Source organism: Dactylosporangium sp. NPDC050588 (assembly GCF_040654975.1).
GTDB classification, from domain to species: Bacteria; Actinomycetota; Actinomycetes; order Mycobacteriales; family Micromonosporaceae; genus Dactylosporangium; species Dactylosporangium maewongense.
The window spans coordinates 1-46,444 of the sequence record NZ_JBFAJA010000100.1; the positions used below are offsets into that span (position 1 = coordinate 1).

A 46,444-nucleotide genomic window follows, 5' to 3' on the forward strand; every position below is an offset into this window, starting at 1 on the left:
CCGCGCGGCGGCGTCGCGGATGTCGTCCAGCCGGACGAGGTGTTGAGCGGTGGCGGTCACGGGGTCATCTTGACAGCCCACGGGCATGATCACCCACCTACTTGACCTTCGTCATGTTGGACGTGTAACCGCCGCCGCCCGGGTAGACCCAGGCACCCTCGTTCTTGGTGCCGGTCTTGTCGAAGGTCCCCTGGAAGTAGGCGGGGGAGTCGCGGACCCCGCCCCAGATCGTGAGCGTGCTGCCGTCCTCGCTCACCTCGTAGACATAGTCGTAGGTCTCGCCGTCGGAGCCGTAGAAGCGGGACATGATCTCCTCGCTCGGCTCCTCCGCGCCGAACGGGAGCAGTCGCCCGATGACCTCCAGCCCGACGATGTGGTGATCGTTGAGCGTGATGTCGACGTGCTGCAGCACGAACTTCTCGCCCGGGCCCCACTCGTAGGTCACCGTGCCGGTCGCGTCACCGCTCACCTCCCAGGTGCCGAGGAGCTTCTCGAGCCGGCGCAGCGCGGCGTCCTGCTTGGTCTCGGTCTTGGTTTCAGTCATGGATCTCCCCTGTTCGCGGACCTGTTCGCGGATTCCGGTAGCCCTCGCGGCATGACGATGATCGACCGCATTTCCGGGCCCGGCCAGCATAGTCCGATACGCGTGACGCCCGCACCGAGAGCGCGGCGGCCGGGTCGAACTGCGCAATCTTGAATACGTCCCGTCATCCGTAGGAGTGAGATTCTGCAAGCGAGGAAGGGGCGCGCACGGCCCCTTTCGCCACTGGACGCCGGTGTGACCGGCGGGGATATCCGAGCGTTGCGACGGCGATTCTCGACGATTAACCGGCCGCATTTCCGCCGCTGTGCCGATGAACAGATGAGGAGCGAGAATGACGGCACCTATCGCCGCCGGCGTGCGCACCGAGAACGCCGGCGAGACCAAACGTGACCACAAGCTGGAGGGCTTACGCGGCTACCTGGCGCTCGGCGTCGTGGTCTACCATGTCGCGTTCTACGCCGGGCTGACCAGCTTCCTGGACCTGCCGACGCACGGCATCTGGACGGTCCTCGTCGACGGCCTGTCCGTCTGCCTGGCGCCGTTCTTCGTGCTTTCGGCGTTCTTCCTCTACCGGCCCTTCGCCCGTGCCGTGCTCGCCGGCACCAAGCACCCACCGGCGCGGCCCTTCTGGTGGCGGCGGTTCCTGCGGCTGATCCCGGCCTACTGGGTGGTGGTCACGTTCGCGCTGCTCGTCTTCGACATCAACAAGATCGACGGGTTCTGGTACGCGGCGCGGCCCTACCTGCTGATGCACTTCTACTGGCCGAACGCGCCGTGGATCACCGGTCTCGTGCCGACCTGGACGGTGCCGGCGGAGATGCTGTTCTACCTGATCCTGCCGGGCATCGCCGTGCTCATCGGCCGGTACGCGCGCAAGGCCGCGACGCTGGAGGCGAAGCGGCGGCGGATGCTGGCGCCGCTGACGCTCTTCGCGGTGATCGGCTTCGCGTGGACGGTCTACACCAACATCCCGTCGCAGCTGGACACCGCGGTCGTCTACAACCTCTGGTACTGGCCGTTCGGCTACTACGACGCGTTCGCCATCGGCATGCTGCTGGCGACGGTGTCGGCGTACCACCAGGTGAGCGGCAAGACCCCGCGCAGCTACGCGTTCGTGGCCAAGCACCCCAACGTGCTGTGGGCGCTGGCGCTGGTCGTCTTCGTGGTGAACCTGAACCGGTTCTTCGGCAAGCTCGGCATGGGCGACTGGGCGTCGTTCAACCAGGAGCTGCTCATCCACGCCCTGGTGCTGCTCTTCGCGGGCCTGATCGTGGCGCCGCTGACGGTCCCCGGGGTGCGCTCGCGGCTGATGGAGATCACCCTGAACCCGCGGCCGATCCGGTTCGTGGGGCGGATCTCGTACGGCGTCTACCTGTGGCACATGGTGGTGGTCTCGCTGCTGCTGAAGCAGGGGCCGCTCTTCGGCAACACGCCGGGCTTCGGTCCGGAGCTCTACGGCGCGGCGAACTTCTGGTGGCTGCTGACGTGGACCACCGTGGGCACCATCGCGGTGTCCGCCGTCAGCTACTACCTGCTGGAGCAGCCGCTGTCGAAGCTGGGCCGGCGCAAGCCCGACCCGGCCCCGCCGGCGGCGGAGCCCGCGGTCAAGACGGGCCAGGCGGTCGAGGTGCCGGCCGCACCGTGACGCCCCGCGCATGACGAGGGCCGGTCCGATCGGACCGGCCCTCCTTGCTGTCACGTGCTTCTGGCCGCGCGTGCTGTCTACCTGCACGTGCATCTCTTGCTGTCACACGCTTCCAGCTGCGCGTTCGTCGCTGGCCGCACGTGCATCTCTTGCTGGCGCGGGGTTCCCGCCGTCGCGTGGCTTGCCGTGTCGCCCGTGCTTCTTGCGGGGGCGGACGCGACGACGGCCGGATCCCGTGGAGGGATCCGGCCGTCGCGCCGCCGCGAGGAGGGTCGAGGGGTTTCTCGCGGCAGGTCCGTCAGGCCTGCGTACCGGGGGTGGGCAGGCTCTTGAAGGCCGGGCTGTTCTGATAGGCGGCCAGGCGCCACGCGCCGTCCTGCTTGACGGCCAGCCAGGTGGCCCGGATCGCCTGGTCGTCGGAGACCTCGGACTCGCCGGCCGCGAGCACGCCGCCCTGCGTCTGGAGCACCACGACGCTGTCGCCGAGGAACCGCATGTCGATCGGCTTACCGGTGACCTGGGTGTTCTTGTACTGGTTGGCGAACGCGTCCTTGAGGTACGCGCGGATCTCCTCGCGGCCCTTGCGGTACATGCCGGGCAGGATCATCGTGCCGTCCTCGGTGAAGACGTCGGCGAAGCCGTCGCCGTCACCGTAGGCCCAGGCGGCGATGACCCGCTGGGTGAGGCCGGCCACGGCGACCTGGTCCGCGGCCGGGCCCTGGGTGGTGGTGGTCATGCCGTTTCTCCCGTCAGATGTAGAGCGTGTTGGGTTCGAGGCCGCACAGGACCCGGCCGTACAGCTCGGCGTTGGTGTTCGGGTTCATCAGCGCGTGCAGGTTGATGGTGTGCAGGTCGTGCGCGATGCGCTGGATCGGCACGTCCTGGTACACCGACGAGCCGCCGCTGGCCGACGCCAGGATGTCGACGGCCTCCTTCGCCAGGCGGACGGCGGTGCCCATGTCGTGCCGGGCGCGGGCCCGCTCCTCCAGCTTCCAGGGCAGGCCCGCGGCCGCCTTCTCGTCGACGGTGGTGGCGAGCCGGTGGGCGTGGAACGCCGCCTGGTCGCTCTTCGTCGCGGCCTCGGCGACCTGGAAGTGGGTGAGGGGCGCGTCGCGCTGCGAGTCGTAGCCGGTGTACGTGATCTTCCGGTTGGGCAGGCGCTTGAAGAAGCTCTCCTTCGCCGCGCGGGTCATGCCCAGCACGGTGCCGACCGACGACGCCGAGGCGACCGGCAGCAGCGGCACCTGGTGCATGGCCTCGGCGCCGGCGCCGGCCGCGGAGCCCTGCAGCACCGCCGGCAGCGGCACGACCCGCTCCTGCGGGATGAACAGCTCCTGCGCGACGGTGGAGACGCTGCCGGTGCCGCGCAGCCCCGACGTGTGCCAGTCGTCGACGACCAGCAGGTCACTCATCGGCACGAGCGCCATCACCGGGTACGGCTCACCGCTCTCCGGCGCCAGGATGGCGATGATCTCCTGCCAGTGCGCGTGGTGCGCGCCGCTGATGAAGCCCCACTTGCCGTTGACGACGATGCCGCCCTCGGCGGAGCGGGCCAGCGCGCTGGGGCTCAGCGTCCCGCAGATGCGCACGTCCGGGGTCGAGAACACCTCGTCCTGGACGGCCTGCGGGAACAGCCCCGCCATCCAGGTGGGAATCCAGTAGACCGCGGTGACCCACGAGGCCGAGCTGTCGGCGTGGCCGAGCTCGGTGGCGACGTCGACGAGGGTCGTGGCGTCCGCCGCGTAGCCGCCGTACCGCTTCGGCGTGCGCAGCTTGAACAGCCCGGCATCCGCGAGGGCCTCGATGGTCTCGTCGTGCAGGCGGCGGTGCTCCTCCGCCCAGCCCGTGCGGGCGCGCAGGGTCGGCCGGAGGGCCGCCGCCCGGCGGACGAGCTCCTCGCGGTCGGGGACTTCGGAAGTGGTCACCATCTCCTCCTAGGCACAGCTGCTGCGGGACGCTCCGACGGTCGCATTGCGCCCGGTAACGGTGCATCTCTTGCCGTGCGGGAAGGGACACGCACGGTGTGCGACGGCTCGATGGAAGAAGACGGCGCCGTGCCGCGCGGGGATGCTGACCGGTATGCGCGTGCTGTTCACGTCCGTCGCTCTTTCCGGGCACCTGTTCCCGCTGGTGCCGCTCGCCTGGAGCTGCCGCACGTTCGGGCACGAGGTCCTCGTCGCGACGTCCGACAACTTCCTGCCCGAGGTGACGAGATCCGGGCTGCCGGTCGCGTCGTGCGGCCCGGCGATCGACTTCGTGGAACTGACCACGGCGGCCGGCATCCCCGAGGACCTGCAACAGCGGCGGCTCGCCAACGGGCACGCGTTCGGGCGGATCGCGGCGTCCGCGCTGCCCGGGATGCTGGACCTCGTCCGCGCCTGGCGGCCCGACGTGATCGTCAGCGAGCGGGCCGAGTTCGCCGGGCCGGTCGCCGCCGCGGTGTGCGGGGTGCCGCAGGTCGAGCTGCAGTGGGGGGTCGCGCGGCTGGCGGAGTACCGGGCGGGGGCCGCGGTGCAGCTCGCGGAGGGTCTCGAACGGCACGGCCTGGCCGCGCTGCCCGCCCCGCGCGAGGTGCTCAACCCGTGGCCGCCGAGCCTGCGCCTGCGGCATGCCGCGTCCCACCACGGGATCTGCTGCGTGCCGTACAACGGCGCCGCGCGCGTGCCGTCGTGGCTGTGGGCGCCGCCGCGCCGGCCGCGGATCTGCCTGACCCTCGGCACGGTGCTGCCGCGGCTCGGCGCCGACGGCGTCACCGACGTCGTGGTGCCGCTGCTGGAGCGGCTCGGGCGGCTGGACGTGGAGGTGGTCGTCGCCGTCGACGACGCGGTCGCCGCGACCTGGCCGCCGCTGCCGGCGGTCGCCCGTCAGGTCGGGCGGATGCCGCTGTGGCAGGTGCTGCAGACCTGCGATCTGGCCGTGCACCACGGCGGGCAGGGCACCGCGCTGACCGCGTTCATGGCCGGCGTCCCGCAGCTGGTGATCCCGGTCTTCGACGACCAGGTCGACAACGCCGAGGCGGTCGCCCGCTCCGGCGCCGGTGCCTGCATCCTGCCCGACGAGCTGACCGTGCCCGACGCCGTGGCGGCCTGCGCCGCGCTGCTCGGCGACCGGCGGCACGGGGCGGCGGCCCGCGCCGTCGCCGCGGAGATCGCCCGCCAGCCGTCCCCGGCGACGGTCGTCGAACTGCTGGGCGCCGTCGCGCGCGGCGTGCCCGCCACCATCAGGCCGCGCCGGCGCGCGGACGTGGCCTGATGGGACACACCCCGCCGGGCGGCCTCGCCCGGCCCGCCCGCCGTGGCCGGGCCGCGCCGGCGCGCGGAGACGGTCCGACGGGACAGTGCCGGCCGGGCGGCCTCGCCCGGACCACGTGCTGCGGCCAGGCCGCGGCGACGCACCGCCCGCAGACCGGTCGGCCCGCACCGGCGGGCGGGCGTGACCTGACGGTGCACCGCCCGCCGGTCGGTCGGCCCGCGCCGACGGGTGGGCGGGGCCTGACGGTGCACCACCCGCAGACCGGTCGGCCCGCGCCGACGGGCGGGCGGGGCCGGGTGGCGCACCGCCCGCCGGGCGGTCAGGCCGCGGCGACGGGTGGGCGGGGCTTGATGGGGAACAGCTCCGCGAACCGCGCGAACAGCGTCTCGTCACCCGTGAGAGTGACATCGCCACCGGCGACGGCGTCGTCGGCGGCGACCTCGCCGGCCATCACCGCCCGCAGGACCGGTCCCGCCTCGATGACGAGGTCGGGCGTGTCGGGCCCGCCCGGGTGCACCTCGAGGCGCCCGTCGTCGATGTGGGCGTGCACCACGACCTCGCCGAAGCGCAGCTCCAGGACGGCGTGCACACCCACGGCGGCGGCCGGCTCGAACGTCGTGCGCAGCGCCATGACCAGTGAGTCCGGCGTGACGACCTCGTCGGGCCCGGGGTCGGTGAGGGCGCCGGCCCCCCACTTGCCCAGCTGGAGCACGGCCGGCTCGAGCTGGCGGCCGTAGTCCGTCAGCTCGTAGACGACCGCGCCGCCGGGCCGGGCCTGCAGGCTGCGGCGGACGAGATCGTTGCGCTCAAGGTCCTTGAGCCGGTCGGACAGCACGTTGGTCGGGATGCCGGGCAGGCCGATCCGCAGGTCGGTGTAGCGGCGCGGGCCGACGAGGAGGTCTCGGACGATGAGCAACGTCCAGCGTTCCCCGATCAGCTCGAGCGCGCGTGAGATGCCGCAGAACTGCCCATACGCTCGCTTGCTCATCACCCGATCGTACTGCGTGATGCGCTTGACGCCGTATGCTTGTTTCTAGCAAGCTGGCTTTTAGAAATGAACTAGTACCGATGTACGGTGCGGACCCAACCAAGGAAGCCAACCGAGGTCGTGCAGACCGGGGGAGGGGAGTCATGGAGCGTGTAGCTGGAGTCGCGAGACTCATCAGCGGGCGCCGGACGAAGTGGATCGTGCTCGGCGTGTGGCTGGTGCTGTTCATGGGCCTGTCGCCACTGTCGGGTGAGCTCACGGGCGTGCAGAAGAACGACATCGCTCAGTGGCTCCCCGGCAGCGCCGAGTCGACCCAGGTCGTCGAGCTGCAGAAGCAGTTCCAGCCGACCGAGGTGGCACCCGCGGTCGTCGTCTACGAGCGCCCGTCCGGGACGACCCCCGCCGACCTGGAGAAGGTCAAGGCCGACGTGGCGAAGTTCGCCGGCGTGGACGGCATCGCGGGGGAGGTCTCCCCGCCCGTCGAGGCCAAGGACGGCCAGGCGCTGCAGGTCGTGGTGCCGGTGAAGGTCACCACCGACGACCCGGCGAAGGCGCTCGACCGGGTCAAGGCGATCCGGGCCATCGCGTCCGCCGGCGACACCGGACTCACGGTGCACATCGCCGGGCCGCTCGCCTTCACCGCCGACAACGTGAGTGCGTTCGAGGGTGCCGACTTCACCCTGATGTTCGCCACCGTCCTGGTCGTGGTGGTGCTGCTGCTGGTCATCTACCGCAGCCCGGTGCTGTGGCTGCTGCCGGTGATCAGCGCGATGATCGCGCTCGTCACGTCGGAGGCGGTGATCTACCTGCTGGCGAAGAACGCCGGCGTGACCGCGACCGGTGAGAGCTCCTCGATCCTCACCGTGCTCGTCTTCGGTGCCACCACGGACTACGCGTTGCTGCTCATCGCGCGGTACCGCGAGGCGCTGCGCCAGCACGAGGACCGGCACGCCGCGATGGCCGTCGCCCTGCGCCGCGCGGCACCGGCCATCGTGGCCAGCGCGGCCACGGTCGCGATCGGCATGCTGTGCCTGCTGTTCGCGGACATGAACTCCACCAGCGGCCTCGGCCCGGTCGCCGCGGTCGGCATCGCCGTCGGCCTGCTCGTCGCGGTGACCCTGCTCCCGGCGCTGCTGGTGATCTGCGGCCGCTGGCTGTTCTGGCCGAAGAAGCCGCAGGTCGGCTCCGCCGAGCCCAGCGCGCACGGCGTCTGGGCCCGGCTCGGCGAGCGGATCGCCCGCCGCCCGCGCACCGTCTGGATCGGCACCGCGCTCGTGCTCGGTGTCATGGCGCTCGGCCTCACCCAGCTCAACGTCAGGATTCTGTCCGCCGAGGACACGTTCGTGACGGAGCAGCCGTCGATCAGCGCGATGAAGGTCCTGTCCAAGCACTTCCCGGCGGGCTCCGGCGAGCCGGTCGTGGTGGTGGGCAAGGCCGACAGCGCCGCGGCGCTGAAGGCGGGCATCAGCGGCACGGCCGGCGTCGTGGACGTCACCGAGCCGGTGGTCAAGAACGGGCTCGCCCTGATCGAGGGCACGCTGCAGGCCCAGCCGGGCAGCGCCGCCGCCGACGACACGATCGTGCGGCTGCGCGCGGCGGTGCACGCGGTCGCCGGCGCCGACGCGAAGGTCGGCGGGCCGACGGCGATGAGCCTGGACATGGACCGGGCCACCAAGCACGACAACCGGCTGATCATCCCGCTGGTGCTCGTGGTGGTGCTGCTCATCCTGTGCGTGCTGCTGCGGTCGATCGTCGCGCCGCTGCTGCTCATGGCGACGGTGGTGCTGTCCTTCGGCGCCGCGCTGGGCGTCAGCACGCTGGTCTTCGAGCACGTGTTCGGCTTCAACGGCGTCGACAGCAGCTTCCCGCTGTACGTCTTCGTCTTCCTGGTGGCGCTGGGCATCGACTACAACATCTTCCTGGTCACCCGGGTCCGGGAGGAGGCGCTGCGGATCGGGACGCGGCGCGGCGCGCTGGTCGGCCTGGCCGTCACCGGCGGCGTGATCACCTCCGCCGGCCTGGTCCTCGCCGCGACCTTCGGCGTGCTGGCCAGCCTGCCGCTGGTCTTCCTCGCCGAGATGGGCTTCGCGGTGGCGCTGGGCGTCCTGCTCGACACGTTCATCGTGCGCTCGGTGCTCGTCACCGCGCTGAGCCTGGACGCCGGGCGGCACCTCTGGTGGCCCTCGAAGCTGGCGGCCAAGGCCGACGTGCCCGAGGACGCCGACCCGGTGCCCGCGCAGGCCGACGGCCAGGGCACACCGCGGCAGCCGGACCTGGTTTCCTGATCCGCACCGCCGGCCCGGCGCCCCGCAGCAGCGGCGGCGCCGGGTCAGCGCGTGATCTGCTCCGCCTCCAGGGCGGCCCGGGTCGTCTCCAGCTGCACCAGCAGGTAGGCGGCGTCGCGGGAGCTCACGTCGGTGAGCACCCCCTTGGCCTGCTCGATCTCGACCCGGGCGAGCTCGAACTCGCCCTGGTTGCGGTGCACCTCGGCGAGGAGGCTGAGCGTCTTGCCGTGCCACATCGCCGAGTCGAGCTCGTCGAGCAGGTGGGCGGCGTCGAGCAGGTGGGTGGCGGCGGCGGAGTAGGCACCCCTGGCGAGCACGATCTCGCCGAGTGCGTAGAGCGCCTTGGCCTCGACCATCCGCTCACCCAGTTCACGAGCAAGGGAGAGCGCGTGCTGCAACGTCGTCTGCGCCTGGTCGAGGCGGCCCTCCTGGTGCCGCACGACGCCCAGCCCGTAGAGCGTGTAGCACTCGCCGATCCGGTCGCCGAGGTCGCGCACGATGAGCAGGGCCCGGTGCAACGACTGCCGGGCCAGCTCCACCTGGTCGGTGCGCAGGTACAGCTCGGCGAAGCGGTGCATCACCTGCGCCTCGCCCCGCAGGTGCCGGGCCGTGAGGCACAGCTCCAGCGCCCGGGTCAGGTGCTCGTGCGCCTGCACGGTGTCACCCTCCTCGACCCAGTAACCGGCGAGGCTCTGCAGCACGTGGGCCTCGCCGGTGGCGTCGCCGACGTGCTGCAGCAGCCGCCGCGCCTGCTGGAACTTGTCGAGCATCTCGGCGAACCGGCCCTGGTGCCGGTCGACGATGCCCGACTCGCGCAGCACCAGCGCGCAGCCGTGCACGTGGTTCCCGCCGCGGAAGATGGTCAGCGCGGTGTCGAAGCAGTGCCTGGCCTCGGCGAGCCGCTTCTGCACCATGTGCAGGCAGCCCAGCGAGTACAGCATGGCGGCCCGGCCGATCCGGTTGCCGGCCAGCTCGGCGGCGGCCAGGCCCAGCTCGGTGGTCTCCTGCCAGTCGCTGAAGTAGCCCTTCACCTCGAACAGGCCGGCCGAGGTGAGCGCGATGTCCCAGCACAGCTCGTCCAGCCCGGTCGCGGCCGCCTGGCGCACCGCGGCGACCAGGGCGCGGCGCTCGGTCTCCCACCACTCCAGGGGGCTGCCGATGATGTCGAGCTCGACGCCCTCGATCCGCCAGCGGGGTGCGGTGCCGTGCAGGATGTTGAAGTCGCCGCCGTGGTCCTTGCGGTAGGCGTCCTCGGCGAGGCCGAGCCAGGCGCCGAGGACCCGGCACAGCGCGTCGTCGCGCTCCTGCGCCGGCTCCTGCTCGGCCAGCCTCTCCAGGGCGTAGGCGCGGATGAGGGTGTGGAAGCGGTACCGGATCCGCTCGCCGGGGTACTCGACGGTGTCCAGCAGCTGCGCGTCGACGAGCTGCTCCAGCACGTCCTCCGCCTCGCGCAGCGGGCTGTCGAGCAGCGCCGCGGCGGTCCAGCCGGGGAAGTCGGGCGCCTCGATCAGCGCGAACAGCCGGAACAGCCGCTGGCAGCGCGGGCTGAGCACGCGGTAGGTCAGCCCGATGGTGGAGCGCAGCTCGAGCCCGCGGTGGCTGAACTCGTCGAGGCGGTGCGCCTCGTCGTCGAGCCGGGCGACCACCGTCTCCAGCCGCCAGTGCCGCTTGAAGGCCAGCCGGGCGCCGGCGATGCGCAGCGCCAGCGGCAGGCCGTCGCAGAAGTCGATCAGCGCGAGCGCCGACTGCTCCTCGGCCTCGACCCTGATCGGCCCTATGATCTTGGAGAGCATCCGCATCGAGTTGGCGGTGTCGAACACGTCGACGTCCACGAGGTGCGCGCCGGGCAGCCCGGACAGGCGCATCCGGCTCGTCGCGATCACCGCGCAGGTCGGGCTGCCGGGCAGCAGCCGCTGCATCTGCTCCTCCGCGGACACGTCGTCGAGGACGACCAGCACCCGGCGGTGCGCGAGGCGGCTGCGGTACAGCTCGGCCCGCTCCTCGACGTCGTCGGGGATCGCGGAGCCGGGCACGCCGAGCGCCCGCAGGAAGCGGGTCAGCAGCGCCCCGGTCAGGTCCTCGTCGGTGGGGTGCTGGAGGTCGGCGTAGAGCAGCCCGTCGGGGAAGCGGTCGCTGAGCTCGTGGGCGACCCGCACCGCGAGGCACGACTTGCCGACGCCGCCCTTCCCGGCGAGGGCCACGATCGGCATGGCGTAGCGCGCGTCGCCCTGCCCGGGCGAGCCGGTGAGGATGCGGGTGATCTCGGCGATCTCGGCCTCGCGCCCGGTGAAGTCGGCGATGCTGCGCGGCAGCTGGTTGGGCACCAGCACGGTGAGCTCGGGTCCCACGCGCCGGGGCGCCGCCGGCGCGGTGCTCTGCTCGGCGGGCGGGGCACCGGCGTGCGCCTCCAGCGCCGGGTCGCGGTTGAGGATGGCCCGTTCGAGGTGCTGCAGGGCGGCGCCCGGCTCGATCCCGAGCTCGTCGATGAGGGTGGCCCGGGCGCGGCGGCTCACCTCGAGGGCCTCGGCCTGCCGGCCGGACCGGTACAGCGCGAGCATGAGCAGCTCGTAGAGCCGTTCGCGCAGCGGATGCTCGGCGACCAGCGTCGCGAGCGCGCCGCCGATCTCGTGGTGGCGGCCCAGCTCCAGGTCGAGACGGGCCAGCTCCTGGATCGCCGAGAGCCGGTCCTCCTCCAGCTGGGCGGCGCCGCGCAGCACCAGCGGGCTGTCCACATCGGACAGTGCGTTGCCCCGCCAGAGCGCCAGCGCCTGCTGCAGCGCGGTCGAGGCCTCCGCCAGCCGGCCGGCGTCGGCGTGCTTGCGGGCCTCCTGCACCCGCGCGGCGAACTCGGTGCGGTCCAGGTCGGCGTCGGGGATCTCCAGCATGTACCCGCCCGGGCGGGTACGGATCGTCGCCGTGCCGTTGGCGCCGGTGACGTGCTTGCGCAGCGCCGAGATGCAGATCTGGATCTGCGCGCGGGCGGTGGTCGGCTCGTCCTGCTCCCAGACGGCCTCGATGAGGGAGTTGACAGGTGTCACCCGGTTGGCGTTCAGCGCCAGCATCGCCAGCACCACCCGCAGGCGGGGACCGCCGATGTTCACCACGTCACCGCCGCACACCAGCTCCAGCGGGCCGAGGATCCTGAACTTCATTCGGTTTCCCGATCGGCCGGTGAAGACGACCTTCGCGACCGTGCCACCTGGCATGACCCCCCGTTCGATATGCTCTGCGCGGCCTGGTGTGCGTTCGTCGGGGTCGACGGCCGGGGCCGTCGCGGTGCTCCAGCATCGCATGCTGGCGCCACGGGCAGATCTTCCCGGCTTGCGCCGATCCGAAATGCAATTCGCCCACATCGATTGAAGCATATTTTGCTGGCGAGTTCTGGCAATCTTCGATCCGGACCGTGCGTTCCGCGTAATACGCTACTTGATGTCCCTTCGGTGGAATTCTGTCTGGCTGTTCGGTGGATGGTCGATTTGCCGGTTCGGTGTAATGAGGTATCGCCGGTTCGACCGAGGATCGGACGCGCCGAAACGGCCCGGCCGCCGATGATCTCGGTCGGCCGGGCCGCTCGTGGCGGTTGCCGGGTTCGCTGGGCGGTCGCTGGCCGATCGGGGGATCGGGTCCGGCCGTCGTGTCGACGCCTTCGTGGACCTGTCGTCGCGCGTGGTCGCCCGACCGTCACCTGCGAGTGCGGCGCCGCCACGGAGATGCCGCCCGCCGCGTCAGTGCCACGGCTCGAAGGCGGTGGCCACCGGTGCCGCGATCGTGTTGACCAGTGCGACCGCCGTGGCCGCAGCGAGGAAGAGCCTGCCGATGAACCTACGATTCGTGAACATTACATTTCCTCCCCATGTTCGTTTCTTTTCAGCGCCGCCGTCGGCGTCTGGGAAGGAGTCCATCCGGTCGTGCATTCGGTGAAGCATCTATCGACAATCAATGGCCTTCTCGACCGTGATAGCGGATGGATGGCGGACGGAAAGCGAAATCGTGCAGGCTCGGTGCGCAAAATCACGGCACGCATGAGAAGCGGTGCACATGGCTGATCCGATCCTCCTGTTCACCGGCGAGGAGCTGCGGCGCGCCGGCGCGATGATGAACCCGCTGGACATCCTGGCGGAGGAGCTCGTCGCGCGCGGTGGTCCCGGCGCGGCCGCCTACCGGTGCACACTCACGCCGTGGACGCCGGCGGACGCCGGTACCGACGCCGGCGACGTCACCGAGACGCTCGTGCTGTGCGAGCTGTCCAGCACCGGCGACCGCAGCCTCATGCCGGCGGAGATGCTCCGCCTGCTCGGCGCGGCGGCGCTGACCGCCCTGGCCGTGCGGGAGCTGCTGGGCCCGGGCCTCATCACCGCGTGCGTGCTCGGCTCCGGCCTCGCCGCCGAGGTGCAGCTGGCGACCAACGCCCAGCACGCGCCCGACATCAGCCACGTCGCCGTCTGGCCGGGCGGCACCGCCGAGGCGGCCCCGCTCGACCCGCGCGTGCTCGACCAGCTCGAGCTCGCCGGTGCGAGGCTGACCTCGACGGCGAGCGTCGGGCAGGCGCTGTTCGGCGCCAACCTGGTGATCGTCACCGGGGACGTGGGCGACGCCCCGGCCGGCACGCACCTGGCCAAGGGTGCCCTGGTCGTCAACGCGGCGGGCACCGAGCTGCCGGCCGGCTTCGCCGACGGCGCCCAGGTCCACCTCGTCGACGACGCCCGCCTGCTCACGGGCGCCCCGGACCCGCAGATGTACCTCGACCTCGGCGCCGCGGCGGGCGGGCACGACGCCCGCCCGGTGGACGCCGATCTCGGCCAGGTCCTCACCGGCCTGCACCGTGGCCGGCCGCATCTCGACGCGATCGTCGTCGTCGAGCTGCTCAGCGCCGGCCTGCTGATCCTGCCGCTGGCGGGGCGGCTGCACCAACTCGCGCTCCGGCTCGGCCTCGGCCGGCCGGTCGGATGAGAGGCCCGTCATGCCCGGCACCACCACACGAGGGAAGAAGTAGCCATGCGAGTCGACATCAAGGTCCTCGGTCCGCTGGAGGTCTCGGTCGCCGGCGCCTCCGTGGTGCCGACGGCCAACAAACCCAGCCAGTTACTGGCCATGCTGGCCCTCAACGCGGGGCACGTGGTCACCATCTCCACGCTGCTGGAGGAGATCTGGGGCAGCTGTCCGCCGCGCAGCGCGGTGCCGACACTGCATACCTACGTGCTCCAGCTGCGAAAAAAGATCCAGCAGGCACTCGAAGCCGGCGGGCACCGCTCGCCGCGGGACGTGCTCATCACCCGCCGGTGCGGCTACGTGCTGGACGTCGCGCCTGACGATGTGGACGCCACCCGCTACCTGGAGCTGTCGGCGCAGGGGCACGAGGCGGCCGACCGCGAGGACCACCAGGAGGCCGCGGCCAAGCTCGCCGCCGCCCTGCGGCTGTGGCGCGGGCAGGCGTTCGCCGACATCGCCGCCGGCTCGCAGCTGCGGCTGGAGACGACGCGTCTGGAGGAGATCCGCCTCAGCGACCTGGACCTGCGCATCGAGACGGACCTGCGGCTCGGCCGGCACCACCAGCTGATCGGCGAGCTGGCCACGCTGTGCGCGCGCTACCCGCTGCACGAGCACTTCTACTCCCTCTACATGCTCGCCCTGTACCGGGCCGGCCGGCAGGGCCAGGCACTGGAGGCCTACCAGCGGGTGCGGACCCTGACGGTGGCCAACCTCGGGGTGGACCCCTCGCCGCCGCTGCGCCGCCTCCAGCGGGCGATCCTGCGCGGCGACCCGGCGGTCGAGGACCCGAACTTCACCACGTCGTCCGCCTGGCAGCAGCCGACCACCCTCGCCGGCTGAGCGTCGCGCCGGCACGACCCCGCAGACCGCCGCCCCACGCCGCACGGCGGGGCGGCCGTGTGCGTGTCCACGGCTGTTCTCGACGGTGTCCTTACGGGCGCGCACGACATACGGCCGGGGGGTCGAGCCCACCCGGCCGCGCGACGTGCGCGCCCGTCGCGGACCGAGGTCCCGACGGGCGCGCGTTGGGGAAGCCATCCTCATGCGGCCGCCGGCAGGACCACGTCGGTGTTCAGCGGCAGGTGCTGGACGTTCAGCGCCCGCGAGTTGAGCGGGGCGGTGAGGATCGGCGGGTCGAAGACCGACCTGGGGCGCAGGCACAGGTTCGCCAGCAGCCGGTCGCCGTCGTGGTGCACGACGATCGGGCCCTCGATGCCGACCAGCATCGGCGACCCGCCCACCGGCTCCGAGTGGGCCATCATGTGCCAGGTGCCGGCGGGCACGTGCTCCATGACGAACCGGCCGGGGCCGCGCCGTGTCGCGCACCGTGTCGGGCGGCCCTGCGGGATCCGGTCCGGGAACAGGCCGATGAAGAGGACGCCGATCTCGCGGTCGCCGGCCGGCATGACCTGACCGTGGATGGTGGCGCCGCCCGGGCGGTCGTAGGGGGAGCGCGGCGAGCGGACGTCCCGGCCGCCGAGGCGGCGGTACTCCGTCGGCGACACCCCGACGCTGCTCTTGAAGCGTGAGCTGAACGTGCCGATGCTGTTGTAGCCGACCCGGTGGCTGATGTCGGCGACCGTCCAGGGCGTCGACACGAGGAGCTTCTTCGCCTCCTCCAGCCGCAGCGCCGACAGGAAGCGGCCTGGGGACACCCCGGTGACGCGCTGGAACACCCGCGTGAAGTGGAACTTGCTGAACATCGCACTCGCGGCCATGTCGTCGATCGTGAGTGGCTCGCCCAGATTGGCCACCATCACGTCGATCGCTCGTCCGACGGCCCGTTCCGAAACACTGTCCATGGCTCTCTCCATTCGGCGGTGGTTCGCAACGACCGAACGTGTGCTGCGTTCTGTGACCGTATGACTGCCGGATCGGCACCGGCAACGTCCGGCAAGCGGCGCTCGAAAGGCCCCACAGGCTGCGAATACGCGGAGTCCAGCGACACTCCAGCGAGACTTCAGCGGGGCTCCAGCGGCGGTGCGGCGGCAGGAGCGCTGGCAGGCCCGCGAACCGGCCCGTGGAACGGCACGGTCGCCACACGGCACAGGCGGAGAAGACACGGCGCCCCGCCCGCCGCAGGCTTGATTCGTCCATCCGACCCACTCCCGCGTACCCACTCGACCGGAGGCTGAACCGTGACCGCACAGGACGTGATCGCCGACCTCACCGCCGACGCCGAGGCCGTCGACCGCATGGTCGCCGACCTCGACGAGTCCCAGTGGACGCTGCCGACTCCCGCCGAAGGCTGGACCGTGGCCCACCAGGTCGGCCACCTCGCATTCGTCTTCCGCATCGCGGGCCTGGCGGCCGGCACCCCGGAGGCGTTCACCGCGCTGACCCAGCGGATCGGCACCGGCTTCGGCGCCTTCGACAAGGCCGTCAACGCCGCGCTGGAGGAGTACCTCGTGCTGCCCCGCGAGGCGCTGGTCGCCCGCTGGCGGGCCGAGCGCGACGCCGGCACCGCCGCGCTCGCCGGCGTCGCCGACGGCACTCTCGTGCCGTGGCTCGTCCGGCCCATCCCCGCCCCCGTGCTGTGCGCGGCCGGCATGACCGAGCTCTTCGCCCACGGCCAGGACATCGCCGACGGGCTCGGGGTCCAGCGGCAGCACACCGACCGCCTCAAGCGGGTCGTCGGCTTCGTCGTGCACACCTGGGAGTTCGGCTACCAGTCCAACGACATGACCCCGCCGGCCGGGCAGTTCCGCTTCGAGGTCACCGCGCCCTCCGGCGCCCAGTGGGTGTTCGGGCCGGACGACGCGACCCAGACGATCACCGGCCCCGCCGTCGACCTGTGCCTCCTCGCGACCCGCCGCCGGCACCACGCCGACCTCGACCTCGTCGCCACCGGCGCCGACGCGCAGGCGTGGCTCGAGGTGGCCCAGGCCTACCGCGGCCCGGCCGGCAAGGGCCGCGCGCCCGGACAGTTCGCGAAGCCCCACCAGCTCGCCTGACGACCCGCCCGCACCGCCGGGCGCCGTGCCCGGCGGTGCGCGCCGACGAGAGGAATGTCGCTGATGGTCATCGTGATGTCCCCGGACGCGACCGCCGACGACGTGGACGCCGTCGTCGCGGCCGTCGAGTCGGCGGGCGGCGAAGCGAGCGTGGGCCGCCTCAGCGTCGCCGGTGGGTCCGGGCGGACCTTCATCGGCGTCACCGGCGACCTGGCGCTCATCGACACGCTCCGCCTCGACGAGATGCGCGGGGTCGGCCGGGTCCGGCGGATCTCGACCTCCTACAAGCTGGTCAGCCGCGAACACCGCACGGAACGCTCCGCCGTCGAGGTCGGCGGCGTGACGATCGGCCCCGGCACGTTCACCCTCATCGCCGGTCCCTGCGCCGTCGAGTCGGCGGCGCAGACCACCGAGGCGGCGCAGATCGCCCGGTCGGCCGGCGCGACCATGCTGCGCGGCGGGGCCTTCAAGCCGCGCACGTCGCCGTACGCCTTCCAGGGCCTCGGCGAGGCGGGCCTGAAGATCCTCGCCGACGTCCGCGACCGCACCGGGCTGCCGGTCGTCACCGAGGTGCTGAGCGTCCGCGACGTCGAGCTGGTCGCCAGCTACGCCGACATGCTGCAGATCGGCACGCGCAGCATGCAGAACTTCCCGCTGCTGCAGGCGGTCGGGGCGGCCGGCCGGCCGGTGCTGCTCAAGCGCGGCATGATGAACACGATCGAGGAGTGGCTGATGGCCGCGGAGTACATCGCGCGCGCCGGCACCCTCGACATCGTGCTGTGCGAGCGCGGGATCCGGACCTTCGAGCCGGCGACCAGGAACACCCTCGACATCGCCGCGGTCCCGCTGGTGCAGCACCTGTCGCACCTGCCGGTCATCGTCGACCCGTCGCACTCCGGCGGCCGCCGCGACCTGGTCGCGCCGCTGAGCCGCGCCGCGGTGGCGGCCGGCGCCGACGGCGTCATCATCGACGTGCACCCGCGCCCCGAGCAGGCCCGCTGCGACGGGGGCCAGGCCCTGACCGGTCCCGAGCTGCTGCCGCTCGCCCGCCAGCTCGACGACCTCACCACCGTGCTGGGCCGCACCACCGCCGCCCCGCGCTACCGGCTCGCCGGCTGACCACCGCTACGGATGAGGAAGCCCATGCCCAGTGCGATGCGCATCTCCGAACTCAGCCGTCGCAGCGGCGTCCCGGTGCCGACGATCAAGTTCTACCTGCGGGAGCGCCTCCTGCCGCCGGGCACCCCCACCGCGCGCAACCAGGCCGTGTACGGCCACGCGCACCTGGCCCGGCTCCGGCTGATCCGGGTGCTGACCGGCATGGGCCAGCTCAGCATCGCCGCGGCCGGTGAGGTGCTGCAGGCCCTCGACAACCCGGCGGTCCCCACCGCGGAGCTCTACGGCGTCCTCGGCCGGGCGCGCGGCGTCCGGCCGCCGGCGACCGAGACGCCGACGCCCGCGACCGCGCCCGCCGAGGTCGACGCGCTGCTGGACCGCTGCGGCTGGCAGGTCAAGCCGGACGGGCCCGAGCGTGAGTTGCTCGCCCATGCCGTCGCCCTGCTCGACGGCGCCGACCTGGCCGTGCTGGCCGACACCGCCGAGCGGCTGGTCGCCCGGCAGCTCGAGCTGCTGCCGGCCGAGCCGGGCCGGGCGACGCTGATGGCCCGCCTGGTGACCCTCGACGCGGCGTTCGACGCCCTGCGCCGCCTCGCCGTCGAGCACCACCTCTCCACCCGCTCCGAGCGGGCCACGCCGCGGGAGCCGGTGCCGGTGCCGTCGCCCGCTCCTGCACCGTCCGCGGCCGCGTAGCCGCCGGTCTGCCTCCGCGCCCCGCCCGTGCCCCGCCGGCGCGGGCCGGGGCGCACCGCCGGTGGTGCGCCCCGGCAGTGCACCCGTTGCAGCGCAGGGCGGCCCCGGCCCGCCGGTCAGCGCAGGGCCGGGTTGGGCATCCGTTCAGTGCAGGGCCGCGGCGGCGGGGACGAGCTCGCGCCCCAGCAGCGCCAGGCGCTCGGTCTGCCACATCCGGGGCAGCCAGCAGTGCGCCTCGGCGAAGCCGAGCGCGGCGAAGCCCTCCAGCTGGGCGCGCAGCGCGTCGATGTGCTCGCCGCGGTCGCCGGGGTCCAGCTGGACCAGGACCGTCTTCTCGATGTCGTCGTAGTCGCGGCCCTCGGTGGCGCAGTGCCCGCGCAGCACGTCGAGCTTGTGCGCCAGGTCGGTGCCGGCGAACAGGTTGCACGCCTGGGCGTGCCGGGCGACCAGGCGCAGAGTGCGGCGCTCGCCGCCGCCGCCGATGAGGATCGGCGGGCGGCGCAGCGGCTGCGGCGCGTTCAGCGTGCGCCCGAGCGTGTAGTGCCGGCCCTCGAACGGCGCCTCGGAGCCGCTCCACATCTGCCGGCAGATCCGCAGGGTCTCGTCGAGCCGCTCGAAGCGCTCGCCCAGCGGAGGGAACGGCAGCCCGAGCCCGGCCGCCTCCTCGCCGTTCCAGGCGGCGCCGATGCCGAGCCACGCGCGGCCCTTCGACAGCACGTCCAGGGTGCTGACGAGCTTCGCGAGCATGCCCGGGTGCCGGTACGTGACCGCGCTGACCCAGGCCAGAAGCTCCACAGTGGACGTCCGCGCGGCGATGAACCCCAGCGTCGTGTAGGCCTCCAGCATGTCGTGGTGCACAGGCCCGACGGCCGGGATCTGCCACACGTGGTCCATGACGCTGACCCGGGCGAAGCCGGCCTCCTCGGCGGCGACGACGATGCGGGTGAGGTCGTCGGCGAGACCCGCGGGACCGGCCGGATAGGTGAAGTCCGCGATGTGCAGGCCAATCTTCATGCCGCCGAACCTACGGCGCGCCGTCGCGGCGGCGGAAGTGCACCGAGGTCGATTGAGCACTGCACGAGAAGTTGCCGCACGGCCCCTCGTGATTGACTTTCCTCATCGCGTTCACGTCGCGTTCATCCGCAGATTCCCGCCGCAGAACCGCGGCGCACGCGTGATCTGCCGGCACCAGCACACAGCGACTTCGGGGGGATCGCCTTGGACAACCATGACCTGGCCCAGCTCGACTGGCTCGCCGAGGACGCCGCCACGCTCGCCGACCCCGCGCTGTGCGGCAACAAGTTCGCCCGGCAGGCCGAGCTCGCGGCCGCGGGGTTCACCATCCCGCCGCTGCTGTGCGTGCCGGCCCCGGTGTTCGACGCCGTCGTCGGGCCGGTGCCGGCCGCCGCCGGTGAGGCAGGCGGCACCGGCGGCGCGACCGTCGACCGGGCGCGGGAGCTGCGCGAGACGGTCCGCCGCGCCGGCGTCCCGGACACGCTGCGCCGGCTGCTGGACGAGCGCTTCGACGCGATCGCCGGCCCCGGCGGGCTGGTCGCGGTCCGTGCCTGCGTGGTGCCCGCGGCCGGCGGTGTCGGGGAGGACTCGGCCACCGACCCGTTCGCCGGTCTCAGCGACAGCTTCCTGTACGTGCGCCGCGCCGACGTCGCCGACCGGGTCGCGGACTGCTGGGCGTCGGCGTTCAACCCCGAGGCGGTGCTCTACCGGCTGCACAAGGGCATGGACCCGCTCGCCGCCCGGGTCGCCGTCGGCGTGCAGCGCATGGTGCTCGGCGAGCGGTCGTTCGTCGCGTTCACCCGCGACCCGCGCGACGGCGCCGACCGGTGCGTCATCGCCGCCGCGTATGGCATCGGCGAGGGCGTCGTGCAGGAGAAGGCCGACGTCGACCACTTCTTCGTCGACCGCGCCACCCGCGCGGTCGAGGCGCGGGTCGGGACGAAGACCCGCGCCGTCGGGCGCGACCCGCTGCGCCCGGAGGCCGGCGTCGTGGACGTCCCCGTCGACCCGGACCGCGCGGCGCTGCCGGTGCTCAGCGACGCCGAGGTGCTCGACCTGGCCGCGCTGGCGCTGCGGGTGGAGGCGCACTTCGGCGGCCCCCAGGACATCGAGGGCACCATCACCGCCGACGGGCGGGTCCACCTCGTCCAGGCCCGGCCGGTGGTGAGCGCCGCGGCGGCGCCGACCCTGCTGTGGGACAACAACAACGCGACCGAGACGTTCCCCGGCGTCAGCTGCGCGCTGACCTACTCGATGGGCCGGGCGCTCATCGAGGCCGGGTTCACCGACCTGTACCGCAGGATGGGCGTGCCCGCCGAGACGCTGCGCGCGCACCGGCCGCTGCTGGGGCAGATGATCGGGTACCTCGACGGGCACATCTACTACGCCATCGACAACTGGTACCGGCTGCACCGCATGATGCGCTGCTTCCGCCCGCTCTTCCCGACCTGGGAGCAGGGCCTCGGGCTGGCCGGGCGGGACCCGGGGCGCCGACGCGTGGGCCCGGTGACGAAGGTGCTGAGCCTGGCCGAGATCGGCTGGCGGCTGGCCGGCCATCCGCGCCGCATCCGGGAGTTCCTGGGCTGGTGGGACGAGCGGCACGCGAACCTGGACGTGGCCCGGATGAGCCCGTCGGAGGTGGTGGCCGCCTACCGGACACTGTGGACGGAGGTCGGCGAGCGCTGGGGCCTGACCCTGATCAACGGGCTGGCGCTCTTCGCCTCCACGTGGGCGGCGAACGGCGCGCTGCGCCGGTGGGCGCCGGACGCGGACCGCAGCGTCCTCAACGGCATGCTCAGCGGCGGCGCCGTCAACCGCTCCGCGCTCGCCGTGCACTCGCTGGTCGCGATCGCCGAGCACGTGGCGGACGTGCCGCCGCTGCGGGACGCGCTGCTGGCGGCGGGGGACGACACCGAGCGGCTCTGGGCGCGGCTGAGCGGCGGCGCCTACGGCGACACCGTCGCGGTCCTGCTGCGCGAGCACGTCGAACGCTACGGCGACCGCGCCATCCAGGACAACAAGCTCGAGTCGATGACGCCCCGGCAGGCGCCGTGGACGGTCCTGCCGGCCGTCCGGGCGTACCTGCGCCAGGGCCGCACCGTCGCCGCCAGCGTCGCCACGGGGGAGCGGGTGCGCGCCGAGGCGTGGCAGGAGCTGCGCCGGCACTGCCGCAACCCGGTCAAGCGAACCGTGCTGCGGTTCCTGTTCGACGCCATGCGCACGTTCCTGCGCAACCGGGAGGACACCAGGTTCTGCCGCAGCCAGCTCATCGGCGACCTGCGGGCGCTGCTGCTGCGCCAGGGCGAGCACCTGGTCGCCGCGGGCCGCCTCGACCGGCCCCGCGACGTGCTCGACCTGACCGTCGAGGAGGTCCTCGGCGCGTTCGACGGCACCGTGGCCGGCGCCGACCTGCGCGGGCTGGCCGCGGTCCGGGCGGCGGAGCGGGAGCGGTGGACGGCCGAGGACCGGCAGCTGCCGGCCCGGCTGGAGACCGTCGCGGACCGGCCGCTGACGCTCGCCCTCACCGACGTCGCACCGCCGGCGTCCGATGTGGACGACAGCAACGTGCTGACCGGCCTGGCGTCCAGCGCCGGCACCGTCCGCGGCCGGGCCATGGTCGTGCTCGACCCGTCGGTCACCGCGGAGCAGACCGGCGACCGCATCCTCGTCGCCCGCGAGACCGACCCGGGCTGGCTGTTCCTGATGATGTCGGCGAAGGCGCTCGTCGTCGAGCGCGGCACCCTGCTGTCGCACACCGCCGTCACCGGGCGGCTGCTGGGCATCCCGACCGTCGTCGCCGTCGCCGGCGCCACCACCCGCATCCCCGACGGGGCGCTGCTGGAGGTCGACGGCGCCGCCGGCGTCGTGCGGATCCTGGACGGCACGCCGTGATCGGCCGGTGGGGCCGCTACGTCGCGGCCGCCTACCGCCCGTCGGTGCAGCTGCCGTACACGCTGTCGTGGGCGCTCGGCCTGACCGCCCTGTTCGCCTGCCTGAGCGCGCCGGTGAGCGTGTGGCGCCCCGACCGGGAGCTGGCCGTCACCAGCGTGACGCTGGTCGTCACGATGCTGCTGATCCGGGCGCTGGACGACATCCGCGACGCCGACTACGACCGCCGGGTCAACCCGGGCCGCCCCCTGCCCAGCGGCCTCGTCGCGGAGCGGGACCTGGTGCTGCTCGTCGCCGCCGGCAGCGTGGCCCTGCTCGCGCTGAACGCCGGCCGGGGCGCCGCGCTGGCCGTCCTCGCCGGGCAGATGGCCTACACGACGCTCGTCGTGACGCTCGAACGGCGGGCCGGGTGGCCGCGGCGCGGGCAGCTCGTCCTGCAGCTCGCGGTGAACCTGCCGATCCTGTCGATGCTCAGCCTGTACGTGTACGTGGGCTTCCTGCGCGCCGAAGGCGTGCGGGCCGACGGGTCCGGGCCGGTCGTGATCCTGGCGGTGACCGTCGCGGCGCTGTGCATGGAGCTGGGGCGCAAGGCGACCCGGGCGCCCGGCGACGGCGAACGCAGCTACGTCACCGCCCTCGGCCCCGACGGCACGTCCCTCGCCGCGTTCGGGGCCGCCCTCGCCGCGACCGTCATCGTGCTCGTGGCGCTGCGGCCGTGGCACGGCGACGGGTGGGGCTGGCTGATCCTCGCCCCGCTGCTGCTGCCGGGGCTCGCCGCGGCCCGGTTCGCCGCCGGCGCGACCCGCTGGCCGCTGCTGCCGACGCTGGCCTACGTGCCGGCGATGTACACCAGTTTCCTGCTCGTCGGCTGGCTCACGAAAGGGCACCTCTGATGACGGACTTCTGGGTGCTGCTCGGCCCCGACTTCGCCGGCAAGTCCTCGGCCCTCGCCCGGGTGCGCGACGAGGTCGGCTGGCAGGTCGTGTCGCACGACGACGCGTTCCTCGACGCGCATCCCCTGGTACGGACGCTGCGCGGCTGCTGGGTCGACGAGGCGCTGCGCCACGCCGGCACCCGGTACTCCGCCGAGCTGGTCCTGACGGTGCTGCACGCCGTGATCCTGCACCAGCGCGACGAGCTGCTGCGCCGCGCCGGGACGGCGGGCCCGGTCGTGATGGACTCGTACTACTACAAGGTGCTCGCCGCGTGCACGCTGCTGGGCGTCACGCACGAGCCGACGTTCGCCGCGTGGCGGGCCATGCCGCAGCCGGCCGGCGTGGTCTACCTCGACGTCCCGCCCGAGGTCACCTGGCAGCGGTCCGGGGAGGGCGCGCGGGCCACGGCGTTCGAGCACTACGGCCCGGCCGCCACCCGCGACGGGTTCGTCCGTATGCAGCGCGACCTGCGCGGCGCCATGCTGGCCGAGATCCGCGACCTGCCGGTCACCGTGCTCGACGCGACCGCCGGCCCGGACGCCGTCCTCGCCAAGGTGGCCGCCGCGATCGGGGCGCCGCGATGCTGACCGGCACCCCGCGCGGGGCTGCCCTGGCGGACCTGCTGGCCGATCGGGTCAACTGGGTCACCGGCGGCGCGACGCCGGAGCCCGCCGACACGACCGTGCTGGTGGTGCTGCGCGAGCTCGACCCGGCCGGCCTGGCCGCCGGCGCGGCCCGCTTCGCCGGCGGGCTCGGCACGGCGGAGGCGGACCGGTGGCGGCGCTCCTGGACGCGGGCGGTGTTCCTGTTCGGCGACCCGGTGAACCTGCGCCCCGGCGACGTGCGCCGCAGCGCCGGCGGCGCCGCCTGGCTCGGGCCCTTCACCGGCGCGCACCGGCCGGGGCCGGTCCGGCTGCTGCGGCCCGTCACCGGCCGGCTGCCGAAGCTGCCCGACGGGACCACCGGACGTCCACTGTGGATCGCGACCGCCGGTCTGTCCCTTGTGGACTATCTGGTGCACCTGCACCACACGGTCGCCGAGGCGGTGCTGCTGGACCGGCTCGACCCGGACGAGCCGCTGCGGCTGCTGCACCGCCCCGAGCTGGACCCGGCCGGCCTCGGTGCCGCCGCCTACGCGCGGGTGCTGCCCGGCCCGGGCGGGGCGCTGCGGCCCTACACCTGGCTGAGTGAGACCTCATGACGAGCGGAGGCACCACCGTGGACGTCACCAACTTCACCGACGCCGACCTGGCCCGGCTCGCGCTCTCCACGCGGCTGCGGGACCTCGCCGAGGAGTTCCGGGTCGCCGTCGCCGCGCCGGACCCCGACGTCCCGCAACGGCTGTGGGCGCTGCTCTCCGGTGAGCTGCCGCTGCTGCGCGACGCCATCGTCCACCACGTCCGCGCCGGCGGCGGCTCGTGGGAGGACGTCGCCCGGCTGGAGGGCGTCGACGCCGAGCAGGCCCGCGGGCGCTGGGAGGCGGTGCGGGCGGAGCGGGTCGCGGACCCGGCCGGCGCCGCGGCGGCCCTGGACGACTGGTACATGCGGCACGCGCAGCTGGAGCCGCTCGCCCAGTTCCGCGACCCGTTCAGCCGGCTGCTGAGCCACCACGCGCCGATCCCGCACGAGTGCCTCATCTGCGTGAAGTACAAGGGCGGCACCCTCCCGGCGTACGGCGGCACGACCGCGCCGCCGGGCGGCTACCTGGTCGCCGACGGCATGTTCCGCGTCGGGCACGGCCCCACCGCCTACTGGCCCGCCGGCACGCTGCTCATCGAGTCCTACCGGCACTTCCTGGACTTCGCGGAGATGGACGACGCGGAGGCGGCCGCGATCGGCCCGCTCATCCGCCGGTTCGTCGGACCGCTGAAGGAGGCGACCGGCGCGCCGCGGGTCCACGTGTTCTCCTGCATGGAAGGCGCCGAGCACTTCCACACGTGGCTGGTGCCGCGGGTCGGCGACGTGCCCAGCGGCCGCGGCTTCATCGCCAGCCCCGGCTACTGCACGGTGCCGGAGGCCGAGGCGACGATCGCCCGCCTGCGGGCCGCGCTCGCCGACCGCGGGGACACCCGATGAGCGGGCCGGAGCGCAGCGGAGGGCTGCGAATCAGTATTGCAGGGTGTAGGTCAGGCCGACGCCGGAGCGCAGCGGAGGTGGCGGCATGACCGGGAAGGTGCTGGTGGCGCCGGTGACCGCCAGCCCGACGAAGCCGCTCACCCCGTCGCACCTGAAGCTGCTGCTCTCCGCGGACGTGCTGCACCGGGCGACGTCGGCGTTCACGGACGTCACGCTGCTCTACCACCCCCTCGCGCACGCCGGCAGCCGGCAGGTCGCCGGTTTCTGGGAGTACCTGGACCGCCGGCACCCGGACGTCGCGTTCGACGCGCTCGGCGAGGCCGGGATCGGCGAGCTGTACGTGCAGTTCCAGCGCTCGCCCCGGGCGCCGGCCGCGGCGATCGCGCCGTACGTGCGCCGCGCCGCCGGCGGCTGGGCGCACCCGGCGAGCCTGCGGGTGCTGGAGATCTGGCGGCGGCACTACCGCGACCTCGGCATGACCGACGCCGGCCTGGCCGACCCCCGGCCGCCGGTGCTTCCGGCCGGCGACCTCGTGCGGCTGCTGACGCGGCATCACGTGTGCGTCGACGGCCGGCCGTTCGGCGCGCCGGTGTTCCTCGACGCGACCGCCGCCGGCCTGCCGCTGCGCACCGCCGTCACCGCCGACGGGCACGCCAACTACCTGATGTCGACGCTCGGCGAGCTGGTGCCGCGGCTGCCCGGGCACGACCACGTGGTCCTGTTGCACGACGTGGAGCTGCGCACCGACTACCGCATCATCGCCCACGTGCTGGGCGTGCTCGGGGCGCGGGTGACCCGGCTGGAGTTCCCGCGCGTCCCGATCGGCGGGATCGCCCGGGCGGCCCGGCACGGCGACTGGCGCGGGTACACCCTCGACGACTACGCCGGGCCGCTGCGGGCCGAGCACGGCGCCGCCGCGGTCGCGCTCGGGCTGCGCTGCTACCTCGTGGCCGGGCTGAGCCGGACCACGCCGGACTCGTTCTCGCGGCGGCACCTGCACCGCTGGGTGCGGCGGGCCGGCCGGCTGCTCGACGAGCTCGGCGGCCCGCCACCGGCCGCGGCCGAGGTCGCCGCCGCGGCCCGGCGGCTGGCCGGCCCGGCGCCCTACGCCGACCCGCACCGGTGCCTCACCACCCTGTTCGCCCGCGATCCGGTGAGCCCGGCCGCCGCCGTGCTCGCGGCCGTGGCCGGCGACCCGGTCCTGGTCTGAGGAGAGGAGCTTCGATGTCGACGCCGCTCCGGTACGCCACGACGGTGGACCGCACGTTGCTGCACCGCCGGCACGCCGGCGAGACGTTCCTCGCCGACCTGGTGCCGACCGGCGACGGCGGGTTCGTCGCCGCGGCGCTGCTCCCGCCGGCGCACCCGCACTACGGCGGGCACACCGGCCCGAGCCGCGATCTGGACCCGATGCTGCTGCTGGAGTGCGCCCGGCAGGCCGAGACGTACGCCGCGCACGTGCTGTTCGGCGTCCCCGCCGGCGACCGGTTCGTGCTGCGGGAGTGGTCCGCGCGGTTCCCCGTCGCGGCGCCCGGCGACGACCCGACCGAGCTGGAGCTGACCGCCGGTACCGGCGGCGAGACCCGCATCGGAGGACGGCTCAGCGGCCTGAGCTACGACTTCGGGCTGTGGGCGCGGCACGCGTGGGTCGGGCAGGTCCGGATGGACGTGCGCTACGTGACCGCCGCCGCCTACGCCTCCGTGCGCCGCCGCGCCCGCCCCGGCGGCGACCCCCCGCCGAGCTCCGACGGCCTGCCGCCGACCCCGGGCGTGCCCGTGGACCCGCGGCGGGTCGGCCGGCTGCGGGCCACCGACGCGGTGCTGCTGGACGTCGGCACGGCGGGCGGGCCGGTCACCGCGCGGCTGCGGGTGCCGGTGGAGAACCCGAGCCTGTTCGACCACGCTCAGGACCACGTGCCGGCGATGGTGCTCACCGAGGCGGCCCGCCAGCTCGCCGTCCTCGCCACGCATGCGTGGGGCGGCGCCGGGCCCGACCGCACGAGCCTCGTCGCCCTCGACGCGACCTTCGCCCGGTACGCCGAGCTCGACCTGCCCCTCACGCTGACCGCCGAGCCGGTCGGCGCGGGCCCGGCCGGCTGGACCGTCGACGTGCGCTGCACCCAGTCCGGCGTGGACGTGGCCACGGCCCGCCTGACGGTCGCCGCGCCGCGAGGGTCCCGATGACCGCCGCGGTGCTGGCCGGGGTCGGGGCGTGTCTGCCCTCGACCGTGGTGCCCAACGAGGAGCTCGTCGCGTGGTGGGAGGCGGACGCCGAGTGGATCCGGGCCCGCACCGGCATCGAGCGGCGGCACGTGGTGAGCCCCGGCGAGGCGACCGGCGACCTCGCCGTCGCCGCCGGCCGGCGGGCGCTCGCCAGCGCCGGCCTCGGCGGGGTCGACGCGGTCGTCGTGGCGACCGGCACGCCCGACCAGCTCAGCCCGGCGGTCGCCCCGCAGGTCGCGGTGCGGCTCGGGCTCGGGCCGGTGGCCGCGTTCGACGTCGGGGCGGTGTGCACCGGCTTCCTGTACGCGCTGGGCGCCGCGGCCGGACTCCTCGCCGCCGGCACCGCGCACAGCGCCCTGGTGATCGGGGCCGACGCGTTCACCACGGTGCTCGACCCCGACGACCTCACCACCCGGGCGGTCTTCGGCGACGGCGCGGGCGCGGTCGTGCTGCGCGCCGGCACCGCGGGCGAACCCGGCGCGCTGGCGGGTGTCCGGCTCGGCAGCGACGGCGCACGGCACCGCCTGATCGAGATTCCCGGCGGCGGGTCCCGCCAGCGGGCCACCGGGCAGCCGGTCAAGGAGAGCGACCTGTACTTCCGCATGCAGGGCCGGGCCGTGTTCAGCCAGGCCGTCACGCGGATGGCGGCCACCGCCCGGGACAGCGCCGCCGACGCGGGCTGGGCGCCCGGCGACGTCGACCGCTGGGTGCTGCACCAGGCCAACGCCCGCATCCTCGCCGCCGTCGCCCGCGAGCTGCGGGTGCCGGCCGAGCGGTTCGTCAGCAACATCGCCACCGTCGGCAACACGGTCGCCGCGTCGGTGCCCCTCGCGCTCGCGGACGGCATGGCCGGTGGGCACCTGCGGCCCGGGCACCGGGTGGTCCTGGCTGCGTTCGGCGGCGGCCTCACCTGGGGCTCCGCCGCGACCGTCTGGCCCGACCTGCCCACCCCCCCGCCCCCCGCCGTCCCCGAGACCGCCCCGGTGGAGGGGCCGGACCTGACCGAGCCGCCAGCCGCCGTGCGCCGCCGGTCCGGCGGCGGGACCGACCAGCCGAGAGGACGATGATGCAGGCCATCGAGGCACGGATCGCCGAGATCCTGGTGGAGGACTTCAAGGTCGACGCGGGTGCGCTGCGCCCCGACGCGACCTTCGCCGACCTGAACTTCGACTCGCTCGTGCTCGTCGAGCTGATCCTGGTGCTGGGCAACCAGTTCCGGGTGCCGCTCGACGACGGGGCGCTGCACGACACGATGACCGTCACCGACGCCGCCGGGGTGCTCGCCGCCAGGGGAGCGGTGGCCTGATGCCGCCCGCGACCCGGCCCGGCTTCGGCGCGGCGATCACCGGCCTCGGCCTGGTGACGCCGGCCGGGATCGGCGTCGCCGCCAACCGCGAGCGGGTCTGGTCCGGCGTCTCCTGCGCCGCGCCGGACCCCGGCCTCGCCGGCGGCCCGGTCGACTTCAGCTGCCGGGTCCCGGGCTTCGACCCCGGCGCGCTGCTCGGCGGGTTCACCGCACGGCAGCTGGAGCGCTTCGTGCAGTTCGCGATCGTCGCCGCCCGGCAGGCCCTCGCCGGGGCCGGCCGCGACCCACGCACCTGGGACGGTGCCCGCGTCGGCGTGGTGATCGGCAACTCCCTCGGCGGGATCTCCGCGCTGCTCGCCGCGCAGGCCGCCCTGCTCGACGGCGGGCCGCGGCAGGTCTCGCCGCTGACGGTGCCGATGTACATGGTGAACATGGTCGCCGGGCAGGTCGCGATCGACGTCGGCGCGAAGGGCCCGAGCTGGGTGACCGCGACCGCGTGCGCGTCCGGGGCGACCGCCGTCGGCGCGGCCCGTGAGCTGCTGCGCAGCGGCGACTGCGACGTCGTGCTCGCCGGCGGCACCGAGGCGGCGCTGACCCCGCTCGCCGTCGCCGGGCTCGGCCGGATGGGCGCGCTGTCCGGGCGGTCCGCGGACCCGGCCCGGGCGTCGCGGCCGTTCGACGCCGACCGGGACGGGTTCGTGCCCGCCGAGGGCGCCGCCGTGCTGGTCCTGGAGCGGGAGGAGGACGCCCGCGCCCGCACCGCTCCGATCCACGCCGTCGTCCGCGGGTACGGCGCCAGCACCGACGCCCACCACCCGACCGCGCCCGAGCCCGGCGGCGAGGGCATCGAACGGGCGCTGCGGGCCGCGCTGCGCGACGCCGGTGTCGGCGGGGGCGACGTCGACCACGTCAACGCGCACGGCCCGTCCACCCCGATCGGTGACCTGGTGGAGGGCCGGACGCTGCGCCGGGTCCTCGGCGACCGCCCGCTGGTGACGTCCACGAAGGGGGTCACCGGCCACCCGCTCGCCGCGGCCGGCGCGATCGAGGCCGCCTACACGGCCCTGGCCCTCGCCGATCGCAGCGTGCCGCCGACCGCGAACCTGACCCGCCTCGCCCCCGAGCTCGACCTCGACGTCGTCCACGGCGCGCCGCGCGCCGCCGCGCTCGACGTCGCGGTCAGCACGTCGATGGGCTTCGGCGGCCACAACGCGGCGCTGGTGCTGACCCGGGCTTGAAACACGGGCTGACCGTAACGCCTGACCGACACCTTCTGGAGGGACGATGACCGCACTGCGCACGATCCGGCTGATCGCGATCGACAGCGACGGGGTCCTGCTCAACGACACGTACAGCCCCGTCATCGAACGGTTCGTCACCAAGCACGGCGGCACGTACACCGCCGAGGTCGAACGCGGCGTGTGGGGCTCGCCGCAGCTCGCCGCCGGGCAGAACATGGCCCTGGCGTGCCGGCTGCCGTGGTCGGCGAAGGACACCATCGCCGCGTTCTTCCGCGAGCGCGAGGAGTACCTCAAGGACCACCCGGTCGAGGTGTCGCCCGGCGCCGAGGAGATGCTGGCCGCGCTGCACGCCACCGGCGCCCGGCTCACCTGCTACGGCGGGCGGCACCGCGAGTACACGTTCGACACCCACCTCGGGCACCTCGCGCGCTACTTCGACGCCGAGATCCCCTACGTCGACGTCAACGACGTCCGCCCCGGCGTCAAGGAGATCGTCCGGGACGTCTTCGGCCTGCAGTACCACCAGGCGCTGTTCATCGACGACATCAACCGGGTCGCCGAGGTGTGCAAGGCGCTCGGCGCCGGGTTCGCCGGGGTGCCGGCCAGCCTGCCACACAACTTCCAGCGCGCCGAGATGGAGCGCACCGGCGTGCGGCACACCGTGCAGGACATCCGCCGGATCGACCAGAACCTCGTGCAGAAGATCGACGAGGAGCTGGCGTCCGGCACCCATTGGCAGGGTCTGGACTGACCCGCGACAGCGAACGGAGGTCAGTCATGGCCGAGCGACGGTTCCCGTCCTTCCACGAGATCGCGCCACCGCCCGGCGGTGAGGGCTGGGCGGCGATGTACCCGTACTACCTGGTGCCCGACGCCGAGACCCGCCAGCCCGAGGACGGCCGGCTGTGGTTCGCCGACACGATGCACTGGTCCCGCGGCTGCTACCCGCTGGGCAGCGTCGTGGCCGAGGCCGCGTACCTCGGCGCGGGGCAGAACAGCACCCGCATCTTCGCCCTGCCGTCGTCGCTCGGCCTGGACCTGCGGGTGCAGCACGGCTACGTGTACATCGCCCCCGTCCCGGTCACCGACCCCGACGAGATCGCCCGCCGCGCCGAACACTTCCAGACCCGCGCCGGTTACTACTACCAGCACTGGGACGAGCTGTACGACCGGTGGAAGGCGAAGGTCGGCGCCGTCGTCGACGACATGCGGCAGGTGTCCTTCCCGCCGCTGCCGGAGCTGGAGCCGATGGAGGTCGTCACCGAGGCGCGGGGCCGCTCCACCGGCTGGGACGTCATCGCCGCGTACCGGCGGCTGATCGACGACCTGTTCCTGGTGTGGCAGCACCACTTCGAGTTCCTCAACCTCGGGTACGGCGGCTACATCGCGTTCTTCCAGTTCTGCAAGCAGGCGTTCCCGGAGATCGGCGAGCAGCGGATCGCCCGGATGGTCGCCGGGATCGACGTGCTGGCCTTCCGCCCCGACGACGAGCTGCGCGACCTCGCCGCGCTCGCCGTGGAGCTCGGCGTCGACCGCGGCTTCGACGAGGCGCTCGTCGCCGACGCGCCGCAGAAGGTGTTCGACGCGCTCGGCGGCACCGAGGAGGGGCGGCGCTGGCTGGCCGCCTACGACGCGGCGAAGGACCCCTGGTTCCACTACTTCGCCGAGTACGGCTTCGGTCACGACCAGGACACCTGGATCGGCAACCCGGCGATCCCCCTGGCCGGCATCGCGGGCTACGCCGAGCGGCTGCGCGCCGGGCAGGACATCCGCCGGCCGGTGGCGAGGCTGCGGGCCGAGCGCGACGAGATCGTCGCGGAGCACCGGGCGCTGCTCACCCCCGACGAGGCGGCCCAGTTCGACGAGCTGCTCGCCCTGGCCCGCCGGGTCTTCCCGTACATCGAGGAACATAACATCCACGTCGAGCACTGGGCGCACGCGGTGCTGTGGCGCAAGCTGTGGGAGCTCGGCGACTTCCTCGTCGCCGCCGGCTTCGCCCGCGAACGCGACGACCTGTTCTTCCTCAACCGCTTCGAGCTCGAGGCCGTCCTGCACGACGTCGTGCAGTCGTGGGCGATCGGGGTGCCGCCGCGCGGCGCCGGGCGGTGGGCGGCGGAGGTCGGGCGCCGCCGCGGCATCGTCGCCGCGCTGCGGGCCGCGCCGCCGCAGCCGGCCTACGGGCTGCCGCCGGACGAGGTCACCGACCCGTTCGCCATCATGAACTACGGCATCACCACCGAACGGGTCGAGGCGTGGCTCGGCGGCACCGGCGGCGGCGACGACGCGGCCGTCAGCGGGATCGGCGGGTCGCCCGGCGTCGCGCAGGGCACCGTGCGGCTGCTGCGCGACGAGCGCGAGCTCGGCGACGTGCGCCCCGGCGAGATCCTCGTCTGCCCGATCACCGCGCCGTCGTGGGGTCCCGCACTGTCCACAGTGGCCGGTGTGATCACCGACATCGGCGGGATGATGAGCCACGCCGCGATCGTCTGCCGCGAGTACGGGCTGCCGGCCGTCGTCGGCACCGGCTTCGCCACGGTCCGGCTGCGCACCGGCGACGAGGTCCGCCTCGACGGCACCACCGGCGAGGTCACGGTGCTCCGCGCCGCGGTGCCCGGTCCTGGCGCCGGCTCGGCACCGGCGGCGTGACCGTGTTCACCCGAGCGCTCGACGACCCGGCCTGCGCCGACCCGGCCGAGGCCGGCGGGAAGGCGGCCGGGCTCGCCGGGCTGGCCAGAGCCGGGCTGCCGGTCTCCGCGGGGTTCGTCGTCACCGTGCCGGCGCACCGGGCGTTTGTCGCCGCCCGCGGCACCGTGCCCGCGGCGGTCGCGGACGCCGTGCGCCAGTCGTACGAGCGACTCGGCGGCGGCAAGGACGTCGCCGTCGCCGTGCGCTCCAGCGGCACCACCGAGGACGGCACCACGGCCAGCCTCGCCGGCAGGTTCGACACCTGGCTGGACGTCACCGGCGCCGAGGCGGTCCTCGACCACGTCCGGCGGTGCTGGACCGGCACCGCGCGCTCCCCGGGCACCGGGATGGGGGTCGTGGTGCAGCGGATGGTCCGGGCCCGCGCCGCCGGCGTCATGTTCACCGTCAGTCCCGTCACCGGCGACCGGTCCCGCATCGTGGTGGAGGCCGGCTGGGGGCTCGGCCTCGCCGTCGTCGGCGGTGAGATCACCCCGGACCGGTGGACGGTCGACAAGGTCGGCCTCACCGTCGTCGAACGGGTCGCCGGCGACAAGCGCATCGAATACCGCCGCGGGCATCTCGCCGTCGCGGTCACCGGCGCGCGGCGGGAGCGGCTGTGCCTCAGCGACGACGAGGTCCTCGAGCTGGCCGCGCTCGGCAAGCGCGTCGAACGTGAGGAGGGCCGCGCCCAGGACGTCGAGTTCGCGTTCGGCGACGACGGGCTCGTGCTGCTGCAGCGGCGCCCGGAGACGGTCTGGTCCAACCGTGCCCGCCCACCGCGCTTCGCCGCGGGGCAGGGCGTCACCGCGTGGATCGGCGCGGCGGTCACCGCCGGCCCCACCCAGCAGAGTCCAGGAGGGCTGACATGAACACCAGCGCCGAACCGATCGCCATCATCGGCATGGGCTGCCGGCTGCCCGGCGGCATCGACGCGCCGGAAGCGCTGTGGCGGCTGCTGGACGAGGGCGGCGACGCGATCGGCGCCGTGCCCGACGGGCGGTGGGACGCGTACGCCGCCAGGGGCCCCGCCTACGCGGCCGCCGTCGCCCGGGCCGTGCGCGCCGGCGGCTACCTGAGCGACATCGCCGGCTTCGACGCCGAGTTCTTCGGCATCTCGCCCCGCGAGGCGGAGCTCATGGACCCGCAGCAGCGGGTCACGCTCGAGGTCGCCTGGGAGGCGCTGGAGCACGCGGGCATCGCCCCCGCGAGCCTGGCCGGCACCGACGGCAGCGTCTTCATGGGCGTCTGCTGCGACGACTACGGCCGCCGGCTGCTCGAGGACCTGCCCAACGTCGAGGCCTGGACGGGCATCGGCGCGTCGATGTGCGCCGTCGCCAACCGGGTCTCGTACGCCCTGGACCTGCGCGGCCCGAGCATCACCGTCGACACGGCCTGCTCGGCGTCGCTCGTCGCCGTCCACCAGGCGTGCCAGAGCCTGCGCGCCGGTGAGACGTCCCTCGCCGTCGCCGGCGGGGTCATGCTCGTGGCGAGCCCGAGCTTCGCGCTGATCCTCGAGGCCGCCGGTGCGCTGTCGCCGGACGGGACCTCGAAGGCGTTCGACGCGGCCGCGAACGGCTACGTCCGCAGCGAGGGCTGCGCGGTGCTCGTCCTGAAGCGGCACAGCGACGCGATCCGCGACGGCGACCAGGTCCTCGCGCTCGTGCGGGGCGGCGCCGTCTGCCAGGACGGGCGCACCAACGGCATCATGGCCCCCAGCGAGACCGCCCAGGCGCACCTGATGCGCCAGGCCGCAGGCAACGCCGGCGTGCCGCTGGACTCCATCGGCTACATCGAGGCCCACGGCACCGGCACCGGCGTCGGCGACCCGATCGAGGTCGCCGCGCTCGCCGCGACCGTCGGCGCCGGCCGGTCCGACGGCGAGCCGTGCCTCATCGGCTCCGTGAAGTCGAACCTCGGCCACCTGGAGGCGGCGTCCGGCGTCGTCGGCGTCATGAAGCTCGTCCTCGCGCTCGGCCACGACATGATCCCCGCGACGCTGTCGCGGGCCGGCCTCAACCCGCGCATCCCGTGGGACGGCTCGGGCCTGCGCGTCACCCGGGACCGCACCCCGTGGCCGCGGACGCCCGGCCGCCCGCGCCGCGCCGGGGTGGGCAACTACGGCTACGGCGGCACCCTGGCGCACCTCATCATCGAGGAGGCGCCCACCGCGACCCGTGCGGTCCCCGCGCCGGCCGGCGTGCGGCTCTTCCCGCTGTCCGCGGCGACCGAGGCCGGGCTGCGCGCCACCGCGGACCGCCTCGCCGGCTGGGTGACGGCCGGCGGCGACCCGCTCGACGCCGTCGGCGCGAGCCTCGGCCGGGTCCGCACCGGGCTGCCGGTCCGCGCGGCCGTCGTCGCCGCCGACCGCGACGAGCTCATCGAGCGCCTCGGCGCCGTGGCCGCCGACCGCCCCGCGGACGGTGTCGTCCAGGGCCGCGCGCCGCGCGGCGGCGACACCCCGGTCGTCTGGGTCTTCTCCGGCCACGGCGCGCAGTGGATCGGCATGGGCCGCGAGCTGCTGGCGACCGAGCCGGAGCTGGCGCGCACGTTCGCCGAGGTCGACGCCGTCTACCGCGAGGAGCTCGGGGTGTCGCCCCGCCAGGTGATCGCCGACGGCGACCTGGAGGAGGTGGGCCGGGTGCAGGCGCTCACGTTCCTGATGCAGGTCGGCCTCGCGCGCGTCTGGATGTCGTACGGGCTGCGACCGGCCGCCGTCATCGGCCACTCAGTGGGCGAGATCGCCGCCGCCGTCGTCTCCGGCCGGCTCGACCTGACCGACGCCGCCCGGCTCATCTGCCGCCGCTCCCGGCTGCTGCGCGACGCCGCCGGCAAGGGCGCGATGGCGCTGGTCGGGCTGCCGTTCGCCGAGGCGTCGGCGCGCCTGGCCGGCGCGCCGGACGTCGTGGCCGCGATCTCCGCCTCGCCCTCCTCGACGGTGCTGAGCGGCGACGCGGCCGCCCTCGACCGTTTCCTCGCCGCTTCGGGGCTCACCGCGCGGCGGGTCAACACCGACGTCGCGTTCCACAGCCCGCACATGGACCCGCTCGTGCCGGGCCTGCTCGCGGTCGGGGTCGCCCCGCGGGCCGGCACGGTCCCCGCCTACGGCACGACGCTGTCCGACCCCCGGGCCGACCCGCCGCGCGACGCCGCCTACTGGGCCGCGAACCTGCGCAACCCGGTGCGCTTCGCCGAGGCGGTGCGGGCCGCGACCGACGACGGGCACCGGGTGTTCCTGGAGGTGTCCACGCACCCGGTCGTCGCGCACTCGATCCTGCAGACCGCCGACGGCGCGACCGTCCTGCCGACCCTGCGCCGCGACCAGCCGGAGCGGCCCACGATGCTGGGGACCCTGGGCGCGCTGTACTGCGCCGGCGTGCCGGTCGACTGGTCGCTCGTCTTCCCCGGCGGCGGCCGCGCGGAGCTGCCGCCGATGGCGTGGCAGCACCGCCGCTTCTGGGCCGAGCCGGAGCCCGCCACCGCCGAGCCCGTGCAGCAGCACGACGTCACCGCCCACACCGTCCTCGGCCGGCGGACCGTCGTGCAGGGCACCGACCCCGTGTGGCTGTGGCAGACGCGGCTCGACGAGGGGAGCCGGCCGTACCCGGGCGGCCACCGGGTCCTCGGCACCGAGGTCCTGCCCGCCGCCGTGGTCCTCACGACCCTGCTCGCGGCCGCCGAGACGCCCGCCCTGACCGACGTCACGCTGCGCGTGCCGCTCACCCTGGGCGCCCCGCGCGACGTGCAGGTCGTCCGCCAGGACGGCGCGGTCCGCCTCAGCTCCCGGCTGGCCGGCGGCTCCGACTCCGCCTGGGCCACCCACGCCACCGCCACCACCGGCGACGGGGTCGCGGGGTTCGGGCGGTTGGAGTTGCCGCCGGCCGGGGCGGTGGTCGTGCCGGACGAGCGGGTGATGGACCTGCTGCGCGAGATCGGCGTGGTCGGGATCGGGTTCCCGTGGGTGGTGCGTGAGGTCCGGCGGACCGGTGGGCGGGTGGTGGCCCGCATCGCCGCCGACCCGGACGGGCTCATGCCGGTGCGCACGTGGGCGTCGCTGTTCGACGCGGGGTTGTCGGCGGCGCCGGTCACGTTCCCGGCGCCGGCCCGGCTGCGGATGCCGGGGCGGCTGCGGCACGTCGCGGTCGCCGGGCCGCCGCCGGACGAGGCGCTCGTCGGGGTCGACCTCGTCGCCGTCGAGCCGTCCGGCGACACCGTGGTCGACGTCCGCGTCGCGGGGCTCGACGGGGTGGTCCTCGCCGAGCTGCTCGGGGTCCGGTTCGGCGTGGTGTCGCACGCCGAGGTGCCGGCGGGGGACGCCGGCGCGCCGGAGGTGGCCGGCTGGCCGGAGCTGACCGGGGACGACCTCGCCGAGCAGGTGGAGGCCGCGGTCCGCGAGGTCGTCGCCCACGAGCTGCGCCTCGACCCCGCCGCGATCGACGCCCACCGCCCGCTGTCGGAGCTCGGCGTCGACTCGCTGCTGTCCGAGTCGATCCGGCAGCGGCTGCACCGCCGGGCGCGGTTCGCGCTGCCCAGCTCGCTGCTGTGGGACCGCCCGAGCGTCGCGGCGATCGCCGCCTACCTTGCCGAGCGGGTCACCACCGACCGGGCCGCCGCCGACGTCATCACCGACGTCATCACGGATGACGTCGCCGATCACCGAGTCGCCGGGGGTGTGCGATGACCATGCTTTCCACGACCGTGCCACCGGAAGCCGCGCCAAGAGCCGACGACACGGTGCGGGTGCGGATGATGCGGATGCTGCACGCCTCCCTGGTCACGCAGGCGGTGGCGGTCGCCGCGGAGCTCGGGCTCGCGGACCTGACCGCCGACGGGCCCCGCCGGGTCGAAGAGCTCGCCGGGCACACCGGCACCGACCCGGACGCCCTGCACCGGCTGCTGCGGGCCCTCGCGTCGCAGGGGGTGTTCACCGAGGTGGCGCCCCGCACGTACGCGGGCACGGCGCTCTCCGAGGCGCTCCGCGACGGCGTGGACGGGTCGCTGCGCAACTGGGCCCGGCTGTGGGGCGACACCCAGCGGCACGCCGCGCTCGGCGGGCTCCTGTACAGCGTCCAGACCGGCGCGCCCGCGTTCCCGCACCTGCACGGCGGCGCGGACTGGTGGAGCCGGCTGGCCGACGACCCGGGCCGCGCCGCCGTGTTCGCCGGCGCGATGGGCGACCTGTCGCGGGAGCTGCACGCGGCCACCGTCGAGGCGCACGACCTCAGTGGCGTCCGCTCGCTCGTGGACGTCGGCGGCGGCCGTGGGCACCTGGCCGCCGCGCTGCTGCGCCGCTACCCGGATCTGGAGGTGACCGTCTTCGACCGGCCGGACGTCGTGGTGCACGCCGCCGAGGTGCTCAGCGCCGCCGGGGTCGCGGACCGGGCCAGGCTCGCCGCCGGCGACTTCTTCAAGGAGGTCCCCGGGCACGGCCAGGTGTACCTGATGTCGATGATCCTGCACGACTGGGACGACGCCCAGTCCGCGACGATCCTGCGCAACGTCCGGCGCGCCATGGACCCGGGCGACGTCCTGCTCGTCGTCGACGCGATCCTGCCGGCCGGCGACACCCCGCACGACGGCAAGCTCCGCGACCTCATCATGCTGACCCTGCACCCGGGGCGGGAGCGCACCGAGGCCGAGTTCGCCGCGCTGTTCGCCGGCGCCGGCCTGCGGCTGCGGGAGAGCAGGGCGGTCGCCGCCTCCACCGGCCTGCTCGTGGCGGAGGTGGCGGCATGAGCGGTCCGGAGCGCAGCGGAGGTGACGGCATGAACGGTCTCGTCGACGTGCACTCGCACTTCGTCACACCGGAGTACGTCGACGCGGCCACCCGCGCGGGCCACGTCCACCCAGAAGGCATGCCCCGCTGGGCCACCTGGAGCGTGCCGGAGCACCTCGCGATGATGGACGAGGCCGGCATCGCCCGCGCGGTGCTGTCGGTCTCCTCGCCCGGCACCCACTTCGGCGTCGACGCGGCCGCCCGAGCCCTCGCCCGGTCCCTGAACCGGTTCTCCGCCGGGGTCGTGGAGCGGTTCCCGGACCGCTTCGGCCACTTCGCCGCGCTGCCGATGCCCGACGTGGAGGGTGCGCTCGCCGAGGCGACGTACGCGCTCGACGAGCTCGGCGCCGCCGGCGTGGCCGTGCTGAGCAACGCGCACGGCGTGTACCTCGGCGACCCGCGCTACGCCGAGCTGTACGCGGAGCTCGACCGCCGCGGCGCGATCGTGTTCGTGCACCCGGTGTCGCCGCCGAACTGGGAGCGGGTCTCGGGCGGCCGTCCCCGGCCGATGCTGGAGTTCATCTTCGACTCGGCCCGGGCGGCCGCCGACCTCGTCCTGAGCGGGACCGTGCACCGGCACCGCAACATCCGCTGGGTCTTCTCGCACAGCGGCGGCGCGCTGCCGGTGCTCGCCGAGCGTCTCGAGCTGTTCCGCGGCCTACTGCCGGAGCAGGTGCCGGGCCCGGCCGTCACCGAGCAGCTCGCCGGCCTCTGGTACGACATCGCCGGCACCCCGTTCCCGCACGCCGCGCCGGCGCTGACCCGCGCGTTCGGCGACGACCGGGTCCTGTACGGCAGCGACTACTGCTGGACCCCGGCCGCCGGCGCCATTGCCCAGGCCGGCACCGTCGACCCCACCTGGCGCGCCCTCACCACCCGCAACGCCAACCGCCTGCTCGACGAGCAACACGGCCCGCTCGACGGGCGCGCCGGCGTCGCGAAGCCACGCACGCCGGCGATCGCGATGCTGCCTGGCCTGTGACGCCGGGCCGATGACGCCGGAGCGGCCGCCGCCCCGTACAGCGGCCGCTCCGGCGAAGCGAGCAGCCGGTGCTACCGGTGCCACTTCTGGTTGCTGGCGCCGTTGCAGGTCCAGATGTGCAGCTTCGAACCGTTGGCGGTGGCCACGTTCTGCACGTCGACGCACTTGTTCGACTGTGGGTTCACCAGGTCGCCGGCGGCGGTCAGCGTGAACTTCTGCGCGCCGGTGCCGTTGCAGGTCCACAGCTGCACGACCGTGCCGTCGGCGGTGCCGCCGCCGGAGACGTCCATGCACTTGCCGAGCGCGCGCAGCGAGCCGTCGGCGGCGAAGGTCCACTGCTGGGCGCCGGTGCCGTTGCAGTCCCAGATCTGCAGGCGGTTGCCGTCGGTGGCGTTGGAGCTCGGCACGTCGATGCAGCGGTCGCTGCCGTTGCCGATGATCGCCGAGGTGCCGGACTGGCCGCCGCACGCCGGGGCGGTGTCGAACGTGTCGGTGAAGGTGCTGCCGGCCGCGCGGTAGCTGTTGACCTGGGCGGTCGCCTGGCTGGGTGACAGCACCTGGTTGCGGGCGAAGAGGAACCAGTCGACCTGTTGCACGTAGGTCGAGGTGCCGCCGGTGTGGGTGGCGAGGTCGATGAACCACAGGTTCCAGTTCACGGTCATCGTCTGCCGCGGGTAGAACTTGCCGGAGTGGTCGCCGACGAGGACGCCGTCGATGTGGTACTTGACGTGCCCGCCGGACACCTGGACCACCAGGTCGTGCCAGCCGTCGATGCTACGGCGCTGCTCGGAGTGGGTGTTGTCGGCCAGCCACGGCTCGTTGCGGTACGTGTACCAGCTCGTCTGGTAGTTGATCGGCCCGGCCTCGCCCCAGCCGCCGTTCGGCAGGTACTCGGAGAAGTCGAGCTCGCTGTAGGTCGGGTCGAGGTCGCCGTTGAGCGGGCTGATCGCGAAGAACGTCTCGTTGATGTGGTCGCCGTCGTCGCCGCTCGCCGGAGCGTCGGCGAAGCGGATCCGGCTGGCGTAGGTGCCCTCGAAGTACCGCTTCTGGTTGGAGTACACCTCGGCGTGCCGCGTCCCGGCGCCGGTGCCGTTCGTCGACGCGGTCAGCTGCATGACCTTCTGGCCGCCGGACGTCGGGAACGTGACGTTGCCGGGCGCCCACGTGGCGCCCGGGACGCCGGGACCGCCGGCGTTGCCCCGCGGGGTCCACCCGTGACCGGTGAAGTTCCCGTCGGCGGACGAGCTGTAGTTGAAGTCGTCGAACACGAAGCCGCAGCTGTTCGGGGCCGCATGGGCCGGGCCGGCGGTGGCCGCGGTGACCGCGACGGCGCCGAGCGCGCTCGCGAGGGCCAGCGCGGCGCCCGCGAGCAGCGGGCGGCGCAGGGCACGTTTCGATGGCATGGCGGTGCCTCCTGAACGTCCGGCCGACGGAAATTCTTCTCATCGACCATTGATGTCGATGAAAACTACGACCGTCCATGCGGTCGGGTCAACATCGGCAATCATCATTGGCTCAGGGTGATCGTCCCGGCACGCAGTGATGTCGGCATGGCGACACTCCGTATCGGATCCGCTACCCGGCACGTCTCCATCGCCGCGAACCCACCGAGCGCGAAGGAGCAGCGATGCAACCCGAATACCGGCTGGCCCCGGGCAACCTCGTCGACCTGTACGCCGACGCCACGCACACGGGCAGGCCGAACAAGCGGATCGGCACCGGCGAGGTGCACGTGGTCCTCGATGGCGGGGCGAAGTACAAGGTCCGCGTGCTGACCAGCACCACCGTCGGGCTCACGGCCGGCCAGCTCACCGAGATCGACGCCGCCCTCGTCCACCAGCAGGCGCTGCGGGCCGAGTCCGGCACCGGCCTGTCCGGCAAGGATCCCCGCGCGCTGCTCGGCGACCCGCGGGTCACCCAGTACCTGGGGGCGCACGACCGCGGCGCGCTCGCCCAGACCGACAAGGACGGGGCCGACCGGCACGCGTCGGTCGCGGGGAAGATGGCGGTCACCAGCGACGTGCTGGGCGAGATCGTGGGCAACCTCAAGCGCGCCGAGCCGGCGCTGCGCCCGGACCTGGGCGAGGTCGGCACCGTCAGCTGGATGATCATCGCCGGCAACCCGTACGCGGGCGTCACCGGCAGCGGCGGCGCCCCCAAGGACCAGGCGCTGACCGTCCGGGTGTTCCCCGACGGGCCGCTGTCGTCGCTGCCCGTCATCACCACAGCCGAGCTGGATCGCCGGTTCGAGCTGGCCATGCGCGACCGGCTGGGCCGCATCGACGAGATCGCCGAGCAGTTCCTGGCCGACGGGAAGATCGCCGCGAAGGGCGTGGGCTACGCGGCCGCCCTGCGCGGCTCACTGGCGACCTACGCCGCCACGCTCCAGTCGCTGCTCGGCGCGCGGCCGTCGCCCGGCACGGCCACGCAGGCCGAGCTCGCGGGCGACAACACCACCATCGGCCTGTCGCTGCGCCAGCACCTCAGGGCCACGAGGGCGCACGACATCACGTACTTCGAGAAGTACCTGTTCCACCCGGGAGCGACCGAGAAGCAGATGTGGGCCACGGTCGGCCGGCACGTCGAGACGCTGCCCGCGCAGGCCGCGGTGGTGGACCTGGTCGGCAGCCGGTTCTCGCGGCAGGGCGACGGCAAGTTCCTGCTCGTGGCCACCCGCCGCTACGCACACCTGATCACGCCGAAGGTCACCCAGACCACCTGAAGGGACCGGGTCAGACCCGGCGGGTGCAGGTCAGCACGATCGCGGTCGTCGTCGGCACGCGCGCGCCGGCGGCGGCCGACTGCCGGGTCACCGTCCAGTTCTGCGGCAGCACGACGCTCGTCTCGCCGGTGTCCTGCGAGCCGAACCGCACGTCGCCGAAGCCGAGCCGCTCCAGCTCGATCCGGGCGGCCGCCGCGTTCTTGCCGACCAGGTCCGGCATCGCGACCGTCGCCGCCGCGGTGGTGGCGACCGGTGTGCCCGGTGTGCCCGGTGTGCTCGGTGCCGGGGCGGTGGCGGCGGCGCTCGTGCCGGGCGTGGGGGAGCCCGAATCGGCGTTCGCCGCCGGTGTACTGGCGGCCGTCGCCGGACCTGACGTCGCCGGGCCTGCGGCCGGTCGGGTGCCGCCGTCGTCACGCCCGGCGATCACCACTCCCGCGACGACGGCCGCCGCGGCGGCGACGGCGGCGGCGCCGACGATGATCCCGCGCTTGGCCGGCGGCGGCCCTGCTGGAGAGTTCACGGCCGGATTCTGCCTCCGCGCCCGCGTCACGGCAACGTGAGCGGGAGGTCCCTTACGGTCGGGGTCGCGCAGGTCGGTGTCGAACAGCAGCGGCGCCCCGGCCACCACCGCCACCGTGTGCGTGGTGCCGAAGCCGATCCCGGGCGCCGCTGCACCCACTGGGATCACGGCCCGCGATGCTCATCGATGTCTGCAACGCCGGGTTTACCACCGGCGCCGGCGGGGGACGCTGTGCCGGCATGGGTGAGATCAAGGTCGGCACCGCCTCGTGGACGCACCGGTCGCTGCTCGAGTCGGGCTGGTACCCGCCCGGCGCCAGCACCCCGGAGCGCCGCCTCGCCCACTACGCCACCCGGTTCCCGATCGTGGAGGTCGACGCGACCTACTACGCGCTGCCCGCCGAGCGCACCGCCGCCCTCTGGGCCGGGCGCACGCCCGCCGGGTTCACCTTCAACGTCAAGGCGTTCGGCCTCCTGACCGGCCACCCGACCCGGGTCGCCGCGCTGCCGAAGGACCTGCGCCCCGCCGCCGGCCGGCCGCGCGTGTACCCGGACGACCTGCCGCCCGGCACGTACGAGGAGGTCTGGACCCGGTTCCTCGCCGCGCTCGACCCTCTCGCCCGCGCCGGCAAGCTCGGCGCCGTGCTCTTCCAGTTCCCGCCGTGGTTCACCGCCCGCGCCGCGAGCCGCCGCACGATCCTCGACGTCGCCGCCCGGTGCCACCCGCTGCGCGTCGCCGTGGAGTTCCGGCACGCGTCCTGGTTCGCCGGCGACGAGCGGGAGGCGACGCTGCGGTTCCTGCGCGAGCACGACCTGCCCTACGTCGTCGTCGACATGCCGCAGGGGCACCGCTCGTCCGTCCCCCCGGTCGTCGAGGCCACCTCGGACCTCGCCGTCGTCCGCTTCCACGGCCACAGCCCCAACTGGGCCAGCGGCGACGTCGACGAGAAGTTCGCCCACTTCTACACCGGTGCCGAGCTGTCGGCGTGGGCCACGCACCTGCGCGCCCTCGCCGGCCGTACCGGCGAGACCCACGCCCTCTTCAACAACTGCTGCGCCGACAACGCGCAGCGCAACGCCGCCCACCTCATCGAGCTCCTGGACGACTGCGAGCGCTGAGGTGCGACCATCGATCGATGGGGACCACGCTCGGCGAGCTGACGGTCGTCCGGCACGGGCAGAGCGCGGCGAACGCGGCGTTCGCGGTGGCGGAGGCCGAGGGGCGCCTGGACAGCGGCGTCACCGGGCCGGACGCCGCCGTCGCGCTGACGGGACCCGGGCGGGCGCAGGCGGCGGCGCTCGGGCGGTGGCTGGCCGCGCAGCCGCCCGACCGGCGGCCGGAGGCGGTCGTGTGCTCGCCGTTCCTGCGCGCCGTGCAGACGTGGCGGCTGGCGCGGACCGAGGCCGCCGCGCACGGCGTCGCGCTGCCGGACGCCACCCTCGACGACCGGCTCGTCGACCGGCGGATGGGCGAGCTTGAGCTGCTCACCACCGCCGCGGTCCGCGCCCGGTTCCCGGCGGAGGCGGCCCGCCGCGCGGCGGCGGGCGAGTTCGGCTACCGGCCGCCCGGCGGGGAGTCGTTCCACGACATCGCGGCCCGCGTGCGTGCGGCCCTCGACGACCTGGAGCGCGACCACCCCGGCCGGCGGGTCTGGATCGTCGCGCACGACGCGGTCGTCCTCACCCTGCGCCACCTGCTGGAGCCGCTCACCGTCGAGGAGGTCACCGCCGTCATGGCCGCGGGCCCGGTCCTCAACGCGTCCGTCACCCGGTTCGACGGTGACGGATTGCTCACGTACAACGCCGTCGACCACCTCAGGTAGCTTGTTAGGAGGTCCGGCGGGGGTGCGACGGGGAGGTGGACCATGACGGACGACTATGCGCGGCGTATCGACGAGGCGCAGCGGCAGCTCGCCGAGCTGCGGGCCACCGCCGGCAAGGGGCCAGGTCCGGAGCCCGGGGGTGCGGAAGGCACCGGGCGCGCCGGTGACGGGGCCGTCGAGGCGGTCGCCGACCACGGCCGGCTGCGGTCGGTCACCCTCGCCCCGCAGGTCATGCGGCTCACCGGCGAGGACCTCGGCGAGCTGCTCACCGACGCGGTCAACCAGGCGCTGCGCCGGTCGAGGGCGCGGCTGCTCGGCGCCGCCGGCGACGACGCCCCGCCGCCCCTGGCCACCCTGGAGACGAGCGTCGAGCAGGTGCGCGACCAGGGTGAGCGCGCGATGTACGAGATCCAGGCCGCGCTCAACCGGGCGATCGGCAGGGTCGGCGACCGGACGGGACTCGGCGGCGACACCGGCGGGCAGGGGCTGGAGCAGCTGCTCGCCTCGCTCACCAGTACATTGCGCGTCGCACAGCACAAAGCGCCGGACCAGGACCAGGAGCCGGAACACACCGGCGCGGACGACGAGGGCCACGTGTCCGCGCGGGTCGACGCCGGTGGCACGGTCACCGGGTTCGCGTTCGGGCCGCGGGCCATGCGGCTGCCCTCGATCGACCTCGCCGCGCACGCCGTGACCGCCGTCAACGCCGCGCTCGCCACCGCCGGCACCGCCGCGGCCGAGCGGTCCGCCGCCGACCTGGCCGACCTGCGCCGCCGGGTGGGGGAGCTGCGCGAGGCGAGCGTGACCCAGATGACCCAGCTGACCGCGTCGCTGACCGGGATCATGTCGAGGATCAGGGAGCCGTGAGCCGATGCCGTCCGACCACGTCGAGATCGACCCCGAGGGCATCATGCGCTCCGGCGACGGGATCATGTCCGCCGCCGGCGTGATCAACCGGGAGATCACCGCGTTCCAGGGTGAGCTCGCGGCGTACGGCGAGCCGTGGGGCGCCGACGACATCGGTTCGCTCATCGGGATGGTGTATGGCGTGATCTCCGACCTCGCGTTCGAGACCTACGCGGGCAACACGGAGGAGATCCAGCAGATCGGCGCGACCGCCCGCCAGATGGGGCAGAACTACGTCGACAACGAGGCCGGCAACAAGGCCGACCTCAACGCCTACAAGCAGATGCTGGGCGGCTGAGCATGGGCCTGCAACTCCCCGGTGAGCTGATCTCGCTGCTCGGCATGCTCGGGTATTCGTGGCCCGAGGCCGACGAGACGAAGCTGTTCGAGATGGGCGGCGCATGGATGGCGTTCCCGGACCGGATCACCAGCGGGCTCGCCGACGCCGACGCCTCGGCTGCCCGGATCTGGACCGACAACAAGGACTCGGCCGTCGAGGCGTTCCAGGCGACGTGGCAGCAGGGCGACTCCGCCCGCACCAACCTGGAGGACGGCGCGACCGCCGCCCACCTCATCGGCGCCGGCCTGATGATCTGCGCGGGCATCGTGCTCGCCCTGAAGATCAACGTGATCGTGCAGCTGATCCTGCTCGCGATCGAGATCGCGCAGGCCATCGCCACCGCGATCGCCACCTTCGGCGCGTCGCTGCTGGAGATCCCGATCTTCAAGATGATCACGCAGTTCGTCATCGACCAGCTGATCGACCTCGCGCTGAACGCGGTGCTGGGTGGTTAAGGATCTTCGTGAGGTAGGCGGATAGCGGCGGCCGGAGGGATGCTGGTAGGCGGGGGGTGGCTGACATGAACACTCTTCGTCTGGCACAT

The 46,444-nt window shown here is 74.0% G+C and carries 39 protein-coding genes; 30 read left to right on the forward strand and 9 right to left on the reverse strand.

Translation table 11 applies throughout. The annotated features are described in order from the left end of the window. Positions 1–97 precede the first annotated feature (97 nt). Positions 98–544, reverse strand: coding sequence for a hypothetical protein (locus tag AB0I21_RS47970; RefSeq protein WP_344508647.1), 447 nt, complete (start codon positions 542–544; stop codon positions 98–100). Between the two features lie 331 nt (positions 545–875). Here AB0I21_RS47970 and AB0I21_RS47975 point away from each other — a divergent pair, with 331 nt between their 5' ends. Continuing rightward, complete coding sequence (locus AB0I21_RS47975) at positions 876–2,189, forward strand: acyltransferase (protein WP_360571250.1); 1,314 nt, start codon at positions 876–878, stop codon at positions 2,187–2,189. A gap of 298 nt (positions 2,190–2,487) precedes the next feature. On the opposite strand, the gene AB0I21_RS47980 is transcribed toward AB0I21_RS47975, so the two are convergent. Continuing rightward, positions 2,488–2,925 (reverse strand): SgcJ/EcaC family oxidoreductase, encoded by a 438-nt coding sequence (locus tag AB0I21_RS47980; RefSeq protein WP_360571252.1) that lies wholly within the window; start codon positions 2,923–2,925, stop codon positions 2,488–2,490. A gap of 13 nt (positions 2,926–2,938) precedes the next feature. After that, on the reverse strand, positions 2,939–4,117 hold the full coding sequence (locus AB0I21_RS47985) for an acyl-CoA dehydrogenase family protein (protein WP_360571254.1): 1,179 nt from the start codon (positions 4,115–4,117) through the stop codon (positions 2,939–2,941). Positions 4,118–4,268: 151 nt separating this feature from the next. Between AB0I21_RS47985 and AB0I21_RS47990 the strand changes: the two genes are divergently transcribed. Then, positions 4,269–5,441 carry a nucleotide disphospho-sugar-binding domain-containing protein gene (locus tag AB0I21_RS47990; protein WP_344508640.1) on the forward strand — a complete coding sequence of 391 codons (1,173 nt, stop codon included), beginning with the start codon at positions 4,269–4,271 and terminating at the stop codon, positions 5,439–5,441. A 319-nt stretch (positions 5,442–5,760) separates the two neighbouring features. On the opposite strand, the gene AB0I21_RS47995 is transcribed toward AB0I21_RS47990, so the two are convergent. Next, on the reverse strand, positions 5,761–6,429 hold the full coding sequence (locus AB0I21_RS47995) for a winged helix-turn-helix transcriptional regulator (RefSeq protein ID WP_360571256.1): 669 nt from the start codon (positions 6,427–6,429) through the stop codon (positions 5,761–5,763). A 143-nt stretch (positions 6,430–6,572) separates the two neighbouring features. Between AB0I21_RS47995 and AB0I21_RS48000 the strand changes: the two genes are divergently transcribed. Next, the gene (locus AB0I21_RS48000) at positions 6,573–8,714 is read left to right on the forward strand and encodes an MMPL family transporter (RefSeq protein WP_360571258.1); all 2,142 of its coding nucleotides are present in this window, start codon (positions 6,573–6,575) and stop codon (positions 8,712–8,714) included. 44 nt (positions 8,715–8,758) lie between these two features. Here AB0I21_RS48000 and AB0I21_RS48005 read toward each other — a convergent pair whose 3' ends face one another. Continuing rightward, a complete protein-coding gene (locus AB0I21_RS48005) occupies positions 8,759–11,866 on the reverse strand; it encodes a BTAD domain-containing putative transcriptional regulator (RefSeq protein WP_360571260.1) in 3,108 nt (1,035 codons plus the stop codon). A gap of 886 nt (positions 11,867–12,752) precedes the next feature. Between AB0I21_RS48005 and AB0I21_RS48010 the strand changes: the two genes are divergently transcribed. Further along, the gene (locus tag AB0I21_RS48010) at positions 12,753–13,664 is read left to right on the forward strand and encodes a hypothetical protein (protein WP_360571262.1); all 912 of its coding nucleotides are present in this window, start codon (positions 12,753–12,755) and stop codon (positions 13,662–13,664) included. Positions 13,665–13,709: 45 nt separating this feature from the next. Further along, on the forward strand, positions 13,710–14,543 hold the full coding sequence (locus tag AB0I21_RS48015; protein WP_344508630.1) for an AfsR/SARP family transcriptional regulator: 834 nt from the start codon (positions 13,710–13,712) through the stop codon (positions 14,541–14,543). Between the two features lie 200 nt (positions 14,544–14,743). Here AB0I21_RS48015 and AB0I21_RS48020 read toward each other — a convergent pair whose 3' ends face one another. Then, positions 14,744–15,505, reverse strand: a complete 762-nt coding sequence (locus tag AB0I21_RS48020) for an AraC family transcriptional regulator (protein WP_360571264.1) — start codon at positions 15,503–15,505, stop codon at positions 14,744–14,746. Positions 15,506–15,841: 336 nt separating this feature from the next. Between AB0I21_RS48020 and AB0I21_RS48025 the strand changes: the two genes are divergently transcribed. The 3 genes from AB0I21_RS48025 to AB0I21_RS48035 all read left to right on the forward strand — a co-directional run bounded on the left by AB0I21_RS48025 (position 15,842) and on the right by AB0I21_RS48035 (position 18,466). After that, positions 15,842–16,657, forward strand: coding sequence for a TIGR03084 family metal-binding protein (locus AB0I21_RS48025; RefSeq protein ID WP_344508626.1), 816 nt, complete (start codon positions 15,842–15,844; stop codon positions 16,655–16,657). A gap of 63 nt (positions 16,658–16,720) precedes the next feature. Beyond that, on the forward strand, positions 16,721–17,776 hold the full coding sequence (gene aroF, locus AB0I21_RS48030) for a 3-deoxy-7-phosphoheptulonate synthase (RefSeq protein WP_360571267.1): 1,056 nt from the start codon (positions 16,721–16,723) through the stop codon (positions 17,774–17,776). Positions 17,777–17,812: 36 nt separating this feature from the next. Beyond that, complete coding sequence (locus tag AB0I21_RS48035; protein ID WP_360571269.1) at positions 17,813–18,466, forward strand: MerR family transcriptional regulator; 654 nt, start codon at positions 17,813–17,815, stop codon at positions 18,464–18,466. A 144-nt stretch (positions 18,467–18,610) separates the two neighbouring features. Here AB0I21_RS48035 and AB0I21_RS48040 read toward each other — a convergent pair whose 3' ends face one another. Next, entirely contained in the window at positions 18,611–19,480 is an 870-nt protein-coding gene (locus tag AB0I21_RS48040) for an LLM class F420-dependent oxidoreductase (RefSeq protein ID WP_360571271.1), read from the reverse strand. 204 nt (positions 19,481–19,684) lie between these two features. Between AB0I21_RS48040 and AB0I21_RS48045 the strand changes: the two genes are divergently transcribed. The 16 genes from AB0I21_RS48045 to AB0I21_RS48120 all read left to right on the forward strand — a co-directional run bounded on the left by AB0I21_RS48045 (position 19,685) and on the right by AB0I21_RS48120 (position 39,590). After that, positions 19,685–22,372, forward strand: a complete 2,688-nt coding sequence (locus tag AB0I21_RS48045) for a PEP/pyruvate-binding domain-containing protein (RefSeq protein WP_360571273.1) — start codon at positions 19,685–19,687, stop codon at positions 22,370–22,372. After that, the gene (locus AB0I21_RS48050; protein ID WP_360571275.1) at positions 22,369–23,262 is read left to right on the forward strand and encodes a hypothetical protein; all 894 of its coding nucleotides are present in this window, start codon (positions 22,369–22,371) and stop codon (positions 23,260–23,262) included. Before AB0I21_RS48045 ends, AB0I21_RS48050 begins: the two co-directional genes overlap by 4 nt. Further along, on the forward strand, positions 23,262–23,891 hold the full coding sequence (locus AB0I21_RS48055) for a hypothetical protein (protein ID WP_360571277.1): 630 nt from the start codon (positions 23,262–23,264) through the stop codon (positions 23,889–23,891). Before AB0I21_RS48050 ends, AB0I21_RS48055 begins: the two co-directional genes overlap by 1 nt. After that, positions 23,885–24,505 carry a DUF6182 family protein gene (locus AB0I21_RS48060; RefSeq protein ID WP_360571278.1) on the forward strand — a complete coding sequence of 207 codons (621 nt, stop codon included), beginning with the start codon at positions 23,885–23,887 and terminating at the stop codon, positions 24,503–24,505. Before AB0I21_RS48055 ends, AB0I21_RS48060 begins: the two co-directional genes overlap by 7 nt. After that, entirely contained in the window at positions 24,502–25,380 is an 879-nt protein-coding gene (locus AB0I21_RS48065) for a hypothetical protein (RefSeq protein WP_360571280.1), read from the forward strand. The genes AB0I21_RS48060 and AB0I21_RS48065 overlap by 4 nt, the downstream gene beginning before the upstream one ends. A gap of 85 nt (positions 25,381–25,465) precedes the next feature. Beyond that, a complete protein-coding gene (locus tag AB0I21_RS48070) occupies positions 25,466–26,590 on the forward strand; it encodes a hypothetical protein (protein ID WP_360571282.1) in 1,125 nt (374 codons plus the stop codon). Between the two features lie 14 nt (positions 26,591–26,604). After that, positions 26,605–27,564, forward strand: a complete 960-nt coding sequence (locus tag AB0I21_RS48075; protein ID WP_360571284.1) for a ScbA/BarX family gamma-butyrolactone biosynthesis protein — start codon at positions 26,605–26,607, stop codon at positions 27,562–27,564. Beyond that, complete coding sequence (locus tag AB0I21_RS48080; protein ID WP_360571286.1) at positions 27,561–28,670, forward strand: beta-ketoacyl-ACP synthase 3; 1,110 nt, start codon at positions 27,561–27,563, stop codon at positions 28,668–28,670. The genes AB0I21_RS48075 and AB0I21_RS48080 overlap by 4 nt, the downstream gene beginning before the upstream one ends. Further along, the gene (locus AB0I21_RS48085) at positions 28,667–28,909 is read left to right on the forward strand and encodes an acyl carrier protein (RefSeq protein WP_344504457.1); all 243 of its coding nucleotides are present in this window, start codon (positions 28,667–28,669) and stop codon (positions 28,907–28,909) included. The genes AB0I21_RS48080 and AB0I21_RS48085 overlap by 4 nt, the downstream gene beginning before the upstream one ends. Beyond that, on the forward strand, positions 28,909–30,147 hold the full coding sequence (locus AB0I21_RS48090) for a beta-ketoacyl-[acyl-carrier-protein] synthase family protein (RefSeq protein ID WP_360571288.1): 1,239 nt from the start codon (positions 28,909–28,911) through the stop codon (positions 30,145–30,147). The genes AB0I21_RS48085 and AB0I21_RS48090 overlap by 1 nt, the downstream gene beginning before the upstream one ends. Before the next feature lie 46 nt (positions 30,148–30,193). Then, positions 30,194–30,901 (forward strand): HAD family hydrolase, encoded by a 708-nt coding sequence (locus AB0I21_RS48095; protein ID WP_344504459.1) that lies wholly within the window; start codon positions 30,194–30,196, stop codon positions 30,899–30,901. Positions 30,902–30,927: 26 nt separating this feature from the next. Beyond that, positions 30,928–32,796: a PEP-utilizing enzyme gene (locus AB0I21_RS48100; RefSeq protein ID WP_360571290.1), complete on the forward strand. Its 1,869-nt coding sequence runs from the start codon at positions 30,928–30,930 to the stop codon at positions 32,794–32,796. Beyond that, a complete protein-coding gene (locus tag AB0I21_RS48105; protein WP_360571292.1) occupies positions 32,793–33,704 on the forward strand; it encodes a PEP/pyruvate-binding domain-containing protein in 912 nt (303 codons plus the stop codon). The genes AB0I21_RS48100 and AB0I21_RS48105 overlap by 4 nt, the downstream gene beginning before the upstream one ends. Beyond that, positions 33,701–37,513: a beta-ketoacyl synthase N-terminal-like domain-containing protein gene (locus AB0I21_RS48110; RefSeq protein WP_360571294.1), complete on the forward strand. Its 3,813-nt coding sequence runs from the start codon at positions 33,701–33,703 to the stop codon at positions 37,511–37,513. The genes AB0I21_RS48105 and AB0I21_RS48110 overlap by 4 nt, the downstream gene beginning before the upstream one ends. Then, a complete protein-coding gene (locus AB0I21_RS48115; protein WP_360571296.1) occupies positions 37,510–38,568 on the forward strand; it encodes a methyltransferase in 1,059 nt (352 codons plus the stop codon). Before AB0I21_RS48110 ends, AB0I21_RS48115 begins: the two co-directional genes overlap by 4 nt. After that, complete coding sequence (locus tag AB0I21_RS48120) at positions 38,565–39,590, forward strand: amidohydrolase family protein (RefSeq protein ID WP_360571298.1); 1,026 nt, start codon at positions 38,565–38,567, stop codon at positions 39,588–39,590. The genes AB0I21_RS48115 and AB0I21_RS48120 overlap by 4 nt, the downstream gene beginning before the upstream one ends. A gap of 71 nt (positions 39,591–39,661) precedes the next feature. On the opposite strand, the gene AB0I21_RS48125 is transcribed toward AB0I21_RS48120, so the two are convergent. After that, a complete protein-coding gene (locus tag AB0I21_RS48125; protein WP_360571300.1) occupies positions 39,662–40,993 on the reverse strand; it encodes a ricin-type beta-trefoil lectin domain protein in 1,332 nt (443 codons plus the stop codon). A gap of 224 nt (positions 40,994–41,217) precedes the next feature. Here AB0I21_RS48125 and AB0I21_RS48130 point away from each other — a divergent pair, with 224 nt between their 5' ends. Further along, a complete protein-coding gene (locus AB0I21_RS48130) occupies positions 41,218–42,312 on the forward strand; it encodes a hypothetical protein (protein ID WP_360571302.1) in 1,095 nt (364 codons plus the stop codon). A 10-nt stretch (positions 42,313–42,322) separates the two neighbouring features. Here AB0I21_RS48130 and AB0I21_RS48135 read toward each other — a convergent pair whose 3' ends face one another. Next, on the reverse strand, positions 42,323–42,832 hold the full coding sequence (locus AB0I21_RS48135) for a PASTA domain-containing protein (RefSeq protein WP_360571304.1): 510 nt from the start codon (positions 42,830–42,832) through the stop codon (positions 42,323–42,325). Positions 42,833–43,071: 239 nt separating this feature from the next. Between AB0I21_RS48135 and AB0I21_RS48140 the strand changes: the two genes are divergently transcribed. Genes AB0I21_RS48140 through AB0I21_RS48160 form a run of 5 tightly spaced genes read left to right on the forward strand, consistent with a single transcriptional unit; the run spans position 43,072 to position 46,355 of the window. Beyond that, positions 43,072–43,950, forward strand: a complete 879-nt coding sequence (locus tag AB0I21_RS48140) for a DUF72 domain-containing protein (protein WP_360571306.1) — start codon at positions 43,072–43,074, stop codon at positions 43,948–43,950. Positions 43,951–43,967: 17 nt separating this feature from the next. Continuing rightward, positions 43,968–44,654 (forward strand): histidine phosphatase family protein, encoded by a 687-nt coding sequence (locus tag AB0I21_RS48145; RefSeq protein ID WP_360571308.1) that lies wholly within the window; start codon positions 43,968–43,970, stop codon positions 44,652–44,654. A gap of 42 nt (positions 44,655–44,696) precedes the next feature. Then, on the forward strand, positions 44,697–45,521 hold the full coding sequence (locus AB0I21_RS48150) for a YbaB/EbfC family nucleoid-associated protein (RefSeq protein ID WP_360571310.1): 825 nt from the start codon (positions 44,697–44,699) through the stop codon (positions 45,519–45,521). Between the two features lie 4 nt (positions 45,522–45,525). Continuing rightward, entirely contained in the window at positions 45,526–45,858 is a 333-nt protein-coding gene (locus tag AB0I21_RS48155; protein WP_360571312.1) for a hypothetical protein, read from the forward strand. Between the two features lie 2 nt (positions 45,859–45,860). Beyond that, complete coding sequence (locus AB0I21_RS48160) at positions 45,861–46,355, forward strand: hypothetical protein (protein WP_360571314.1); 495 nt, start codon at positions 45,861–45,863, stop codon at positions 46,353–46,355. Positions 46,356–46,444 lie beyond the last annotated feature (89 nt).

Excerpts from the sequence above, each read along its gene's own strand:
- AB0I21_RS47970 (WP_344508647.1), bottom strand. The coding sequence starts at position 544 with ATGACTGAAACCAAGACCGAGACCAAGCAGGACGCCGCGCTGCGCCGG.
- AB0I21_RS47975 (WP_360571250.1), top strand. The coding sequence starts at position 876 with ATGACGGCACCTATCGCCGCCGGCGTGCGCACCGAGAACGCCGGCGAG.
- AB0I21_RS47980 (WP_360571252.1), bottom strand. The coding sequence starts at position 2,925 with ATGACCACCACCACCCAGGGCCCGGCCGCGGACCAGGTCGCCGTGGCC.
- AB0I21_RS47985 (WP_360571254.1), bottom strand. The coding sequence starts at position 4,117 with ATGGTGACCACTTCCGAAGTCCCCGACCGCGAGGAGCTCGTCCGCCGG.
- AB0I21_RS47990 (WP_344508640.1), top strand. The coding sequence starts at position 4,269 with ATGCGCGTGCTGTTCACGTCCGTCGCTCTTTCCGGGCACCTGTTCCCG.
- AB0I21_RS47995 (WP_360571256.1), bottom strand. The coding sequence starts at position 6,429 with ATGAGCAAGCGAGCGTATGGGCAGTTCTGCGGCATCTCACGCGCGCTC.
- AB0I21_RS48000 (WP_360571258.1), top strand. The coding sequence starts at position 6,573 with ATGGAGCGTGTAGCTGGAGTCGCGAGACTCATCAGCGGGCGCCGGACG.
- AB0I21_RS48005 (WP_360571260.1), bottom strand. The coding sequence starts at position 11,866 with ATGAAGTTCAGGATCCTCGGCCCGCTGGAGCTGGTGTGCGGCGGTGAC.
- AB0I21_RS48010 (WP_360571262.1), top strand. The coding sequence starts at position 12,753 with ATGGCTGATCCGATCCTCCTGTTCACCGGCGAGGAGCTGCGGCGCGCC.
- AB0I21_RS48015 (WP_344508630.1), top strand. The coding sequence starts at position 13,710 with ATGCGAGTCGACATCAAGGTCCTCGGTCCGCTGGAGGTCTCGGTCGCC.
- AB0I21_RS48020 (WP_360571264.1), bottom strand. The coding sequence starts at position 15,505 with ATGGACAGTGTTTCGGAACGGGCCGTCGGACGAGCGATCGACGTGATG.
- aroF (WP_360571267.1), top strand. The coding sequence starts at position 16,721 with ATGGTCATCGTGATGTCCCCGGACGCGACCGCCGACGACGTGGACGCC.
- AB0I21_RS48035 (WP_360571269.1), top strand. The coding sequence starts at position 17,813 with ATGCGCATCTCCGAACTCAGCCGTCGCAGCGGCGTCCCGGTGCCGACG.
- AB0I21_RS48040 (WP_360571271.1), bottom strand. The coding sequence starts at position 19,480 with ATGAAGATTGGCCTGCACATCGCGGACTTCACCTATCCGGCCGGTCCC.
- AB0I21_RS48055 (WP_360571277.1), top strand. The coding sequence starts at position 23,262 with ATGACGGACTTCTGGGTGCTGCTCGGCCCCGACTTCGCCGGCAAGTCC.
- AB0I21_RS48060 (WP_360571278.1), top strand. The coding sequence starts at position 23,885 with ATGCTGACCGGCACCCCGCGCGGGGCTGCCCTGGCGGACCTGCTGGCC.
- AB0I21_RS48065 (WP_360571280.1), top strand. The coding sequence starts at position 24,502 with ATGACGAGCGGAGGCACCACCGTGGACGTCACCAACTTCACCGACGCC.
- AB0I21_RS48070 (WP_360571282.1), top strand. The coding sequence starts at position 25,466 with ATGACCGGGAAGGTGCTGGTGGCGCCGGTGACCGCCAGCCCGACGAAG.
- AB0I21_RS48075 (WP_360571284.1), top strand. The coding sequence starts at position 26,605 with ATGTCGACGCCGCTCCGGTACGCCACGACGGTGGACCGCACGTTGCTG.
- AB0I21_RS48080 (WP_360571286.1), top strand. The coding sequence starts at position 27,561 with ATGACCGCCGCGGTGCTGGCCGGGGTCGGGGCGTGTCTGCCCTCGACC.
- AB0I21_RS48085 (WP_344504457.1), top strand. The coding sequence starts at position 28,667 with ATGATGCAGGCCATCGAGGCACGGATCGCCGAGATCCTGGTGGAGGAC.
- AB0I21_RS48090 (WP_360571288.1), top strand. The coding sequence starts at position 28,909 with ATGCCGCCCGCGACCCGGCCCGGCTTCGGCGCGGCGATCACCGGCCTC.
- AB0I21_RS48095 (WP_344504459.1), top strand. The coding sequence starts at position 30,194 with ATGACCGCACTGCGCACGATCCGGCTGATCGCGATCGACAGCGACGGG.
- AB0I21_RS48100 (WP_360571290.1), top strand. The coding sequence starts at position 30,928 with ATGGCCGAGCGACGGTTCCCGTCCTTCCACGAGATCGCGCCACCGCCC.
- AB0I21_RS48110 (WP_360571294.1), top strand. The coding sequence starts at position 33,701 with ATGAACACCAGCGCCGAACCGATCGCCATCATCGGCATGGGCTGCCGG.
- AB0I21_RS48115 (WP_360571296.1), top strand. The coding sequence starts at position 37,510 with ATGACCATGCTTTCCACGACCGTGCCACCGGAAGCCGCGCCAAGAGCC.
- AB0I21_RS48120 (WP_360571298.1), top strand. The coding sequence starts at position 38,565 with ATGAGCGGTCCGGAGCGCAGCGGAGGTGACGGCATGAACGGTCTCGTC.
- AB0I21_RS48125 (WP_360571300.1), bottom strand. The coding sequence starts at position 40,993 with ATGCCATCGAAACGTGCCCTGCGCCGCCCGCTGCTCGCGGGCGCCGCG.
- AB0I21_RS48130 (WP_360571302.1), top strand. The coding sequence starts at position 41,218 with ATGCAACCCGAATACCGGCTGGCCCCGGGCAACCTCGTCGACCTGTAC.
- AB0I21_RS48140 (WP_360571306.1), top strand. The coding sequence starts at position 43,072 with ATGGGTGAGATCAAGGTCGGCACCGCCTCGTGGACGCACCGGTCGCTG.
- AB0I21_RS48145 (WP_360571308.1), top strand. The coding sequence starts at position 43,968 with ATGGGGACCACGCTCGGCGAGCTGACGGTCGTCCGGCACGGGCAGAGC.
- AB0I21_RS48150 (WP_360571310.1), top strand. The coding sequence starts at position 44,697 with ATGACGGACGACTATGCGCGGCGTATCGACGAGGCGCAGCGGCAGCTC.
- AB0I21_RS48155 (WP_360571312.1), top strand. The coding sequence starts at position 45,526 with ATGCCGTCCGACCACGTCGAGATCGACCCCGAGGGCATCATGCGCTCC.
- AB0I21_RS48160 (WP_360571314.1), top strand. The coding sequence starts at position 45,861 with ATGGGCCTGCAACTCCCCGGTGAGCTGATCTCGCTGCTCGGCATGCTC.